The 55,091-nt window shown below is 70.8% G+C and carries 57 protein-coding genes and 2 rRNA genes (2 of these 59 running past the window's edge); 27 read left to right on the top strand and 32 right to left on the bottom strand.

Annotated features, from left to right (window positions below):
* Both BN1555_RS17135 and rrf read left to right on the top strand, forming a co-directional pair.
* Positions 1-2,155, top strand: a 23S ribosomal RNA gene (locus BN1555_RS17135) (it extends 970 nt beyond the left edge of the window).
* 75 nt (positions 2,156-2,230) lie between these two features.
* Positions 2,231-2,347 (top strand): 5S ribosomal RNA (gene rrf, locus BN1555_RS17140).
* Between the two features lie 64 nt (positions 2,348-2,411).
* Here the strand turns inward: rrf and BN1555_RS17145 are convergent.
* The 4 genes from BN1555_RS17145 to BN1555_RS17160 all read right to left on the bottom strand — a co-directional run bounded on the left by BN1555_RS17145 (position 2,412) and on the right by BN1555_RS17160 (position 6,106).
* Positions 2,412-3,080 (bottom strand): response regulator, encoded by a 669-nt coding sequence (locus BN1555_RS17145; RefSeq protein WP_093800203.1) that lies wholly within the window; start codon positions 3,078-3,080, stop codon positions 2,412-2,414.
* Positions 3,077-4,273, bottom strand: a complete 1,197-nt coding sequence (locus BN1555_RS17150; RefSeq protein WP_255306428.1) for a sensor histidine kinase — start codon at positions 4,271-4,273, stop codon at positions 3,077-3,079. The genes BN1555_RS17145 and BN1555_RS17150 overlap by 4 nt, the downstream gene beginning before the upstream one ends.
* A 121-nt stretch (positions 4,274-4,394) precedes the next feature.
* On the bottom strand, positions 4,395-5,171 hold the full coding sequence (locus BN1555_RS17155; RefSeq protein ID WP_093800205.1) for an ABC transporter permease: 777 nt from the start codon (positions 5,169-5,171) through the stop codon (positions 4,395-4,397).
* Entirely contained in the window at positions 5,168-6,106 is a 939-nt protein-coding gene (locus tag BN1555_RS17160; RefSeq protein ID WP_093800206.1) for an ATP-binding cassette domain-containing protein, read from the bottom strand. The genes BN1555_RS17155 and BN1555_RS17160 overlap by 4 nt, the downstream gene beginning before the upstream one ends.
* 130 nt (positions 6,107-6,236) lie before the next feature.
* Between BN1555_RS17160 and BN1555_RS17165 the strand changes: the two genes are divergently transcribed.
* Positions 6,237-6,824, top strand: coding sequence for a GNAT family N-acetyltransferase (locus tag BN1555_RS17165; protein ID WP_093800207.1), 588 nt, complete (start codon positions 6,237-6,239; stop codon positions 6,822-6,824).
* Here BN1555_RS17165 and BN1555_RS17170 read toward each other — a convergent pair.
* The 7 genes from BN1555_RS17170 to BN1555_RS41630 all read right to left on the bottom strand — a co-directional run bounded on the left by BN1555_RS17170 (position 6,821) and on the right by BN1555_RS41630 (position 14,887).
* The gene (locus BN1555_RS17170) at positions 6,821-8,488 is read right to left on the bottom strand and encodes a TraM recognition domain-containing protein (RefSeq protein WP_093800208.1); all 1,668 of its coding nucleotides are present in this window, start codon (positions 8,486-8,488) and stop codon (positions 6,821-6,823) included. The two genes, BN1555_RS17165 and BN1555_RS17170, sit on opposite strands and share 4 nt — an antisense overlap.
* Before the next feature lies 1 nt (position 8,489).
* Positions 8,490-9,902 (bottom strand): ATP-binding protein, encoded by a 1,413-nt coding sequence (locus BN1555_RS17175; protein ID WP_093800209.1) that lies wholly within the window; start codon positions 9,900-9,902, stop codon positions 8,490-8,492.
* Positions 9,903-9,921: 19 nt separating this feature from the next.
* Complete coding sequence (locus tag BN1555_RS17180; protein ID WP_093800210.1) at positions 9,922-11,472, bottom strand: SCO6880 family protein; 1,551 nt, start codon at positions 11,470-11,472, stop codon at positions 9,922-9,924.
* Entirely contained in the window at positions 11,469-12,788 is a 1,320-nt protein-coding gene (locus BN1555_RS17185) for a hypothetical protein (protein WP_093803449.1), read from the bottom strand. Before BN1555_RS17185 ends, BN1555_RS17180 begins: the two co-directional genes overlap by 4 nt.
* A 55-nt stretch (positions 12,789-12,843) precedes the next feature.
* Entirely contained in the window at positions 12,844-13,692 is an 849-nt protein-coding gene (locus tag BN1555_RS17190; protein WP_093800211.1) for a DUF8175 domain-containg protein, read from the bottom strand.
* 180 nt (positions 13,693-13,872) lie between these two features.
* On the bottom strand, positions 13,873-14,181 hold the full coding sequence (locus tag BN1555_RS17195) for a hypothetical protein (protein WP_028814667.1): 309 nt from the start codon (positions 14,179-14,181) through the stop codon (positions 13,873-13,875).
* A 337-nt stretch (positions 14,182-14,518) separates the two neighbouring features.
* The gene (locus BN1555_RS41630) at positions 14,519-14,887 is read right to left on the bottom strand and encodes a DUF397 domain-containing protein (protein ID WP_176710052.1); all 369 of its coding nucleotides are present in this window, start codon (positions 14,885-14,887) and stop codon (positions 14,519-14,521) included.
* Between the two features lie 705 nt (positions 14,888-15,592).
* Between BN1555_RS41630 and BN1555_RS17210 the strand changes: the two genes are divergently transcribed.
* The 3 genes from BN1555_RS17210 to BN1555_RS17220 all read left to right on the top strand — a co-directional run bounded on the left by BN1555_RS17210 (position 15,593) and on the right by BN1555_RS17220 (position 18,199).
* Positions 15,593-15,961: a peptidoglycan-binding domain-containing protein gene (locus tag BN1555_RS17210; protein ID WP_093800212.1), complete on the top strand. Its 369-nt coding sequence runs from the start codon at positions 15,593-15,595 to the stop codon at positions 15,959-15,961.
* A 189-nt stretch (positions 15,962-16,150) separates the two neighbouring features.
* Complete coding sequence (locus BN1555_RS17215) at positions 16,151-17,176, top strand: C40 family peptidase (RefSeq protein WP_255306063.1); 1,026 nt, start codon at positions 16,151-16,153, stop codon at positions 17,174-17,176.
* A 285-nt stretch (positions 17,177-17,461) separates the two neighbouring features.
* A complete protein-coding gene (locus BN1555_RS17220) occupies positions 17,462-18,199 on the top strand; it encodes a phosphatase PAP2 family protein (RefSeq protein WP_093800213.1) in 738 nt (245 codons plus the stop codon).
* A 51-nt stretch (positions 18,200-18,250) separates the two neighbouring features.
* On the opposite strand, the gene BN1555_RS17225 is transcribed toward BN1555_RS17220, so the two are convergent.
* On the bottom strand, positions 18,251-19,828 hold the full coding sequence (locus BN1555_RS17225) for an FAD-binding oxidoreductase (protein WP_093800214.1): 1,578 nt from the start codon (positions 19,826-19,828) through the stop codon (positions 18,251-18,253).
* A gap of 164 nt (positions 19,829-19,992) precedes the next feature.
* On the bottom strand, positions 19,993-20,154 hold the full coding sequence (locus BN1555_RS38995; protein ID WP_176710053.1) for a hypothetical protein: 162 nt from the start codon (positions 20,152-20,154) through the stop codon (positions 19,993-19,995).
* 181 nt (positions 20,155-20,335) lie between these two features.
* On the opposite strand from BN1555_RS38995, the gene BN1555_RS17235 reads away from it, so the two are divergent.
* Together BN1555_RS17235 and BN1555_RS17240 are read left to right on the top strand one after the other, a co-directional pair.
* Complete coding sequence (locus tag BN1555_RS17235; RefSeq protein ID WP_093800216.1) at positions 20,336-21,160, top strand: SCO4651 family lipoprotein; 825 nt, start codon at positions 20,336-20,338, stop codon at positions 21,158-21,160.
* Between the two features lie 88 nt (positions 21,161-21,248).
* Positions 21,249-21,461: a hypothetical protein gene (locus BN1555_RS17240; RefSeq protein WP_255306064.1), complete on the top strand. Its 213-nt coding sequence runs from the start codon at positions 21,249-21,251 to the stop codon at positions 21,459-21,461.
* A 59-nt stretch (positions 21,462-21,520) separates the two neighbouring features.
* Here BN1555_RS17240 and BN1555_RS17245 read toward each other — a convergent pair whose 3' ends face one another.
* Positions 21,521-21,889, bottom strand: a complete 369-nt coding sequence (locus BN1555_RS17245; RefSeq protein ID WP_093800217.1) for a metal-sensitive transcriptional regulator — start codon at positions 21,887-21,889, stop codon at positions 21,521-21,523.
* 195 nt (positions 21,890-22,084) lie between these two features.
* Between BN1555_RS17245 and BN1555_RS17250 the strand changes: the two genes are divergently transcribed.
* Together BN1555_RS17250 and BN1555_RS17255 are read left to right on the top strand one after the other, a co-directional pair.
* Positions 22,085-22,705, top strand: a complete 621-nt coding sequence (locus BN1555_RS17250) for a DUF47 domain-containing protein (RefSeq protein WP_028814660.1) — start codon at positions 22,085-22,087, stop codon at positions 22,703-22,705.
* 6 nt (positions 22,706-22,711) lie between these two features.
* On the top strand, positions 22,712-23,710 hold the full coding sequence (locus BN1555_RS17255) for an inorganic phosphate transporter (RefSeq protein WP_093800218.1): 999 nt from the start codon (positions 22,712-22,714) through the stop codon (positions 23,708-23,710).
* Between the two features lie 168 nt (positions 23,711-23,878).
* Here the strand turns inward: BN1555_RS17255 and pstB are convergent, their stop codons facing one another.
* From pstB to mshD, 11 genes are all read right to left on the bottom strand, one after another.
* Positions 23,879-24,655 (bottom strand): phosphate ABC transporter ATP-binding protein PstB, encoded by a 777-nt coding sequence (pstB, locus tag BN1555_RS17260; protein ID WP_093800219.1) that lies wholly within the window; start codon positions 24,653-24,655, stop codon positions 23,879-23,881.
* A gap of 24 nt (positions 24,656-24,679) precedes the next feature.
* Positions 24,680-25,738: a phosphate ABC transporter permease PstA gene (pstA, locus tag BN1555_RS17265; protein ID WP_093800220.1), complete on the bottom strand. Its 1,059-nt coding sequence runs from the start codon at positions 25,736-25,738 to the stop codon at positions 24,680-24,682.
* A 17-nt stretch (positions 25,739-25,755) separates the two neighbouring features.
* Positions 25,756-26,757: a phosphate ABC transporter permease subunit PstC gene (gene pstC / locus BN1555_RS17270; protein ID WP_093800221.1), complete on the bottom strand. Its 1,002-nt coding sequence runs from the start codon at positions 26,755-26,757 to the stop codon at positions 25,756-25,758.
* Between the two features lie 97 nt (positions 26,758-26,854).
* On the bottom strand, positions 26,855-27,988 hold the full coding sequence (gene pstS / locus BN1555_RS17275; RefSeq protein WP_093800222.1) for a phosphate ABC transporter substrate-binding protein PstS: 1,134 nt from the start codon (positions 27,986-27,988) through the stop codon (positions 26,855-26,857).
* A gap of 426 nt (positions 27,989-28,414) precedes the next feature.
* Positions 28,415-28,912, bottom strand: coding sequence for an NUDIX hydrolase (locus BN1555_RS17280; protein ID WP_176710285.1), 498 nt, complete (start codon positions 28,910-28,912; stop codon positions 28,415-28,417).
* Entirely contained in the window at positions 28,909-29,952 is a 1,044-nt protein-coding gene (locus tag BN1555_RS17285; protein ID WP_255306429.1) for a CHAD domain-containing protein, read from the bottom strand. The genes BN1555_RS17280 and BN1555_RS17285 overlap by 4 nt, the downstream gene beginning before the upstream one ends.
* A 94-nt stretch (positions 29,953-30,046) precedes the next feature.
* A complete protein-coding gene (locus BN1555_RS17290) occupies positions 30,047-32,287 on the bottom strand; it encodes an RNA degradosome polyphosphate kinase (RefSeq protein WP_093800224.1) in 2,241 nt (746 codons plus the stop codon).
* 228 nt (positions 32,288-32,515) lie between these two features.
* Positions 32,516-33,526 carry an ABC transporter permease gene (locus BN1555_RS17295; protein ID WP_255306065.1) on the bottom strand — a complete coding sequence of 337 codons (1,011 nt, stop codon included), beginning with the start codon at positions 33,524-33,526 and terminating at the stop codon, positions 32,516-32,518.
* Positions 33,523-34,428: an ABC transporter ATP-binding protein gene (locus BN1555_RS17300; RefSeq protein ID WP_093800225.1), complete on the bottom strand. Its 906-nt coding sequence runs from the start codon at positions 34,426-34,428 to the stop codon at positions 33,523-33,525. Before BN1555_RS17300 ends, BN1555_RS17295 begins: the two co-directional genes overlap by 4 nt.
* A complete protein-coding gene (locus tag BN1555_RS17305) occupies positions 34,425-34,814 on the bottom strand; it encodes a GntR family transcriptional regulator (RefSeq protein ID WP_093800226.1) in 390 nt (129 codons plus the stop codon). The genes BN1555_RS17300 and BN1555_RS17305 overlap by 4 nt, the downstream gene beginning before the upstream one ends.
* Before the next feature lie 113 nt (positions 34,815-34,927).
* The gene (gene mshD / locus BN1555_RS17310) at positions 34,928-35,854 is read right to left on the bottom strand and encodes a mycothiol synthase (protein ID WP_093800227.1); all 927 of its coding nucleotides are present in this window, start codon (positions 35,852-35,854) and stop codon (positions 34,928-34,930) included.
* A 359-nt stretch (positions 35,855-36,213) separates the two neighbouring features.
* Between mshD and BN1555_RS17315 the strand changes: the two genes are divergently transcribed.
* Positions 36,214-38,058 (top strand): bifunctional metallophosphatase/5'-nucleotidase, encoded by a 1,845-nt coding sequence (locus tag BN1555_RS17315; protein ID WP_093800228.1) that lies wholly within the window; start codon positions 36,214-36,216, stop codon positions 38,056-38,058.
* 127 nt (positions 38,059-38,185) lie between these two features.
* Here the strand turns inward: BN1555_RS17315 and BN1555_RS17320 are convergent, their stop codons facing one another.
* From BN1555_RS17320 to BN1555_RS17340, 5 genes are all read right to left on the bottom strand, one after another.
* Positions 38,186-39,643, bottom strand: coding sequence for a sensor histidine kinase (locus BN1555_RS17320; protein WP_255306066.1), 1,458 nt, complete (start codon positions 39,641-39,643; stop codon positions 38,186-38,188).
* Complete coding sequence (locus BN1555_RS17325; protein WP_093800229.1) at positions 39,640-40,356, bottom strand: response regulator transcription factor; 717 nt, start codon at positions 40,354-40,356, stop codon at positions 39,640-39,642. The genes BN1555_RS17320 and BN1555_RS17325 overlap by 4 nt, the downstream gene beginning before the upstream one ends.
* A 91-nt stretch (positions 40,357-40,447) precedes the next feature.
* Positions 40,448-41,503 carry a S1C family serine protease gene (locus BN1555_RS17330; protein WP_093800230.1) on the bottom strand — a complete coding sequence of 352 codons (1,056 nt, stop codon included), beginning with the start codon at positions 41,501-41,503 and terminating at the stop codon, positions 40,448-40,450.
* Between the two features lie 105 nt (positions 41,504-41,608).
* The gene (locus BN1555_RS17335; protein WP_093800231.1) at positions 41,609-42,637 is read right to left on the bottom strand and encodes a LacI family DNA-binding transcriptional regulator; all 1,029 of its coding nucleotides are present in this window, start codon (positions 42,635-42,637) and stop codon (positions 41,609-41,611) included.
* Positions 42,638-42,661: 24 nt separating this feature from the next.
* Positions 42,662-43,483, bottom strand: coding sequence for a response regulator transcription factor (locus tag BN1555_RS17340; protein WP_093800232.1), 822 nt, complete (start codon positions 43,481-43,483; stop codon positions 42,662-42,664).
* A gap of 227 nt (positions 43,484-43,710) precedes the next feature.
* Between BN1555_RS17340 and BN1555_RS17345 the strand changes: the two genes are divergently transcribed.
* The 8 genes from BN1555_RS17345 to BN1555_RS17375 all read left to right on the top strand — a co-directional run bounded on the left by BN1555_RS17345 (position 43,711) and on the right by BN1555_RS17375 (position 48,882).
* Positions 43,711-44,562, top strand: coding sequence for an alpha/beta hydrolase family protein (locus BN1555_RS17345; RefSeq protein ID WP_093800233.1), 852 nt, complete (start codon positions 43,711-43,713; stop codon positions 44,560-44,562).
* A 33-nt stretch (positions 44,563-44,595) separates the two neighbouring features.
* Positions 44,596-44,850: a MoaD/ThiS family protein gene (locus BN1555_RS17350; protein ID WP_093800234.1), complete on the top strand. Its 255-nt coding sequence runs from the start codon at positions 44,596-44,598 to the stop codon at positions 44,848-44,850.
* 10 nt (positions 44,851-44,860) lie between these two features.
* On the top strand, positions 44,861-46,174 hold the full coding sequence (locus tag BN1555_RS17355) for a hypothetical protein (RefSeq protein WP_255306067.1): 1,314 nt from the start codon (positions 44,861-44,863) through the stop codon (positions 46,172-46,174).
* Between the two features lie 70 nt (positions 46,175-46,244).
* Positions 46,245-46,943 (top strand): LmeA family phospholipid-binding protein, encoded by a 699-nt coding sequence (locus BN1555_RS17360; RefSeq protein ID WP_093800236.1) that lies wholly within the window; start codon positions 46,245-46,247, stop codon positions 46,941-46,943.
* A 163-nt stretch (positions 46,944-47,106) separates the two neighbouring features.
* On the top strand, positions 47,107-47,190 hold the full coding sequence (locus tag BN1555_RS41635) for a putative leader peptide (protein ID WP_369689033.1): 84 nt from the start codon (positions 47,107-47,109) through the stop codon (positions 47,188-47,190).
* A 178-nt stretch (positions 47,191-47,368) separates the two neighbouring features.
* A complete protein-coding gene (locus BN1555_RS17365) occupies positions 47,369-48,208 on the top strand; it encodes a sulfurtransferase (RefSeq protein WP_093800237.1) in 840 nt (279 codons plus the stop codon).
* Positions 48,209-48,243: 35 nt separating this feature from the next.
* Entirely contained in the window at positions 48,244-48,531 is a 288-nt protein-coding gene (locus tag BN1555_RS17370) for a DUF1416 domain-containing protein (RefSeq protein ID WP_093800238.1), read from the top strand.
* A 90-nt stretch (positions 48,532-48,621) separates the two neighbouring features.
* Positions 48,622-48,882 carry a DUF3099 domain-containing protein gene (locus BN1555_RS17375; RefSeq protein ID WP_093800239.1) on the top strand — a complete coding sequence of 87 codons (261 nt, stop codon included), beginning with the start codon at positions 48,622-48,624 and terminating at the stop codon, positions 48,880-48,882.
* A gap of 20 nt (positions 48,883-48,902) precedes the next feature.
* Here BN1555_RS17375 and BN1555_RS17380 read toward each other — a convergent pair whose 3' ends face one another.
* Positions 48,903-49,265 (bottom strand): DsrE family protein, encoded by a 363-nt coding sequence (locus BN1555_RS17380; RefSeq protein ID WP_093800240.1) that lies wholly within the window; start codon positions 49,263-49,265, stop codon positions 48,903-48,905.
* A gap of 71 nt (positions 49,266-49,336) precedes the next feature.
* Here BN1555_RS17380 and BN1555_RS17385 point away from each other — a divergent pair, with 71 nt between their 5' ends.
* The 6 genes from BN1555_RS17385 to BN1555_RS17410 all read left to right on the top strand — a co-directional run bounded on the left by BN1555_RS17385 (position 49,337) and on the right by BN1555_RS17410 (position 53,281).
* Complete coding sequence (locus BN1555_RS17385; protein WP_093800241.1) at positions 49,337-49,885, top strand: hypothetical protein; 549 nt, start codon at positions 49,337-49,339, stop codon at positions 49,883-49,885.
* 116 nt (positions 49,886-50,001) lie between these two features.
* Entirely contained in the window at positions 50,002-50,172 is a 171-nt protein-coding gene (locus BN1555_RS39000) for a hypothetical protein (RefSeq protein ID WP_176710055.1), read from the top strand.
* Complete coding sequence (locus BN1555_RS17390; protein WP_176710056.1) at positions 50,169-51,113, top strand: hypothetical protein; 945 nt, start codon at positions 50,169-50,171, stop codon at positions 51,111-51,113. Before BN1555_RS39000 ends, BN1555_RS17390 begins: the two co-directional genes overlap by 4 nt.
* 130 nt (positions 51,114-51,243) lie before the next feature.
* Positions 51,244-51,807: a heme-binding beta-barrel domain-containing protein gene (locus BN1555_RS17400; RefSeq protein ID WP_093800242.1), complete on the top strand. Its 564-nt coding sequence runs from the start codon at positions 51,244-51,246 to the stop codon at positions 51,805-51,807.
* Between the two features lie 46 nt (positions 51,808-51,853).
* The gene (locus tag BN1555_RS17405; protein ID WP_093800243.1) at positions 51,854-52,291 is read left to right on the top strand and encodes a Fur family transcriptional regulator; all 438 of its coding nucleotides are present in this window, start codon (positions 51,854-51,856) and stop codon (positions 52,289-52,291) included.
* A 9-nt stretch (positions 52,292-52,300) separates the two neighbouring features.
* Positions 52,301-53,281, top strand: a complete 981-nt coding sequence (locus BN1555_RS17410) for a CAF17-like 4Fe-4S cluster assembly/insertion protein YgfZ (protein WP_093800244.1) — start codon at positions 52,301-52,303, stop codon at positions 53,279-53,281.
* Positions 53,282-53,360: 79 nt separating this feature from the next.
* Here BN1555_RS17410 and dtd read toward each other — a convergent pair whose 3' ends face one another.
* Complete coding sequence (gene dtd / locus BN1555_RS17415) at positions 53,361-53,786, bottom strand: D-aminoacyl-tRNA deacylase (RefSeq protein WP_093803456.1); 426 nt, start codon at positions 53,784-53,786, stop codon at positions 53,361-53,363.
* Between the two features lie 116 nt (positions 53,787-53,902).
* Here dtd and BN1555_RS17420 point away from each other — a divergent pair, with 116 nt between their 5' ends.
* Together BN1555_RS17420 and BN1555_RS17425 are read left to right on the top strand one after the other, a co-directional pair.
* Positions 53,903-54,520, top strand: a complete 618-nt coding sequence (locus tag BN1555_RS17420) for an RsiG family protein (RefSeq protein WP_093803457.1) — start codon at positions 53,903-53,905, stop codon at positions 54,518-54,520.
* 71 nt (positions 54,521-54,591) lie between these two features.
* A protein-coding gene (locus BN1555_RS17425; protein WP_093800245.1) for an asparaginase crosses the window boundary here: on the top strand, positions 54,592-55,091 show its 5' portion. 466 nt of this gene lie beyond the right edge of the window; the window shows 500 of its 966 coding nt (coding positions 1-500); its start codon is at positions 54,592-54,594; the stop codon falls past the right edge of the window.

Below are 55,091 nucleotides of genomic sequence, written 5' to 3' on the forward strand. Positions count from 1 at the left end.
ACTGGATAGGCGATGGGCCCTACCGGGTTACTGACCTTAGCCAAACTCCGAATGCCGGTAAGTGAGAGCACGGCAGTGAGACTGTGGGGGATAAGCTCCATGGTCGAGAGGGAAACAGCCCAGAGCATCGACTAAGGCCCCTAAGCGTACGCTAAGTGGGAAAGGATGTGGAGTCGCAGAGACAACCAGGAGGTTGGCTTAGAAGCAGCCACCCTTGAAAGAGTGCGTAATAGCTCACTGGTCAAGTGATTCCGCGCCGACAATGTAGCGGGGCTCAAGCGTACCGCCGAAGTCGTGTCATTCACACATATATCCCCAACGGGAGTGTGGATGGGTAGGGGAGCGTCGTGTGCCGGGTGAAGCCGCGCCGGAAGGCAGTGGTGGACGGTACACGAGTGAGAATGCAGGCATGAGTAGCGATACACACGTGAGAAACGTGTGCGCCGATTGACTAAGGGTTCCTGGGTCAAGCTGATCTGCCCAGGGTAAGTCGGGACCTAAGGCGAGGCCGACAGGCGTAGTCGATGGACAACCGGTTGATATTCCGGTACCCGCTTTGAAACGCCCAGTATCGAATCCTCTGATGCTAAGGCCGTGAAGCCGTCCCGGAGCCTTCGGGCAAAGGGAAGTGGTGGAGCCGCCGGCCCAAGGTGGTAGTAGGTAAGCGATGGGGTGACGCAGGAAGGTAGTCCAGCCCGGGCGGTGGTTGTCCCGGGGTAAGGGTGTAGGCCGAGGGGTAGGCAAATCCGTCCCTCATCAAGGCTGAGACCTGATGCCGAGCCGATTGTGGTGAAGTGGATGATCCTATGCTGTCGAGAAAAGCCTCTAGCGAGTTTCATGGCGGCCCGTACCCTAAACCGACTCAGGTGGTCAGGTAGAGAATACCGAGGCGTTCGGGTGAACTATGGTTAAGGAACTCGGCAAAATGCCCCCGTAACTTCGGGAGAAGGGGGGCCATCACCGGTGACGAGTCTTGCACTCCGAGCTGGGGGTGGCCGCAGAGACCAGCGAGAAGCGACTGTTTACTAAAAACACAGGTCCGTGCGAAGCCGTAAGGCGATGTATACGGACTGACGCCTGCCCGGTGCTGGAACGTTAAGGGGACCGGTTAGTGACCTTTCAGGGTTGCGAAGCTGAGAACTTAAGCGCCAGTAAACGGCGGTGGTAACTATAACCATCCTAAGGTAGCGAAATTCCTTGTCGGGTAAGTTCCGACCTGCACGAATGGCGTAACGACTTCTCGACTGTCTCAACCATAGGCCCGGTGAAATTGCACTACGAGTAAAGATGCTCGTTTCGCGCAGAAGGACGGAAAGACCCCGGGACCTTTACTACAGTTTGATATTGGTGTTCGGTTCGGCTTGTGTAGGATAGGTGGGAGACTTTGAAGCATGCACGCCAGTGTGTGTGGAGTCAATCTTGAAATACCACTCTGGTCGTGCTGGATGTCTAACCTCGGTCCGTGATCCGGATCAGGGACAGTGTCTGATGGGTAGTTTAACTGGGGCGGTTGCCTCCTAAAGAGTAACGGAGGCGCCCAAAGGTTCCCTCAGCCTGGTTGGCAATCAGGTGTTGAGTGTAAGTGCACAAGGGAGCTTGACTGTGAGACCGACGGGTCGAGCAGGGACGAAAGTCGGGACTAGTGATCCGGCAGTGGCTTGTGGAAGCGCTGTCGCTCAACGGATAAAAGGTACCCCGGGGATAACAGGCTGATCTTCCCCAAGAGTCCATATCGACGGGATGGTTTGGCACCTCGATGTCGGCTCGTCGCATCCTGGGGCTGGAGTCGGTCCCAAGGGTTGGGCTGTTCGCCCATTAAAGCGGTACGCGAGCTGGGTTTAGAACGTCGTGAGACAGTTCGGTCCCTATCCTCTGCGCGCGTAGGAATATTGAGAAGGGCTGTCCCTAGTACGAGAGGACCGGGACGGACGAACCTCTGGTGTGCCAGTTGTCCTGCCAAGGGCATGGCTGGTTGGCTACGTTCGGAAAGGATAACCGCTGAAAGCATCTAAGCGGGAAGCCTGCTTCGAGATGAGTGTTCCCACCCCCTTCGAGGGGTTAAGGCTCCCAGTAGACGACTGGGTTGATAGGCCAGATGTGGAAGCCCGGCAACGGGTGGAGCTGACTGGTACTAATAGGCCGAGGGCTTGTCCTCAGTTGCTCGCGTCCACTGTGTTTGTTCTGAAGTAACGAACCGTGCCCATGTCCGGTTGGTTCAACTTCACAGTGTTTCGGTGGTCATAGCGTTAGGGAAACGCCCGGTTACATTCCGAACCCGGAAGCTAAGCCTTTCAGCGCCGATGGTACTGCAGGGGGGACCCTGTGGGAGAGTAGGACACCGCCGAACAATTCTTGTGGGAGAGCCCCGCACCTTCTGGTGCGGGGCTTTTCCGCGTTCCCGGCCAGCTCCCTCAGACCGGCCGTACCAGCTTTGTGTCGTATGCCAGGATGACCGCCTGTACCCGGTCCCGGGCGTCCGTTTTGGCGAGGATTCTGGAGACGTGGGTCTTCACCGTCGATTCCGCGAGGTGCAGGCGTTCGGCGATCTCGGTGTTCGTCCAGCCCTGGCCGATGACGGTGAGGATTTCCAATTCCCGGTCGGTGAGGGGCGTAAGGCGGGCGTCCGGTGCTGCCGCCCCGTCGGCTGCTGTCTTCGGCAGGTGGTGGGCGTACGCGTCGAGAAGCCGGCGGGTCAGGCGGGGGGCGACCACCGCGTCGCCCGTCGCCACCGCGCGGATGCCGGACAGGAGCTCTTCCGGGAGCGCGTCCTTGATGAGGAAACCGGAGGCCCCGGCGCGCAGTCCGGCGTAGGCGTACTCGTCCAGGTCGAAGGTGGTCATGATGAGGACCTTCGTACGGTCGCCCGCGGCGACGATGCGGCGGGTGGCCTCGATGCCGTCGAGGCCGGGCATGCGGATGTCCATCAGGACGACGTCCGGGCGGAGCCGGGAGACCAGACGCACGGCCTCCGTACCGTTGGACGCCTCGCCCAGGACCGTCATGTCGTCCTGGCTTCCGAGGAGCATGCGGAAACCGAAGCGCTGCATGGGCTGGTCGTCGGTGATGAGCACGGTCGTCACGGCTCGGGGTCCTCGTTCCGGGGAAGATGCAGGTGGACGCGCCAGCCGCCGGAGGGCCTGGCGCCGGCTTCGAGTGTGCCTTCGTACAGGGCTGTCCGTTCGCGCATGCCCGTGATGCCCCGGCCCTCGGGGGCGGGAGAAGGCGTTGTGCTGCTGGTGTCGGTGATGGTGGCGAAGATGGCCTGCGGGGTGTACGTGACGTCGACTTCCGCCGTGGCGCCGGGGCCCGCGTGCTTGAGGGTGTTCGTCAGGGCTTCCTGGACGACTCGGTAGACGGTGAGCTGTCGGCCCGGTCCCGGTGGTACGGAGCCGGGGTGGCGGCTCATCGTCATGCGTACGGGCAGACCTGCGGCCCGTACGCCGTCCATGAGCTGGTCCAGGTCGGTGAGGGTGGGCTGCGGAGTGAGGTCGGCCGAAGGCGGCTCGTCCTCGCGCAGCACGCCGAGGACGCGGCGCAGTTCCGCCAGGGCCGTGCGGCTCGTCGTGCTGATGGCCTGGAGGGCCTGGGCGGCGCGCTCCGGGGATTTGGCCGCCGCGTACCTGCCGCCGTCCGCGAGGCCCGTGATGACCGAGAGGTTGTGGCCGATGATGTCGTGCATCTCACGGGCGATACGGGTGCGTTCGGCGGCGGCGGCGAGCTGGGCCTGCTGGTCGCGTTCGGTCTCCAGGCGGCGGGCGCGGTCGACCAGCGCTTCTGTGTAGTCCCTGCGGGTGCGGACCGCGATGCCGAGGAGCGTGACCATGGTGAAAGCCCAGGCGGCCGGTACGACTTGCTCGCTCCAGCCGTCGGGCGGAAAGCGGAGGGCGCCCGCGACGGACGGTCCCATCGTCAGTGCCGCCGCCCACCAGAGCGTCTTGAGCGGCAGGCGCAGCGCGATGTGGAAGACCGGGAAGAGCTGGAGGAGAGCCGCTTGCAGGACGGCGCCGGTGAGGCTGTTGGCGAGGGCGGCCAGTGCCATGGCGGTGAGAACGGGCAGGGGGCGGCGGCGGCGCCACAGCAGGGGCACCGAGAGGCCGAGGCTCATCGAGAGCACCAGCCGGTCGGGCAGGTCCGCGTTGTGGGCGATGGTCTGCCAGCCGCCCTCGCCGTAGTCGATCAGGGCGGCCGTCACGAGGAAGGCGGTCAGCAGCAGGTCCCAGACCAGTGGGCGGCGCCGGTCGAAGGCGCGTACGCGCTGCAGGAGGTGCTGGATCTGCCGGGTGGGCGCCGGAGCGCCCGTGGACCAGTCCTGGTCCCGGGCGCCGGCTTCGCTCCTCGGGGCGCGTGTCACCTGTTCATCCTCGTACAGGGGGTGTGCGGAAGGGAGTTGGGGTTCATACATCGCGGCGCTCGAGCAGCAGGCCCGCCGCCGCCAGGGAAGCCGCCGCCCACAGGACCAGGGCGAGCAGCGCCGCTCCGGGCGAGGCGGCGCCCGGTACGGTCTGGGCGGAGACGAGGACCTCCACCGACTTGGACGGGAAGTACTCCACGGCGTCGCCGACGATGTCGTACGGCAGCATGGCGAACACTTCCGGGAGGATCATGACGCCGCCGACGAAGGCGCCGACGGCGCCCGGCACCGAGCGGAGCAGCGCGCCCAGGCCCAGGGCGATCAGGCCGAGCAGGGTCAGGGCCGCCGCGCTGCCGGTCAGGGCGCGCACCACGCCCGGGTCGCCGAGCGAGGCCGCCTGGTCGGTGCCGGAGAGGAAGAGCTGAGCGGTCAGGAAGGTGACGAAGGCGGTGACGAGCGTGAGGGCGAAGGTGACCGCGCCGAAGACCGCGGCCTTGGACCACAGGACGGGGAGCCGGCGTGGTACGGCGGTCAGCGAGGCGCGGATCATGCCGGTCGAGTACTCGCCCGCGGTGACGAGGATGCCGAGGACGGCGAGCGCGATCTGTGCGAACTGGATGCCGATCAGGACCAGGAGGACGGTGTCGACGTCTCCGTCGCCGCCGCCCGTGGTGTAGGTCGCACCCATCAGCAGGCCGATACCGAGCGTCAGCGCGCTCGCCGTCAGCAGGGTGATCCAGGTGGAGCGCAGCGTCCACAATTTGTGCCATTCGGAGCGCAGGACGCGGCCGGGGGTCACCCGGTGGGCGGGCGTGTTCATGCTGCGGCTCCTTCCAGAGGCGTGGCCTGGTACTCGACCGCGTCGCGCGTCAGGTCCATGAAGGCCTGCTCCAGCGAGGCGGTGCGGGGTGCGAGTTCGAAGAGGGGGATGGAGTGGGCGGCGGCGGTGCGGCCGATGTGTTCGCCGTCCGTACCGCGGACTTCGAGCGTGCCGGGGGCGGGTGAGGTGATGTCGACGCCCGGAGCCGTCAGGAGCTCGGAGAGGAGGCCGGCCTCAGGGGTGACGACCTTGACGACGCCCTGCCCGGAGTCCCGTACGAAGTCGGCGACCGTGGTGTCGGCGAGCAGCCTGCCGCGGCCGATGACGACGAGGTGGCCGGCGGTCAGGGCCATCTCGCTCATCAGGTGGGAGGAGACGAGGACCGTGCGGCCTTCCGCGGCCAGGGACTTGAGGAGGGTGCGGATCCACAGCACGCCTTCCGGATCGAGTCCGTTGACCGGTTCGTCCAGGACGACCGTGGCCGGGTCGCCGAGCAGCGCCGCCGCGATGCCGACGCGCTGGCCCATGCCGAGCGAGAAGCCCTTCACCCTGCGGTGCGCGACGTCGGTGAGGCCGGCGAGGCCGAGTACGTGGGTGACGCGGCTGCGCGGGATGCCGTGGGTGTGGGCGAGCGCCATCAGGTGGTGGTGGGCGGTGCGGCCGGGGTGGACGGAGCGGGCCTCCAGCAGGGCGCCGACCTCGTGGAGCGGGGCGGTGTGCGCGGCGTAGGCGCGGCCGCCGACGGTCGCGTGGCCCCGGGTCGGTGCGTCCAGACCGAGGAGCATGCGCAGGGTGGTGGATTTGCCGGCTCCGTTGGGGCCGAGGAAGCCGGTGACGGCGCCGGGGCGGACGGTGAAGGTGAGGTTGTCGACGACGGTCCTGTCGCCGTACCGCTTGGTGAGTCCGACTGCTTCGATTCCGTTTGGCCTGGTCATGGACTCGACGCTACGGAGCGGGCGGCGGCGCGTCGTCCGACCGCGGGCGGGGGCGGGGCACGGGGAGTGGTACCCGGGTACGACGCCGAAATCGCTTGGCTCAGGGGCGAGGACGGGTGAGTATCGCCGGATGGACTGTGTGATTCGCCCCGTACGCGCTGATGAGTGGGACAAGGCGAAGGAGCTGAGGCTCGCCGCGCTCCAGGACCCGCTGGCGGGCATCGCTTTTCTGGAGACGTACGGGAAGGCCGCGAGCGAGCCCGACTCCTTCTGGAAGGGGCGTACGGACCGGGTCACGGGGGACGGCTCCGAGGCGCGGCAGTTCGTCGCGGAGGCGCCGGGCGGTCGGTGGGTGGGGTCCGTCACCGTGATCGTCGAACGGGCGGGGGCGGAGGGGGCGTTCGACGGTGCGCCGGAGGTCGACCAGACGCATGTCGTGGGTGTCTTCGTGCGGCCCGAGGCGCGGGGGACCGGGGTGGCGCAGGAGCTTTTCCGGGCGGCGCTGGAGTGGTCGTGGGCGCTGACGGATCCGCGGATCGAGCGGGCCAGGCTGTACGTGCACGAACGCAACGGGCGGGCGGAGGCGCTTTACGCCAAGGCCGGCTTCCTGCGGAGCGGGAAGACGGTGGCGATGCCGGGGAACCCGTCGGAGACGGAGTACGAGATGGTGGCCGAGCGGCCGCGGGAGCTGGGTGCGGGCGGGGACAGGGGGCTCTAGCCGGCGGTGAGGGTGTGGTCCGGCCAGCGGGCCCGGCCCTGTTCCCGGGAGCGGAGCAGGACCAGGGTCGACAGGCCCTGGTCCTGGCCGGTCGACAGCAGCTCGGGGAGCGGGGGAAGCGGAGCCACGGCCGCGACGTCGTCCAGGACGAACGTCATGGGCGGGTCGAGCCGGCCGGCGGGTGACCGTGCGGCCAGGCGGCGGCCGTGCTCGACCACGCTCGACGCGAGTGCGGTGAGCAGAGGCATCGCTCCGGGACGCGACTTGGGGTCCTCGATCGCTTCACCCACCACGTAAAGGGTGCCCCCCTCGTCCGCAAACGATTCCAGACTGAGCGAATCGGTTCGATTCGGGGTGCAGGCTTCGCGGATGTGGACCGAGGAGAGGGCCGCGAACGCCCTGGCCGTCAGTTCCTGCGCGATCTCGCGGCGTTCGGGGTAGGCGGTGAGCGCGGATTCGAGGAGGCCCGCGGCGCCGCTCGACGCCTTGGGATGGGTGCGGAGGATACGTACCGCCTCGTGCGCGCTGTGACCCTGCGCCCAGCGGTGCACCTGGCGGAAGGGGCGGCCGTCCACGGCGGCGGCGTGCAGCCAGCTGCTGAGCAGGGTCTGGGCGGTGTCGGCCACCGCCGCGTCCAGCCGCGCCTGGGGCTGTACGGGCGCCAGCAGCGCCACGGCGCGCGCGGTGGCGGTGTCGGCCCGGTCGCAGCCGGCGGTGGGGGACCAGTGGAGGCGGGCCGGGGTGTCGCAGAGGTGCCCGGGGTCGTACACGAGGACGGGGCCGAGCTTGGCGCGCGCGTCCTTGGTCTCGGCCCACACGGTCGGGTCGGAGGTGACGACGAGCGCGGGGCCTTCGGCGTCGAGGACGGCCTGTACGGCGGTGGGGCGCCGGATTTCTGGGCTGCCGTAGAGGAGGCGGGGGGCGCGGGGCGCCGGGACGGCGGGACTGCTCCAGCCACCTGCCGGCTGCGGTGCGGCGAGGGGGCCGGAGGTGGGCGCGGGGCCAGGGGCGGTGGCGCCGGGCGGGAGAGGGGGGCTCGGGGCCGTGTGCCGGGTGCCGGCGGTGCCGGGGCCGGTGGCGCCGAGTGGAGTACCGGCCGGGGCGGCGGCCCGGGCACCCGTGTGGTCCCCCGGGTGGGGCGGCGGCACCTCGGAGCCGTGGCCCGGGCCGGGCCCGGCGCTCGCGGCCGGCCCTGCGGGCGATGCGGGCCCGGGCCCGCAGTCCGCGCCCGTGGGCGGCGGGACCGTGGCGCGCGGACGTTCTTCCGCTTCCGTCCTGGCCGCCCTCGCCGCTGCCCTTGCCGTCTCGCGCTGCGCCTTCAGGCGGGCCAGTACGCCCACCACGAAGACCGTCAGCACGCACAGCACCATCAGCTCACTGATCAGCAGCCCCCAGAACAGGCCGTACCCGGACAACTGGCCCGGCGGTGTGTCCGGCCACGCCGCCGGGATGTCCTGGGGGGCGCCCATCAGGTGGCGCAGGGCCAGCGGCGTACGGGCGAACGTGACGCCGTCCGGCCAGGCGCCGTGGGCGAACAGGCCCGCCAGGCCCGTCGCCAGCCATGCCAGGGCCGTCAGGCCGAACAGGAAGGCCAGCAGACCGACCAGCAGGGAGTCGGGAATGCCGCGCCCGCCCTGCTGCTGCTGTCTGTCGTCGGGTCTCATGTCAGGCGACCGTCGATTCCGAGGACGACCCGCTCATCTGCTGCTCGATGAGGGCCGCCCGCTGTTCCGCCTCCAACTCCGCGGCTCGCATGTCGTCCGAGATCATGTCCGCCGAGGTCTCCGTCATCGCGCGGTCCGTGAAGACCAGGGGCCGTTCCGCCTCTGTGATCAGGTGTTTGACGACCTGGACGTTGCCGTTGACGTCCCATACCGCGATGCCCGGCGTGAGGGTCGGGATGATCTCCACCGCCCAGCGCGGCAGCCCGAGCACCCGGCCCGTGGCCCGCGCCTCGTCCGCCTTCTGGGCGTAGATCGTCCGCGTCGATGCCATCTTCAGGATCGCCGCCGCCTCCCGCGCCGCCGCGCCGTCCACCACGTCCGACAGGTGGTGGACCACCGCCACGAACGACAGGCCGAGCCGGCGGCCGAACTTCAGCAGGCGCTGGAAGAGCTGCGCGACGAAGGGGGAGTTGATGATGTGCCACGCCTCCTCCACCAGGAAGATGCGCTTCTTGCGGTCCGGCCGGATCCAGGTGTGCTCCAGCCACACGCCCACGATCGCCATCAGGATCGGCATCGCGATGGAGTTGCGGTCGATGTGGGACAGGTCGAAGACGATCAGCGGCGCGTCGAGGTCGATGCCGACCGTCGTCGGACCGTCGAACATGCCCCGCAGGTCACCGTCGACGAGGCGGTCCAGGACGAGGGCGACGTCCAGGCCCCAGGCCCGTACGTCGTCCAGGTCGACGTTCATCGCCTCCGCGGACTCCGGCTCGGGGTGGCGCAGTTGCTCGACGATGTCCGTCAGGACCGGCTGCCGGTTGACGATCGTCTCGTTCACGTACGCGTGCGCGACCTTGAGCGCGAAGCCGGACCGCTCGTCGAGGCCGTGTCCCATCGCGACCTCGATGATCGTACGGAGCAGGGCGAGCTGCCCCGTCGTCGTGATCGACGGATCGAGGGGGTTGAGGCGGATGCCGCCGTTGAGGGCCGCCGCCGGGTCGAGCCGAATGGGGGTTATCCCCAGCTCCTGCGCGATCAGGTTCCATTCGCCCACGCCGTCCTCGCCCTGCGCGTCCAGGACGACGACCTGCCGGTCCTTGAAGCGCAGCTGGCGCAGTACGTACGTCTTCTCCAGCGCCGACTTGCCGTTGCCGGACTCGCCGAGCACCAGCCAGTGCGGGGCGGGCAGTTGCTGTCCGTACAGCTGGAAGGGGTCGTAGATGTACCCCTTGCCGCTGTACACCTCGCGGCCGATGATCACGCCCGAGTCGCCGAGGCCGGGCGCGGCGGTCGGCAGGTAGACGGCCTGGGCCTGCCCCGTCGACGTACGGACGGGGAGTCTGGTCGTCTCCACCTTCCCGAAGAGGAAGCTGGTGAAGGCATCCGTGAGTGCGGACAGCGGATCTCGCATGGCGGGTCTGCCCTCTCGGTTAACGACGGATACCGGTGGCGAACGGCAAGGTGTTGACGAACGCCCGGTGGTGCTCGCGGTCGCACCACTCCAGCTTGAGATACGACTTTCCGGCCGAGGCCCTGATGGTCCGCTTGTCGCGGGCCAGCGCCTCGGGAGAACGCGACGACACAGTGATGTACCCGACCAGGTTGACACCGGCCGCACCGCTCGCGAGATCTTCACCCCGCTGGTCGAGCCGGCCGTGTGCCGCGATGTCGCGCGGGTCGACGGTCCGGTTCATCTTGGCCTGGCGGCTGGCCTCCGCCTCGTCGTTCGTCTTCTCCGTCAGCATCCGTTCGATGGCGACCTCGGTGGGTTCGAGGTCCATGGTGACCGCGACCGTACGGATCACGTCGGGGGTGTGGACGAGCAGCGGCGCCAGGAAGTTGACGCCGACCGGCGTCATCGGCCACTCCTTCACCCAGGCGGTGGCGTGGCACCAGGGCGCGCGCGTGGACGACTCGCGGGTCTTGGCCTGGAGGTACGTCGCCTCCATGGCGTCCAGCTCGGCCGGCCAGGAGTTGCGCTTGGTCATGGCCTGGATGTGGTCGATGGGGTGGTCGGGGTCGTACATCGAGTGCACGAGGGAGGCGAGGCGCCCCTGCCCGAGGGGCTGGCGCACGCGGATGTCGGCCTCCGCGAGCCGCGCACAGATGTCGGTCAGCTCGCGCGCCATGACGACGGCGAGCCCGGAGTCGCGGTCGAGCCTGCGGCCGCCGTGGGGGCGGGCGGCGCGGGCCATGGCGTGGGCCTCGGCGGCGAGCTCGCGGGAGTAGTGCATGCAGGCGACGAGGTAGGCGCGGTGCTGCTCGCTGGAGGTCGACACCATGGACTGGAGCTGGTCGTACGACTCCTTGAGCCAGCCGGGGGCGTGCGTGTCGCCGCGCTGGGCGACGTCCTTGGCGTGGGCGTCGGGGTCGGCGGGGAGGGTGCGGGCGAGCATCTGGAGGCGAGTGACGAAGCCGTCGCCGTTGGCGACGTGCTTCAGCAGCGTGCCGAAACGGTCGACCAGCGCCTCCTGGTCCTCGCTGTCGCGCAGGCCGACGCCCGGCCCTTCGATCTCGATGGCCGCTGTCACCGTGCGGCGGTCGGCGTGCAGGAGTACGGCGATCTCGTCGGGGCCGAAGGGGGCGGCGAGCCAGGTGATGCGCCCGATGCCGGGCGGCGGGCCCACCTCGACCTCGCGGCCGTCGCCGCGCACGCCCGCTTCCATGGCGCCGCTGCGGTAGGTCGTGCCGTTGCGCAGGGTGCGCTTGTAACTGCGGTTGATCTCGAACCACTTGTAGAAGGTGCGGTGCTTGTACGGGACGTACACCGCCATCAGGGCCAGCATCGGGAAGCCCATCAGCAGCACGATCCGCAGGGACAGGACGGGGACCAGCAGTCCGCTCATCATGCCTAGGAACGCGCCGGCGATGATCAGCACGATCTCGCCGGTCTCGCGGTTCTTGCCGACGATCGCGTTCGGCCGGGCGCGGCCGATCAGATACGTACGGCGGGGCGCGATGGGTTGGGACTGCGTCGTCAACGCCCTGCACCTCCTGTGCTGTTGTTGCCGGTACCCGTGTTGCCGGTACCGCGGTTCGTGTGCGTGCTGGTGCTACGGGCCGAGGGGGCGGCGGAGGGGACAGCTCCGCCGCCCCCCGCGCCGCCGCTTCCTCCGCCGGTACCGCCTCCGCCGCCTCCGCCGCCTCCGCCGGAGCCGCGGGAGCTGTGGGCCGCCACGCCGCCGCTGACGGGGTTGGCCTGGCGGGGCGGCGAGCCGTTGCCGCCCCGGTCGCCGCCTCCGCCGCCACGGCTGCTGTGGGTCTTGATGCCCTGGGAGACGAGGGCGGCGGGGGAGCTGATGACGGCGGCCGCCTGGGCGCCGTCGGTGGCCTTGTTGCGGTTGGAGCGGGCGGAGGCGATCTCGTCGCCGAAGCCGGGGACGAAACGGTAGATCATCCCGGAGGCGAAGATCGCCAGCAGGATGATGGCGAGGCCGGACACGACGGCGGAGAAGGCGTTCGGCCCGTCGTCGGAGGAGAGCGCCCCGGCGAGGCCGAGGACGATCACGATGACGGGCTTGACCATGATGACGGCGATCATGATGCCGGCCCAGCGGCGTACGTGCCCCCACATGTTCTTGTCGACGAGGCCCGCGTAGACGACGACGCCGAGGAGCGCGCCGACGTAGAGGAGCAGGGCCCGGATGAACAGCTCCAGGAAGAGGATCCCGGCCGCGAGGATGGTGACGAGGGACACGACGATCAGCATGATCGGCCCGCCCCCGATGTCGTCCCCCTTCTTGAGCGCCTCGGAGAACGACCCGAAGAACACGTCGGTCTGGCCGCCGGTGCCGGCGGCGATGACTTCGGTGACGCCGTCGGTGGCCGTGACGATGACGTAGAGGATCAGGGGCGTGAAGGCGGAGGCGAGGACGGTGAGCCAGAGGAACCCGATGGCCTCGGACAGCGCGGTCGCGAGCGGCACGCCGCGGATGGCGCGCTTGGCGACGGCGAGCAGCCACAGGACGAGGGTGAGGATGGCCGAGGCGGCGAAGACGATGGCGTACTGCTGGAGGAACCTGGGGTTGGTGAAGTCGACGCTGGCGGTCGACTTCACGGCCTCGGAGAGTTTCCCGACGATCCAGGCGGCGGCGTCCGCGCAGCCCTTGGCGAGGGAGGACAGGGGGTCCAGGGACTCGGTGGGGCTGGTGGGGGTGCGGAGACCGGAGCGCTCGCCACCGCTTTCGCCGTTCCGGCAGTAGTCCTTGGCCGGACCGACGATGAGGTCGCAGTTGTCCTTGTCGGACGGCGTCGGCGTCGGCGATGGCGCGGCGAACGCCCGGGCGGCAAAAAGCATGGCCGTTGTCTGTACGAACGCGAAGACAGCAGTGAGTTTCAGCGCACGGCGTGGGCTACCGGGCATAGGTGAACCCTCCGTACTCCTCGACTGCCTTGGAGATCTCGTCTGCGTCGGAGGCTGCACGGTCAGCGTTCACGGGGGCCGGTCCCTCCTTCTGGGAGAAGCTTTCGACCTTCCAGTCGCCACCTGCCCACTGGACCTCGAGTGTCATGGTGAACCAGTCATTGGTCACCGGGTTGGTCGAGCCGACGCCTGCGGTACCGAACACGCCTGTGCACCAGACCTCAACGGTCGCGGCGCTGTCCGTGTAATTGGTGACCTTGGTGCCGACGGGCGCTGTGCGTGAAACGTATGTCATCCCCTGAGCGGCGTTGCCGTTCTTGTCGAGCCCGACCTTGTCGAGGAAGTCCTGGCTGTAGGCCTCGTCGAACCTTGCCTCCAGCTCCGGGACCTTCGCCGGGACGAAGATCTGTCCCACGATCTCCTGTCGCCGGTCGGGCTTGAGGATCTCGGCGGAGACGAGAGCCACCGCGTAGTTCGCCGCGGCGCTCTGCGCACCCTGCTCGTCCTGCGCGAAACCGGACGGAATCAATCCGTTCTTGCCCTCGACCGGCCTCACGCCCGTCGCGGCCGTCGGTTCCGCGCCGCCGCTCCCCTTCACCTCGCCGCCCGAGCCGCTGTCGCCGCCACCCCGGTTCGCGAATGCGATAGCCGCGATCAGCAGCACCACCACGCCCACCACGGTGACGAGGGAACGCGAGGTCCGTACGGGCCGTCGCGCGCCCCCGTACACATCGTTCCCCCCGCCCTCGGGGAGGCGCGTGCGGGTCTGGCCGGAGCCGCCGACACGGCTCGTACGACCCGTGTCGCCGCCGTACCCGTGCTCGTCGCCGAGACTCATGCCGCGTGCACCCCCTCAACCGTTTGCAGTTCCGCGTAGTACGACGGTAGCCGTGCTGGTTCCCGCGCGGGCGCGGTGTGGTGACTCGACATCAGGGAGACGCAACCTCAGCCGGTGGGCACGACGGACGGGTGGGGTGGGAGAGTGGGCCGGGAACGCCCGGTGCTGGCTGACGGCGGGTTAAACAGCCATCCCGTACACGATGGTGAAGAGCGTGCCGAGTGAGCCGATGATGAAGACGCCGGTGAGACCGGCGACGATCAGTCCCTTGCCCTGCTCGGCGCTGAACGTGTCCCTCAGAGCCGTCGCGCCGATCCGCTGCTTCGCGGCTCCCCAGATGGCGATTCCGAGGCAGAGGAGGATGGCGACAGCCATCACAACCTCGATCATGACGCGGGCCTCGTTCCCCAGGGTCCCGAACGGGCCCCAGTTCGGGGCAATTCCGCCGATGATGGTGGTGATATCGCCCTTTTCGGCTGCCAGGTTCATGTAAGTCACCGCCCCTGTCGGGTAGTTCGTCGCCCCTGCCGCACGACAGGGGTCACGCTCTATCTTCGCTGATGAAACCGCGTAGGTATGTCGACTTGGTAGCTGTCTTTGCCCGGCCTCCGGCGTGTCGCCGGTCCGACCGCGCTGACCTGCGGTGCCGACCGGCTGTATTCGGAAACACGTATGGTGACTCTGTGTATCACGCGGTGTGACTCCGGGCAATGACTGGCGTTATGCACCTTGGGCCGGACGCGGCTCCCAGGGGGCGCGGACGACTCCGCGGCGCGTGCGGTGGGGCACCGGGGCCCGGCGCGACCCCGGCGCGTGCCCTGACGGCCTACCGGTCCGGGTGGTCCGGGGGCCGGGGTGCCGAGCCCGGTGGAGTGGTCGAACTCGACGGCTCGTACGCCGAGCACGAACGCGTCCCACTTCTTCCGGTTCGTCGTGGGACGTTCTCGGGATCGCCGGTCCCGCGGAGGTGGACCGGGTCCTCCGGCCCGAAGGCGATCTCGATCCGGGGGCCGGGGCCGTCCTCTCCCCCGGGGGCGGCGCGTATCCCGTCCAGGCCGGCGGGGGTGGCCCGGAGTGGCGCTCCGGCGGGGCCGCCGCTTTCCGTGACTCCGACCGTGCCGTGTGAACTGGCCACGTGGCCGCAGGAGTCGCCCTGGGTGCAGTACGAGGACTTCCGCCAGTCGCGCGTGGGCATTACGGCTCCCTTCACGGGTTGCGGCTGGTGCTGTGGATGACGTCCCGGTTCTCTGCCGACGAGTGCGCGACGGCTTCAATTCTGTTGAAGGGAATCCGGTGCTTCTGAAGTCCGGTACCTCCGAAGTTGGGCCTCGGCATCGGGGAACGCGAGTCCGTGGGACCGGTCCAGGCGCACGGTGTCCATCTGCGGGACCGGGCCGTACGCGTAGTGGATGGACTGACCCGAACCAGGGATGGCGCCGGCTTTGAAGGGGGACCACCTGGAGGGTGATGTGGTCGCGCTCACTCATACGGGACGCGGTGCTCCACCTCGGGCGGCGGCATCGGCGGGACGTCTTGCTGAAAGCCCGCCCGCCCCCGGCGGCGACGGTCCGGCCGGGTCCGGGCGCGGGCTTGCAGGTCGCGCGGCTCTGCGCCGACAGCTGGGGCGCGTGCCTGCTCGGCGGTGGGCTGCCCGGTGGTGGCGGGGAACTGCTGTGGGTGGAGTGTGAGCGGAAGGCGGGGTACCGGGGTACGCGTCGAGCGATCCGGTGTGACCGTGCGTACCGGGCGCACCCTGGTGGTGCGGACATCCGGGGTGCGCCAGGGGCCGTCACCCACATGGGCTGTTCTCCTGACATGCACGAAGGGCCGTACTCCCGTTGGACACGAACCTCTCCGGCAGTTCAGCCGCATCAATGAGCCGGGAGAAGGGGAGTCCTTCATGCTCGTACGCCACCGGGTCGCCCTCGCGTCGGCCGCCGTGCTCGGCGGGCTCGCTCTGTCCGTCTCGCCCACCGTCGCGCACTCCGCCGCACCGGCCGCCGCGCCCGTGCCCGTCGCCCGGTTCGCCCCGCCCGCCTACTGCGGCCACTACGACGGCAGTACCACGACCCGGCGCGGCCATTCCGGTGCCGCGGTGAGGGAGGCGCAGTGCCTCATCAACCACCGGGCCGGTGGGGAGGCGCTCGCTGTCGACGGCGTCTTCGGGGCCCGTACGGAGAGCTGGGTCGTCCGCTTCCAGGACGTGAAAGGCCTTCAGGTCGACGGCATCGTCGGGCCGCGGACCTGGGCCGCCCTGCGCGCGCTCTGATCCGGTGCCCCGGCCCGGTGCTCTGATCCGGTGCTCTGACCGGGCGCTCCGATCCGCCGCGTCCCGCGGTACGCGAACGCCGTGTCCGCCACTCCGTGGCGGCGCTGCGTTTCGGACGTGTGTGACACCACGTCGGACGCGTGCGCGAAAACTGCTGTGAACCCGTCTCGGATGGGGGAGGGTTGAAGGGTGCGCAAAGTCTGGGTGGTCAGCGGGATCGGGATCGGCCTCTGCCTGAGTTTCGTCGCGCTGCTCGTCGTCGGGACGTTCTCCGCCGCCGCGGGGCTGGCCGGCGGTGCGGGCGGCGGGCGGGCGGTCGGGCTGGCCAAGGGGGCCGTGCCCGCGTTGTACCAGCCGCTCGTGCAGAAGTGGGGCAACCTCTGTCCGGCCATCAACCCGGCGCTCCTCGCCGCGCAGTTGTACCAGGAGAGCGGCTGGAACCCGAGGGCGCAGAGCCCGGCCGACGCGCGCGGCATCGCGCAGTTCATCCCCGGCACGTGGGCGTCCCACGGGGTCGACGGGGACAGGGACGGGGACCGGGACATCTGGGACCCGGCCGACGCGATTCCGTCGGCGGCGACGTACGACTGCGAATTGGCTGGTTACGTCAAGAAGGTGCCGGGGGATCAGACCAAGAACATGCTCGCCGCCTACAACGCGGGCGCGTACGCCGTCATCAAGTACGGGGGCGTCCCGCCGTACCGCGAGACGCAGAACTACGTGAAGATCATCACAAGTCTGGAGGAGAGCTTCGCGCGCCCCGTCGGGCGGGTCGAGCCGTCGCGGCAGGCCGCCGGGGCCATCTACTTCGCGCAGAAGAAGCTCGGCACCAAGTACCTGTGGGGCGGGAACGGCACGCCGGAGCAGGGCGGCCGGTTCGACTGCTCCGGGCTGACCCAGGCCGCGTACCGCACGGTCGACATCGAGCTGCCGCGCGTGGCCAACGACCAGTACAACGCCGGGCCGCACCCGTCCAGGGACGAGCTGCTCCCGGGCGACCTGGTCTTCTTCTCGGACGACCTGACGAACTCGCGCGCGATCCGGCACGTCGGCCTCTACGTCGGCGGCGGCTACATGATCAACGCCCCGTACACCGGTGCCGTGATCCGCTTCGACAAGATCGACACACCGGACTACTTCGGGGCGACCCGGGTCACCGAGGACGGCGCGGAAGCACTCCCCACGAACCTCCCGGAAGACCGCGGCGGCGCGTGACATGGCTTGAACCCTCTGTTATCGCCGCCCCCTGAGCTGCGGTGATGTGTCTCTCTTCGGTAACGTGATGGTGATCTTTCAGTGGAGATCGGTGGAGAGTGGAACGGTGGGGCCGGAGAGAGCGTTCCCTTGACCGGGGGACTGTGACAGCCGCGCTCACCACGCACTGACCACGGCATGGCTTTGCGTCGAACCGATCGCATCGCATGGACCACGGGGGTTCGCAGGAGCGGCACGCAGACGCGCGTGCCGCGCAGCAGGCAACAAGGCAAGGGGCCGCGGCAGATGGCTGGACTCGCACTGGACGGGGCGAACCCCGACGTCAGTCTGCTCTACGACATCAACGGACTGGCGGCGGATGCGCCGGGCTGGTTCGACCGGGTCATGGAGTTCGTCGGGGAGTACGGGACGATGCTCGGCATCGTCCTGCTGGGGCTCTGGTGCTGGTGGAGCGTACGCAGGCGCGAGGACGCGGTCACCTCGGTGGCGGGGCTCGTCTGGGCGCCGCTGGCGGCCGGGATCGCGCTGCTGATCAACATCCCGATCCGCGGGTTCGTGGAGCGGCCCAGACCGTTCAACGACCACAAGGGGCTCGAGGTCCTCATCGCGGGCAAGACGGACTACTCGTTCGTCAGCGACCACGCGACGCTGGCGATGGCCATCGCCGTCGGAATCTTCGTCGCCAACCGGAAGTTCGGGTTCGCGGCGATCGGGCTGGCGGTCGTGGCGGGCTTCTGCCGCGTCTACATGGGCGTGCACTACCCGACCGACGTCATCGGCGGATTCGCCCTCGGTACGGCCGTGGCGCTGCTGCTCGCGCCGGTCGCGATGGCGCTGCTCACGCCGCTCGTGGGAGCGATCGCGCGCTCGGAGAAGGCGGGCCGGCTCGTACGGGCGAAGGGGCCCGCGGTGCGTACGGCGGACGTCGGGGCCGGGACGGGAGTGCGCGGCGGTGACGGCGGGCCGGCGGTCGTCCCGGCGCCGCGCGCCGGGGACAGCGAGCGCAACGACCTGGCGGCCTGAGCGCGGATCACCAGGGGAGAGGCGCACCGGACGGTGCGCCTCTCCCTTTTTTCACAGCGCCTGGGGGAAGTCGAAGAGCCTGTCGGGGTCATAACGCCTCTTCAGCTCGGTCAGCCGACCCGCGGCCGCGCCGTAGTAGGCCCTGCGCCAGTCGGTCAGGGCCGCGTCCGTGTAGTTCTGGTACGCCGCCCCCGAGGCGTACCGGCGCATCACCATGTGGGTGTTTTTCAGCCACGTCTGCTGGGCGGTGCCGGAAGTGCCCGCGCGCCAGGCGCCGGTGTACTGGGCGAGCATCCGCGAGCGGCGGTGCACGAACGCCGTCGCGAGCGGGTCCACACGGTTCACCGCGCCGCCGAGGGCGGTCAGCGCGATGGTCCCGGCGCCGCCCCCGCCCACGGGGAGGCGGGTGAACGCCTCGGCCCGGTCGAGCAGCGCGCGTACCCCGGCGGGGGAGAGGGAGCGGTCGAAGAAGTCGCTCCGGGACGCGTACGTCTCACGGCGCAGGACGCCCTCGGGGGTGCGGCCGGGGGTGGTGCCCGGCAGGTGGCACTGGGCGTCGCTGAGATCGGCGCAGCCGGCGTACAGGAGCATCGACTCCTGGTGGCTGCGGCGGCGCAGGGAGACCGAGCGGGCGGGGGCGCCGATCCTGTCGGCGAGGCGGTCCACGGCGTTCTGGAGGTCGCCGTACGTGCCGAGCGAGAAGGCGGAGACGGAGACGTTGGGCGCCGTACCGCCCGGACCGGCGGCGAGGTGCGCGGACGACCAGATCTCGTCGGGCTGGTCCGGCCCCCATTCCTGCCAGGCGGTGACGACGGCCTGCGCCTTCGACCAGGGCCAGGAGAGGAACGCGGTGACGGCGGCGGGGGCCGGGCGGGTCCGGAAGGTCATCTCGGTCACCACGCCGAAGTTGCCGTTCCCCGCGCCGCGCAGGGCCCAGAAGAGGTCCGGGTGCTCGGTGGACGTGCAGCGCAGGCGCCTGCCCGCGGCGGTGACGAGGGTGACGGAGGTGAGGCTGTCGCAGGTCAGGCCGTACGCACGGGAGACGACCCCGTGGCCGCCGCCGAGGGCAAGTCCCGAGATGCCGACGGTGGGACAGGAGCCGGCGGGGACGGTGCGGCGGCCGTGGCGGGCGAGGCCCTGGTAGACGTCGATGAGTTTGGCGCCCGCGCCGATGGTGCCGTTCGCTTCGATCTTGGCGAGTTTCGATACGTCGACGACCAGGCGCCCGGTGCCGGAGGACCAGCCCGCGTAGGAGTGGCCGCCGTTGCGGATGGCGACGGGGGTGCGGTGCGCCGCGGCGAAGGCCAGGCATTCCCCGACGTCCGCCTCGTGCGCGACGTAGGCGACCGCGGCGGGCCTCAGGTGGTCGAAGCGGGTGTTGTAGAGCCGGCGGGCGGTGGGGTAGGCGGCGTCGCCGGGGCGGAGGAGCCGGCCGTCGAGACTGCGGGCGAGGGCGGTCCAGGCGGGGACGCGGGAAGAGGAGGGGGAAGGAGCGCGGGAGGTGGTACCGGGGGGGCCGGTGGGGCCGTTGCGGCCGTCCGTGGTGCCGGTGGCGGTGCCGGTGCAGGCGGCCGCGGCGGCGGTGGCCGCCAGGGCCGTGGCCGAGGTGAGAAGTGTGCGCCGTTCCATGATGTCTGCCTCCCGGTGGTCGAGACGGCTTCGAGGCGGAACGGGTTCCTGCGGGGCGGTGCGCTTTCCGGGCCCGGGTACAGGTCCGGGACCGGGTGTGGATGCGGCCCGGGCGCGGGTACCGCTGCGGAGTCTCCCCGGCCGCGCCCGTTCCCGAAACCGGGTCAGCTTGTCGTCACGTGCAGGTCCGCGTCCGTGCGGGCCCGTTCGCGGGAACGGCGGGCCGGGCCGCGCCAGCCGCAGGTGCAGTGGGCGAAGCAGAAGGAGCCGCGTTCGGTCGTGCCGGTGCGGTGGGTGGGAGCGTCCGTTGTGGCGTGTTGCAGCACGGGTCCACGGTACCGGGGGAGTCGGACCGTGTGACCGGCCGGCCGGAAGTCGGCGGCCGGCTTGCGCGGGCCGGTGCGCACGGAGCCGGGCGGGCCGGGGCGTGACCGCGTTCGCGGGGAGTCGTTAGGCGGGGCGGGTGCGATGGGTCACCGTGTGGTAAGGCGTTGGGGGTTGGCGGCGATGGTGGTGCGGCAGCACAGAGGCAGGGGCGGCGCGGTCGCCGTGGCCGTCGCGGCGGGGCTACTGGCCTCCACCGGGTGTTCCGGTGGCGGTGCGGTCGCCGAGGACCAGCGGGGCGGCGCTCCCCTCGACACCGTGCGCCGCGCGGCCGACGTGCTCTTCGCGGCCGGCAGCTCCAAGGCCCGTACGTCCATGGTCATGGCCACCGGCGGTACCCGGGTCACCATCCGGGGCGAAGGGGCGTACGACTTCAAGAAGCGCATGGGGCGGCTCGAGGTGGCGCTGCCGCCGGACCCCGACGGCTCGGACAAGCAGCGGCCCATCACGGAGCTGCTCGCCCCCGGGGCGCTCTACATGAAGAACCGGGGCGCGGGCGTGCCCGCCGACAAGTGGGTGCGGATCGACACGACGACGCTGGAGGACGGGAACCTCGTCACCGGCGGGGCGACGGATCCGCTGGCCGCCGCGGAGTTGCTGCGCGGGGCGGAGGACGTGACGTACGTCGGGAAGGCCGATGTGGCCGGAACCGGTGTCCGGCACTACCGAGGGATCACCGACATCGCCCGGGCCGCGCGCGTCGCCGCGCCGCACGCGCGCGGGGCGCTCGCCGCCGCGGCGAAAGGGTTCTCCGAGGACGCGGTTCCGTTCGACGCGTACTTCGACGAGCAGGGGCGGCTGCGCAAGGTCCGCCACCGGTTCGACTTCGCCAACGCGGGACGCACGGTGGCCGTCGCCTCGACGACGCTGCTGTACGCGTTCGGAGCGTCGGCCGAGATGCGGCTGCCGGCGGCGGCGGACATCTACGTGGGGAAGATCCACACATAGGCGGGTGGGGGGAAATGGTCCGTCCGTGCCATGCGCGGTGCGTGCCGCGCTGCCTACGCTGGGAAGCCGACGATGGCTGAAAGAGGTGATGTACGTGGCACCGTTGAGCAGTACGCCCGTCCAGGACCACGTCGCCCTCGCCGAGATCGAGCTGTGCGGTGAGCTGATGATCGCGGCGTCCGGCGCCGACGGGGAACGGCTCAGTCCGGACCGTATCGACGAGGTGCTGAAGGTCGGGGCAGGGGCAGGGGCAGGGGCAGGGGCAGGCGGCGGGCCGGAAGCCCACGAGCGTCCGTTCTGACGGCAGGTCCGGGGACCGACGGGTCCCCGGACCGTGAACGCCCCGGGATCAGGTCCTCATCAGGTCCTCAGCAGGCGGGCGATCGCCTTGGTGGCTTCTTCGACCTTCTCGTCGATCTCTTCGCCGCCCTTGACCGCCGCGTCCGCCACGCAGTGCCGCAGGTGCTCTTCCAGGAGTTGCAGCGCGAAGGACTGGAGCGCCTTCGTCGAAGCCGAGACCTGCGTGAGTATGTCGATGCAGTAGACGTCTTCGTCGACCAGCCGCTGCAGACCGCGGATCTGGCCCTCGATCCGGCGCAGGCGCTTGAGGTGCTCGTCCTTCTGCTTGTGGTACCCGTGCACCCCGTGGTCGTGGTCGCTCACCACGGCTTCGGAGGCTCCGGAGGGCGCTTCGGTCGTCGTCGCGCCGGCCGCCTCGGTGGTCGTCATCGCGTCCTCCCGTTGTCCTGAAAGGGTCTGCATACCCCGGATGGGTATATGGTAACGAATTTCGCGGGTACTGGCCCGGGGGCCCGTACTGAGCACTGTGCCCGATGGGCGACACTGAAGAACGCCGGTTAGCCGTGGCCGGATGATGCGCCTAGCATCACCCTGACCGAATCCAATGCACCCCGAGGACCCCACGTGCGCTTTCGTCTGACCCCCAGGGAGACGAGCTTCTACGACATGTTCTCCGCCTCCGCGGACAACATCGTCACGGGCTCGAAGCTCCTGATGGAACTGCTCGGAGCGGACTCCTCCGCCCGAGTCGAGATCGCGGAGCGGATGAGGGCAGCGGAGCACGCGGGGGACGACGCGACCCACGCGATCTTCCACCAGCTCAACTCCTCGTTCATCACGCCGTTCGACCGCGAGGACATCTACAACCTCGCCTCGCAGCTCGACGACATCATGGATTACATGGAGGAGGCCGTCGACCTGGTCGTTCTGTACCAGATCGAGGAGCTGCCGAAGGGCGTCGAGCAGCAGATCGAGGTCCTGGCCCGAGCGGCCGAGCTGACCGCCGAGGCCATGCCGCACCTGCGGACCATGACCAACCTGACCGAGTACTGGATCGAGGTCAACCGCCTGGAGAACCAGGCCGACCAGATCCACCGCAAGCTGCTCGCGCACCTCTTCAACGGCAAGTACGACGCCATGGACGTGCTCAAGCTGAAGCAGATCGTGGACGTGCTGGAGGAGGCGGCCGACGCCTTCGAGCACGTCGCCAACACGGTCGAGACGATCGCCGTCAAGGAGTCCTGACCTCCGGTGGACACCTTTGCGCTCATCGTGACCATCGGGGTCGCGCTCGGCTTCACGTACACGAACGGCTTTCACGACTCCGCGAACGCCATCGCGACTTCGGTTTCCACGCGGGCGCTGACCCCGCGCGCGGCCCTCGCCATGGCCGCCGTGATGAACCTCGCCGGTGCCTTCCTCGGCAGTGGCGTCGCCAAGACCGTCAGTGAGGGGCTCATCGCGACCCCGCACGGCGACAAGGGGATGGGAATCCTCTTCGCCGCACTGGTCGGGGCGATCGTCTGGAACCTCGTCACCTGGTACTTCGGTCTTCCTTCGTCCTCCTCGCACGCGCTCTTCGGCGGCATGGTGGGCGCGGCGCTCGCGGGCGGGACCGAGGTCATCTGGTCCGGGGTGCTGGAGAAGGTCGTCATCCCGATGTTCATCTCGCCGTTCGTCGGGCTGCTGCTCGGCTACCTGGTGATGGTGGTCATCCTGTGGATCTTCCGTAAGGCGAACCCGCACAAGGCGAAGCGGGGCTTCCGTATCGCCCAGACCGTCTCGGCGGCCGGCATGGCGCTCGGGCACGGTCTCCAGGACGCGCAGAAGACCATGGGCATCGTGGTGATGGCGCTGGTCATCGCCGATGTCGAGGGTCAGGGCGACGCGATCCCGATGTGGGTCAAGATCGCCTGTGCGCTGACGCTCTCGCTCGGTACGTACGCGGGCGGCTGGCGCATCATGCGGACCCTGGGCCGGCGGATCATCGAGCTGGACCCGCCGCAGGGCTTCGCGGCGGAGACCACGGCCGCGTCCGTGATGTACACGGCCTCGTTCATGTTCCACGCGCCGATCTCCACGACGCACGTCATCACCTCCGCCATCATGGGCGTCGGCTCGACCAAGGGGTCGCGCGCCGTGCGGTGGGGCGTCGCCAAGAACATCGTGATGGGCTGGTTCATCACCATGCCGGCCGCCGCGCTGGTGGCCGCCGCGTGTTACTGGGTCGTCCTGCTGGCCTTCGGCTGAAGCGTATGAAAACGGGTCCGCCCCCACTCCCTGTGAGGAGTGGGGGCGGACCCTTTTGCCTTGCGGTGGCACCGCCATGCAGCACCGCAGGACAGGCGTGGCGGCCGGCTTCCAGCCGAAGGGGTCCAGCCGAAGGGGGTCCAGCCGAAGGGGTCCAGCCGGAGCGGCCTAGCCGAAGCGGCCGGAGATGTAGTCCTCCGTGGCCTGGACGGACGGGTTGGAGAAGATCCGCTCGGTGTCGTCGATCTCGATGAGCTTGCCGGGCTGGCCGATGGCCGCGAGGTTGAAGAACGCCGTGCGGTCCGAGACGCGCGCCGCCTGCTGCATGTTGTGCGTCACGATGACGATCGTGAAGCGCTCCTTCAGCTCGCCGATCAGGTCCTCGATGGCGAGGGTCGAGATCGGGTCCAGGGCCGAGCACGGCTCGTCCATCAGGAGCACCTGCGGCTCGACCGCGATCGCGCGGGCGATGCACAGACGCTGCTGCTGGCCGCCGGAGAGGCCGGAGCCGGGCTTGTTCAGGCGGTCCTTGACCTCGTTCCAGAGGTTGGCGCCGCGCAGGGACTTCTCGACGACCTCGGCGAGCTTGCTCTTCTTGTACGAGCCGTTGAGGCGCAGGCCCGCCGCCACGTTGTCGAAGATCGACATGGTGGGGAAGGGGTTCGGGCGCTGGAAGACCATGCCGACCGTGCGGCGTACGGCGACCGGGTCGACGTCCTTGGCGTACAGGTTCTCGTCGTCCAGGAGGACCTTGCCCTCGACGCGGCCGCCGGGGGTGACCTCGTGCATCCGGTTGAGGGTGCGCAGGAAGGTGGACTTGCCGCAGCCGGAGGGGCCGATGAAGGCCGTCACGGAGCGGGGCTCGACGGTCATCGAGATGTCGTCGATCGCCTTGTGGTTGCCGTAGTAGGCCGACAGGCCGCTGATGTCGATTCGCTTGGCCATCTGAATCACTGCTTTCTGCTGGCCTTAGCGGCCGGTGCTCGGGGCCTTCCAGCGGGCGATGCCGCGGGCCACCAGGTTGAGGATCATGACGAAGGCGATCAGGACGAGCGCTGCGCCCCAGGCCCGGTCGATCGACGCTTCGGTGCCGACGACGTACTGCTCGTACACGTACAGCGGAAGCGAGGACTGGGCGCCTTCGAAGGGGTTCGGGTTGATCAGCTTCGTACCGAAGACGAGCAGCAGAACCGGGGCGGTCTCACCCGTGATGCGGGCCACCGCGAGCATCACTCCCGTGGTGATTCCGCCGATCGCGGTCGGCAGCACCACCTTGAGGATGGTCCGCCACTTGGGGACGCCGAGGGCGAGGGACGCCTCACGGAGCTCGTTCGGGACGAGCTTGAGCATCTCCTCGGTGGAGCGGACGACCACCGGCATCATCAGGATCGCGAGGGCCAGCGCGCCGGCGAATCCGGAGGGCCCGAAGCCCAGCATCAGATTCCAGGTGGCGAGGATGAACAGGCCCGCGACGATCGAGGGGATGCCCGTCATGACGTCGACGAAGAACGTGACGGTCTTCGCCAGCCTTCCGCGTCCGTACTCGACCAGGTAGACCGCGGTGAGCAGACCGACCGGGGCGGCGATCAGGGTCGCGATGCCGACCTGCTCCAGGGTGCCGAGCAGGGCGTGGTAGATGCCGCCGCCCTCGTCGGTGTCGAGCAGGCCGCTCATCGAGTGGCTGAGGAAGTACCCGTCGATGACCTTGATGCCCTTGGTGACCGTCACCCAGGCCAGGGAGAGCAGCGGGACGAGGGCGAGGATGAAGCAGACCCAGACGACGCTGGTCGCCACGCGGTCCTTGCCCTGCCGGCTGCCCTCCACCTTGGTGGTGATCGCGAAGGTGGCCAGTACGAAGAACAGGGCGGCCAGCATGCCCCACTGCACACGGCTGTGCCAGCCGGCGACGAGGCCGAGGCCGACGCCGGCCGCGACGGACCCGGCGGCGATGGCGGCGGGGGCCCAGCGGGGGAGGCGGGCGTGGGCGAGCGACGCGTGGGGCGCGGGGGAGACCGGGCGCTTGTCCATGGTCGGGCTTGTCAGGCTCATGCGTTGGCCCCCGAGTACTCCTTGCGGCGGCCGATGATCCAGCGGGCCGCGCCGTTGACCAGCAGCGTGATGACGAAGAGAACGAGACCGGAGGCGATCAGGGCGTCACGGCCGAACTCGTCCGCCTCGTTGAACTTCGCGGCGATGTTCTGAGCGAAGGTGCCGCCGCCCGGGTCGAGCAGCCGGCCGGAGATGATGAAGCTCGGGGAGAGCACGACGGCGACGGCCATCGTCTCGCCGAGGGCACGGCCCAGGCCCAGCATCGAGGCGCTGATGATGCCGGAGCGGCCGAAGGGGAGGACGGACATCCGCATGACTTCCCAGCGCGTGGCACCGAGGGCCAGAGCGGCCTCCTCGTGCATCTTCGGCGACTGGAGGAAGACCTCCCGGGTGACGTTGGTGACGATCGGCAGGATCATGATCGCCAGCAGGATGCCGACCGTGAAGAGGTTGCGGGCGGGACCGTCGCTCGTCTTGTCGAAGATGTAGGTCCAGCCGAGGTACTGGTCGAGCCACTGGTTGAGGCCGGCCAGGTGCGGAACCAGGAAGACGGCGCCCCAGAGGCCGTAGATGATGCTCGGCACCGCTGCCAGCAGGTCGACCACGTACGCGAGCGGTGCGGCCAGCCTGCGCGGGGCGTAGTGCGAGATGAACAGCGCGATGCCGATGGCGATCGGCACGGCGACGGCCATGGCGATGATCGAGCTGACGATGGTGCCGAAGAGGAGGACGGCGATGCCGAACACCGGCGGGTCGCCCGCCGGGTTCCACTCGGAGGTGGTGAGGAAGTTGGCTTCGTCCTTCGAGACGGCGAGGCCGGTGCGGTAGGTGAGGAAGGCCGCGATGGCGGCCATGATCACCAGGAGTGCGATTCCCGAGCCGCGGGACAGACCGATGAAGACGCGGTCACCGGCGTGGCTGCTGCCCTTGGAGGCCAGCGTGGTGCCGGGTCCGGGCGGGGGTGGAGGGGACGAGGTGGTTTCGGTTGCTATATCCATCGGTTTTCTCCGGTCTGCGGAGCCGGCGGGGGCTCCTGGCGGCGGTGCACCGGAAGGCGTGGCCGGCCCCGGGTGGCGGGGCCGGCCACGCCCGGGGTCAGGAGAGGGTGGGGATGGTCTCGCGGACCTTGGCCGCGATCTCGGCCGGGATCGGCGCGTAACCGGCGTCGGCCAGGACCTTCTGGCCGTCTTCGCTGGCGGCGTAGTTCAGGAACGCCTTCAGGGTGGACAGGGTCTCGGCCTTGTTGCCCTTGTCACAGGCGATCTCGTACGTCACCAGGACGATCGGGTAGGCACCCTCGGCCTTGGTGGCGTAGTCCAGCGACAGGGCGAGGTCCTTGCCCTGTCCCTCGACCTTCGCGGCGGCGATGGCCTTGGAGGCGTTGTCCGTGGTGGCCTCGACCGGGGCGGAGGCGCCGGTGTCGATCTTGACGGTGTTCAGCTTGTTGGCGGTCGCGTAGGACAGCTCGAAGTAGCCGATCGCGCCGTTGGTGTCCTTGACGTTGGAGACGACGCCGGAGGAGCCGTTGGCGGCCTGGCCGCCCTTGGCGGGCCACGACTTCGACTTCGGGTCGTACGTCCAGTCCTTCTCGGCGGCCGTGCTCAGGTACTTGCCCAGGTTCTGGGTCGTACCGGACTCGTCCGAGCGGTGGAAGGCCTGGATCGTGCTGGACGGGAGCTTGGCGTCCGGGTTGAGCTTGGCGATCGCCGGGTCGTTCCACTTGGTGATCTTGTTGTCGAAGATCTTCGCGAGCGTCTTGGCGTCGAGGACGAGGTCGTCGACGCCCTCCAGGTTGTAGCCGATGGCGACCGGACCGCCGACCATCGGCAGGTTGATGCCCTGGCCGCCCTTGCAGATCTTCTTCGATTCGGCGACCTCCTCGGGCTTGAGCGCCGAGTCGGAACCGGCGAAGGCGACCTGACCCTGGTTGAACTTGGTGATGCCGCCACCGGAGCCGATGGCCTGGTAGTTGATCTCCACGCCTTCGCAGGCGGCCTGGAAGTTCTTGACCCAGAGGTCCATGGCGTTCTTCTGGGCGGTCGAACCGGCCGCGAGGAGCTGGCCCTTGGCGTCGTCGCACGTGATGTTGCTGGCGGCCTTGGTCTCGCCGGTACCGCCGGTGGAACCGCTGTTGTCGTCCGAGCCGCACGCCGTGAGGACCAGGGCGCCGGAGACGGCGAGGGCGCCGAGCGCGGTGGCGCGAAGCCGGTTCTTGCGCTGAAGCTTCACTGTTCGGGTGTTCCTTCCAGGAGCCGCCGGTCCTGTGTGGTGGCGGCGTGCGAAGAGGTAGATGTTCTCGGGTCCCAGCTACCCAGTGGGGCGGCGTCCTGCGACGTGCCTCGCACCGTGTACGTCCGAAATTAGGCAGAACAGGTGAAGCCGCCGACGGGGGAGGGTGAACGGGAGGTGAACCGTGCCGAACGGTGTGGTGTGCGGGGGCGCCTCGCGGCGGGAGAGGGGTGGAACGGGGTGCGGGTCGGCGGTCCGGGGACCTTCACCTGCGGGTGATGCCCGAAAAGCGGGTCTATACTCCGATATGCGGTTTTTGGCGCCGGTTCCTCGGCCCGTTCGCTCCCGCCGTTTCGGCCACTGTCCGCGGGCCACTGTCCGCCGGACGCCGGACGCCGGACGCCGGACGCCGGACGGATCAGTGGATCAGTCGACGGATGTCCGCTCTTCCCGGCCCGCGCGCAGGACACGGAGAAGGGCGGCGACCAGATCCCTGTCCCTGTCCTGCGTCAGTTGCCTTCGCGCCGCACCGGGACGCAGCCACAGCACGCGGTCCACCTCGTCGTTCGGCTCGAACGAGCCGCCGGTGGCCTCCGCCGCCCAGTAACGGACCACCTTGGGGCGGCCGTCGACCGTATAGCGGACCGTGGGCAGTTCCGGTCCCGGGTCGCAGGTCATGCCGGTCTCCTCCCGCACTTCACGGACCGCCGCGTCCCTGGCGTCCTCCCGTGACCTGAGCTTGCCCTTGGGGTGCGACCAGTCGTCGTACTCGGGCCGGTGCACGAGGCAGATCTCCCACGGCGCCTCCCCCGCGCGAACGGAGCCGGGAGCCCGGGGAACGCCGCCGGGCGGCGACCGGCGCCACAGCACGCAGCCCGCGGCGAGCACGGGGTCCGGGTCCGGGGCGTCGGCCGGGCCGGTCACGGCGCTGTCGCCGCCGTCCGCTGCCACACCTGCTGGAAGGCGAAGCGGGCCGCCTCGACCTCGTGGCGCTGGTCGGCGTGGAGGACACCCAGGGCGTACGCCGTCGCCGGGGCGATGCGCGGGGTGCGGGCCGCCGACGCCGCCGCGCCGGCCGCCTCCGCCGCGTCCCGGTGGCGGTCGAGCGCCTGCGCGGCGAGGCACGTGCCGGTGGGGGCGGTGGGGGCGGTGGGGACCGCGAAGGTCTCCTGCGCGTAGTGGTGCAGGCGCAGGAGGAGCCGTACCTGGTGCCAGGGGGCGTCCTGCGCCTCGCTCGTGGGCGTGGCGGCCAGGCCGTGGACGAGCGCCTCCGCGTTGTACGGGTGCGCGGCGAGCCCCAGCGGAAGCGCGGCCACCGCCTCCTTGAGCCGCTGCTCGGCGCCCACCGCGAGCGGTGCGAGCACCTCGGCGGCGGGCGCGGCGGCGGCGGGGCCGAGCGGAACGTCCGAGGCCAGTAAGGCCACGGCGTCGGCGACCGCGTGGAACCGCGAGGAGCCCAGCGCCTGCAGCGCGGCCGAGTGCGCCCGCGTCCTGGCCAGGGTCAGCTGCCGCTCCAGCAGCGCGCCGGCCCGCGCGGCGCCCACGGTCAGCGTCCCGGTCGGCTGCGTCCGCGACGCCGTGCTCTCACGGGCCCCCGGCGCTGCGGAGGTCCCGCCGCCCGCGCCCGAGAGCCGGTTCAGCGCCTCCAGGAGCCGGTTCAGGCGCCCCGCGTAGGCGTGCTCGCGGGCCAGGGTGCCCGAGAGCCAGGCCAGCTCGCCGCGCAGGGTGTCCGCCCACCCCGTGTCGGTCAGGGGCCGGAACGTGTGCAGCGTCCCGCTGATCCGGCGCGCCGCGCCACGCAGCGCGCGGGTCGCCTCGGCCGCGTCCGCCGCCCCCTGCGGATCCTGGCCGCTCTCGCGGTGCAGGCGCAGGGAGCGCAGGAATTCCGAGGCCCGGGAATGCAGGTACGGGGCCAGGAGGTCACGGGCCAGGAGGTCACCGGCCTGGAGTTCCTGTGCGCGCAGCCGGCTGGACAGGCCCTCGGGGGGCAGCGCCTCGCCCCCCGCCGCCGGAAGGACGGGGCCGGTGTCCGGCCGGGGACGGGTTCGGGATGCGGTGTCACGGTGTTGCACGCCGGCGCCTCCGGGCCTCTATGAGCATTTCCTGTACGTGCCGCAGCGGCTGTCCCTCGGCGTCCGTCGCGTGCCGCGTCCAGTTGCCGTCGGGGCCGAGGTGCCAGGAGGACGTGGCGTCGGACATGCCGGTCTCCAGCAGCCGGCTCAGGGTCGCGCGGTGGACCGGGTCGGTGACCCGGACCAGTGCCTCGATGCGGCGGTCGAGGTTGCGGTGCATCATGTCGGCGCTGCCGAACCAGACTTCGGGCTCGCCGCCGTTGCCGAAGGAGAAGATCCGTGAGTGTTCGAGGAAACGGCCGAGTATGGACCGGACCCGGATGTTCTCCGAGAGGCCGGCGACCCCGGGGCGTATCGCGCAGATCCCGCGTACCCAGATGTCGACCGGAACGCCCGCCTTCGCCGCCCGGTAGCAGGCGTCGATGATCGCCTCGTCGACCATCGAGTTGACCTTGAACCGCACGTACGCGGGACGGCCCGCCTGATGGTGCGCGACCTCTTTGTTGATACGGGCGACCAGGCCGTCCCGCAGCGACTTGGGCGCGACGAGCAGCCGGCGGTACGTCTCGCGGCGCGAGTAGCCGGAGAGCCGGTTGAAGAGGTCGGAGAGGTCCGCGCCGACCTGCGGGTCGGCGGTGAGCAGGCCCAGGTCCTCGTAGAGGCGGGCCGTCTTGGGGTGGTAGTTGCCCGTGCCGACGTGCGAGTAGCGGCGCAGGGTCTCGCCCTCCTGCCGGACCACCAGGGAGAGCTTGCAGTGGGTCTTGAGGCCGACGAGCCCGTACACGACGTGGCAGCCGGACTCCTCCAGCTTGCGCGCCCACTTGATGTTGGCCTGCTCGTCGAAGCGGGCCTTGATCTCGACGAGGACCAGGACCTGCTTGCCGGACTCGGCGGCGTCGATCAGGGCGTCCACTATCGGCGAGTCGCCCGACGTCCGGTACAGCGTCTGCTTGATCGCCAGCACGTCCGGATCGGCCGCCGCCTGCTCCAGGAAGGCCTGCACGGAGGTGGAGAAGGAGTCGTACGGGTGGTGCAGGAGGACGTCGCGCTCGCGCAGCGCGGCGAACACGTCCGGCGCGGACGCCGACTCGACCTCGGCGAGGTCGCGGTGCGTGCCCGCGATGTACTTCGGGAACTTCAGCTCCGGCCGGTCCAGCGCCGCGATCCCGAACAGGCCGGTCAGGTCCAGCGGCCCGGGCAGCGGGTACACCTCGGCGTCCGACATCTTCAGCTCGCGCACGAGCAGGTCGAGGACGTACGGGTCGATGGACTCCTCGACCTCGAGCCGCACCGGCGGGCCGAAGCGGCGCCGCATGAGCTCCTTCTCCAGGGCCTGGAGGAGGTTCTCGGTGTCGTCCTCCTCGACTTCCAGGTCCTCGTTCCTGGTCACCCGGAACATGTGGTGCGCGAGCACCTCCATCCCCGGGAAGAGCTCTTCGAGGTGCGCGGCGATGACGTCCTCGAGAGGTACGTACCGTTGCGGCGACGCCTCCAGGAAGCGGGACAGCAGCGGCGGGACCTTGACGCGCGCGAAGTGGCGGTGGCCGCTGACCGGGTTGCGCACGACGACCGCGAGGTTGAGGGAGAGACCCGAGATGTACGGGAAGGGGTGCGCGGGGTCCACCGCGAGCGGGGTCAGGACCGGGAAGATCTGCTGCCGGAAGAGCGTGAACAGGCGCGCCTGCTCCTTCTCGGTCAGCTCGGGCCAGCGGATGAGGTGCACCCCCTCGTCGGCGAGGGCGGGGCAGATGTCCTGCTGGAAGCAGGCGGCGTGCCGGGCCATGAGCTCGCGCGAGCGGGTCCAGATCAGCTCCAGGACCTCGCGGGGCTGGAGGCCGGACGCGGACCGGGTGGCGACGCCGGTCGCGATGCGGCGCTTCAGGCCGGCGACGCGGACCATGAAGAACTCGTCCAGGTTGGAGGCGAAGATGGCGAGGAAGTTCGCTCGTTCGAGGAGCGGGGTGGCCGGGTCCTCGGCGAGTTCGAGCACCCGCTCGTTGAACGCCAGCCAGCTGCGCTCCCGGTCGAGGAAGCGGCCCTGCGGCAGCTCGGTGTCCGCCTCGGGGCCTTCCGCGTACTCCACGTACGCATCCGGATCCGCGTCGATGTCGGGGTCCAGGTTGGTCACCGGCGATCCGGCCAGGGTGTGCGGGCGGTGCGCGGCGATGGCACCGACGGACGGCTGAGCATGCTGGACGGGGACATCGGCGCTCGGCTGCTGGCTCATGAACCCATTGTTCCGCGCGTGAGGGTCCCCGGGCGCGCCGAAGAAGGGCGATGTGCGGGGGGTTCTCCCGTTCGGGGAGGGGGGTGGCACAGCGGGCTGCATTCCGAGAGGGTCGCAAGCGTGTCTGAATGTGCGGTAACGGAGACATGACATGCAGGATGCGACCACCGGGGCCCGGGATGCGTTTCCCCGGGCCCCGTGCGTCCCGTGCGTCCCGCTCCCGTCCCGTCAGGCCGCGCGGCGGCGCAGTACTCGGAAGGCGGCGTAGGCGGCCCCGGCGGCGAGGGCCAGCACGATGCCGGTCTCGATCAGCTGGACGTACCAGAAGTGCGTGTACGGGTGGAAGTCCACGTACCAGTTGGTGACCTCGAGGTCGGCGGGGCAGTACGCGCCCGGCATCCTGTCCGGGAGGCACTGGGGGAGCACGAAGCGGTCGCCGGCGGCGTTCTGCACCCCCATGTCCGTCATGAAGGCGTTCAGGGGCATGTCCTGGCCCCTGAAATGTTCACCGGGTCCGGTGACCGTACGCACCGGAATCAGGCTCCACCGCAGGCTGCCCATGGCCATCAGCACGGCGCCGGTGACCACGCCGGTGACCGACATGGCGAGCAGGGTGCGGCGCACGAGCAGGCCGGCGAGCGCGCCCGCGGCGACACCGAGCAGGCAGTACGCCACGAGGGCCGGGCCGGTCGCCTCGTACACGCCGCGGTCGTGCCAGGACAGGTTCGCCCGGCCCAGCAGGCCGGACGCGCCGAGCCGGAAGACGCCCATGAGGGCGAGCGTCCCGGCCGCGGCGAGCGCCGCGGCGGTCGCGAGCTTGGACGCGAGCCAGCGCGCGGGGGAGACGGACTGGGTCCAGGCCAGGCGGTGCAGCCCCGACTCCAGCTCGCGGGCGACGACCGGGCCCGCGACGAAGGCTCCGATCAGCAGGGGGAGGAGCAGGAGGAGCACGGAGCCGCGCAGCATGTACTCGGTCAGGAGTTCCCTGGCGCCGGCGAATCCGAGGAAGGTGTCGGGTTCGGCGCAGGGGCCGGGGGTGCTGGGGCAGACGATCTTCTCTTCGGGGAAGGCCGAAGCCGCCCAGCGCAGGAAGCCCGTGACCACTGCCGCCAGCACGATGAGGGCGAGGGCCGACCGCAGGGCGGTGCGGTGGAGGCGCAGGAGTACCCGTCGGGGTCCGCGCGGGGTGGCTTGCGGGGGGCGCGGTGTCGCGTCGGGGGAGGTCAGGGTGGTGGTCACGAGATCACCTGCCGTGCCGCGTCGCGGGCCGTCGTGCCCGGGGTGAGCAGCGGGGGTGTGTCCGGGGAGCGCAGGTGGGCGAGCAACAGTTCCTCCAGGGAAGGCTCCTCGGTCTGCCAGCCGTCGCCGACCGGGCCGTCGGGGCGGATCAGGGCGGTGGTCCCGCGCCCGGTGGCGCGGGCCTCGACGACGGTGTGCGGGGCCAGGTCCTCCACCGGGGCCAGCCCGGTCACCAGGACGTGCGCGTCGACCAGGTCGTCGATCCCGCCGCCGAGCCGGATGCGGCCGCCGGAGACGAGCAGGAGATGGTCGCAGGCGTCCGCGAGTTCTCCGATGATGTGCGACGACATCACGACGGTGGTGCCGTGTTCGACGGCCTCGGCCAGCAGCGTGCCCATCAACTGGTGCCGGGCCAGCGGGTCCAGGTCGGCCATCGGCTCGTCCAGGAGCATGAGTTCGGGCCGCTTGCCGAGCGCGAGGGCGAGCGCGACGCGGGTGCGCTGACCGCCGGAGAGCGTGCGGATCCGCGCGCCCGGGTCGAGTCCACCGCCGTGCACGACGCGGTCCGCGACGCGTGCGTCCCAGCGGCCCGGATTGAGCTCGGCGCCCAGGCGCAGGGTGTCGGCGATGGTGAGCTGCGGGTAGAGCGGCTTCTCCTGCGCGACGTACGCGATGCGGTCGCGGGCCGACGCCGGGTCGGTGCCGAGCACGGTGAGCGAGCCCTCGGTGGGGCGGATCAGTCCGGCCGCGTGGGCGAGCAGGGTCGACTTGCCGGCGCCGTTGGGGCCGACGACCGCGCAGACGCGCCCCGCGGGCAGCCGGAAGGAGCACTCGCGCAGGGCCCAGCCCCGCCGCCCGTAGCTCTTGCCCAGCGCGGCCGCCTCGATGGCGGTGTCCGTCATGTGTGATCTCCCTTGAACTGTTCGCCGAGTACGGAGGTGAAGAGCGCGGCCACGTCGTCCCTCTCCAGCCCGGCCTCGCGGGCCCGCGCCACCCACTCCACGAGCTCGCCGCGCAGCGGTGAGCCGGCCGGGGCGCCGCTGCCCAGTGACTTCCGTACGAAGGTGCCCAGGCCGCGCCGCGCCTCGACCAGGCCCTCGCGTTCCAGTTCGCGGTACGCCTTGAGGACGGTGTTCGGGTTGACGGCGGTGGCTTCGACGACCTCGCGGGCCGTCGGGAGTCTGTCGCCGGGCTCCAGCAGGCCCAGGCGGAGGGCGTGTTTGGTCTGCTGCACGATCTGTACGTAGGTCGCGACGCCGGTGCGCCGGTCGATGCGGAATTCGACCATGTTGCCTCTACCCCCCTTTCACTAGTCAAGTAGTGGAATGGTGATGCGAAGAAGGGGCGGTGTCAACCGACGCCGCCCCCTTGACCGTTGCCGCGTCGCGGGCTACGGCTGCGTCACGACTCCGTGCGGTACATCAGGTCCGTCTCGTGCGTGGTGAAGCCGATCCGCTCGTACACCGTCACCGCCGCCGTGTTGTCCGCGTCGACGTACAGCATCGCGGTCGGCAGTCCCTGCGCCGCCAGGTGCCGCAGGCCGGTCGCGGTCAGGGCCTTGCCGAGGCCGCCGCCCTGCGCGTCGGGGCGGATGCCGACGACGTACACCTCGCCGAGCTGCTCCTCGGCGTGCACCTTCGTCCAGTGGAAGCCGACGAGTTCGCCGCCCCGCTCGGCCAGGAAGAAGCCCTTCGGGTCGAACCACGGCTCGGCCTTGCGGTCGTCCAGGTCGCGCTGCGTCATCCCGCCCTGCTCGGGGTGGTGGGCGAACGCCGCCGCGTTCACGGCGAGCCAGGCGGCGTCGTCCTGTCCCGGCACGAAGGTGCGGACCCCGACCCCCGCCGGGTACACCGGCTCGGGGACGTCCAGCGGGCTCAAGGGGCGCCGCATCTGGCGCAGTTCGCGGAAGAGGGTGAGCCCGAGGACCTGGGCGAGGTGGCGCGCCGCCGCCTTCCCGCCGTGCGCCCAGACCCGCAGCCGCTTCCCCGACGCGTCCAGCACGGTCGTCCCGAGCGTGCGGCCGTGCCCGGCGCCGCGGTGCGCGGGGTGCACGACGAGCTCGGCGGCCGGTGCCTCGACGGGGTCGGTGTCCTCCAGCTGCGCGTATCCGAGGAGGGGCCCTTCGCCGACGTACAGCAGGAAGTGCCGTACGCCTTCCCGGTGTCCGCCGCGCAGCTGAAGCCGTCCCTGCTCGGAGACGGCCTGCGCGCCGTCCGCGCGGGCGGCCTCGTCGAGGAGCGCCAGGACCTCCTGGGCCTGCTCCTCGGTGAGCGCGTCGAGGGTCTGGATCTTCCTGAGGAAGGCGGGGGTGGCGGGGTCAGTCGTCATGGGTACGAGCGTACGGCGACGGTGGTGCGAGAGGGCGCCGGACGGATCCGGTCCCCGTCGATCGGCCGAACCGCTCCCCGCGCCGGGCGTACCCGGCCGCCCCGGCCGCGCTCCCGCCGCCCTCGCGCGCGGGGTTGCCCGGCCCGCCCGTCCATCCCGCCCGCCCGTCCGTCCGTCCGGCCCGTCCGCCCGTCCCGTCGCGTTCCGTGACGGAAGAGTTCCGCCGTACGGGCGGCGGCCGGGCAGAGGCCGATGTACGGCCGAAGGCAACCACCTTGTAACCCGTCACCCCCTGTTGCGCTACGCGCGTTGACTTTAGGCTGCGGTTCGTCCGTCACGCTGAACTCACAAGGGGACAGATGTCAGCGAACCCTCGCACCACCCGCACCCACCGCGCGACCCGGCGCGTGCTCGCCTCGGCCGCCGGCCTCGCCACCCTCGGTGCCCTCCTCGCGGCGATGCCGGCCGGCGCGCAGGAAGGCGACCGGGCAGCCGGCGGCGGGCACCACAAGCCGAAGTCCTCGCGGACCGTGGACGTACAGCTGCTCTCCTTCAACGACCTGCACGGGAACCTGGAGCCCCCGGCGGGCTCGGCCGGCACGGTCAACGAGACGCAGCCCGACGGGACGGTGAAGGCGGTCCCGGCCGGCGGCGTCGAGCACCTGGCGACCGCGCTGCGCAAGGCGCGCCAGGGCGAGCGGTACTCCGTCACCGCGGCCGGCGGCGACATGATCGGAGCCAGCCCGCTGATGTCCGGGCTCTTCCACGACGAGCCCACGATCGAGGCGCTGAACAAGCTCGACCTCGACGTGTCGGCCGTCGGCAACCACGAGTTCGACGAGGGCGCCACCGAGCTGGCCCGCATGCAGAACGGCGGCTGCCACCCGGTCGAGGGCTGCTTCGAGAAGGGCAAGGAGTTCCCGGGCGCGGACTTCCCCTACCTCGCCGCGAACGTGACGAACGAGAAGACCGGCAAGCCGCTCCTCAAGCCGTACACGGTGTGGGAGAGGAAGGGCGTCAAGATCGGCTTCATCGGCGTGACCCTGGAGGGCACTCCGGGGATCGTCACCGAGAACGGCATCAAGGGCCTGAAGTTCCACGACGAGGTCGAGACGGTCAACAAGTACGCCAAGGAGCTCGACCGCCGGGGCGTCAAGTCGATCGTCGCGCTCATCCACGAGGGCGGCTCGCCGGCCTCCTCGTCGTACAACTACGACTGCGACTCACCGGGCGCCGGCGACGGCATCTCCGGTCCGATCGTCGACATCGCCCGGGGCATCACGCCGAAGGTCGACGCGCTGGTGACGGGCCACACCCACCAGGCGTACGTGTGCACCGTCCCCGACCCGGCCGGCAAGCCGCGCATGGTCACCTCGGCGTCCTCGTACGGCAAGCTCTACACGGACACCACGCTCACCTACGACCGCCGCACCAAGGACATCGTGCGTACGGGCGTCAGGAGCGCGAACCACATCGTCGTCCGCGACCAGGAGCAGGCCAGGATCTGGGCCCCGGACATGACCTCGCTGATCGGCCGCTGGAACGCGCTGGCCACCCCGATCGCGAGCAAGCCGCAGGGCTTCATCGCCGCCGACATCAACGGACGCGGCTCCACGGCCCCCGAGAAGCCGCTCGGCGACCTGATCGCGGACGCGCAGCTGGAGGGCCTGGCCCCGGCCGACAAGGGCGGCGCGCAGATCGCCTTCATGAACCCGGGCGGGATCCGCTCCGACCTCGTCTTCAAGGCGAGCGGCAGTGAGGGCGACGGAGTCGTGACGTACGGCGAGGCGTTCACCGTCCAGCCGTTCACCAACATGATGAACGTCGTCGACCTGACCGGCGCCCAGCTCGTCACCGCGCTCCAGCAGCAGGTCAGCGGCGGCAACGAGGCCTCGCCGAAGATCCTCCAGGTGTCGAAGGGCTTCACGTACACCCTCGACATGACGAAGACGGGCGCCGCCCGCGTCGACGTCGCCTCGGTGAAGCTGAACGGCACCCCGCTCGACCCGGCGAAGACGTACCGCGTCGCGATGAACGAGTTCCTCGCGGGCGGCGGCGACGGCTTCCCGGTCTTCAAGGAGCACAGGAACAAGCTGGTCGGCGCCTCCGACCTGGACGTCTTCAACGCCTACCTGGCGAAGAACTCCAGCGCGGCCGCACCGATCACGCCGCCGGCCGCCGACCGGATCACGATCGTGAAGTAGGCACCGCACCGCACTGCGGCACAGCACAGCACAGCACGGCTCAGCGGGGCGGCACCCGGACCGGGTGCCGCCCCGCACCGCTGCCGCCGGGGCCGGACGGCGTCGCGAGGACGCTTCCCGCGGAGGTCTAGCCGGTGCCGGGCGGCGGTACCGGTGCGCCCGGCAGCCTGATCACGGCCTCCGTGCCGCCGCCCCCGTCCGCCGGGCGCCGCAGCGCGACCGTGCCGCCCGCCTGCTGGACCGTACGGGCCACGATGGACAGGCCGAGCCCCGAACCCGGCAGGGACCGGGCGGACGGCGAGCGCCAGAAGCGTTCGAAAACGTGCGGGAGTTCGGCGTCCGGGATGCCGGGCCCGTGGTCGCGCACCGTCAGTCCGCCGTGCCGGTCCAGGGTCACGTCGACCGCGGCGCCCGGCGGGCTGAACTTCACCGCGTTGTCCAGGACGTTGACCAGCGCCCGCTCCAGCGCCGCCGGTTCGGCCCGTACGTACCAGGGGGAGAGGTCCGCTTCGATCGTCAGCCCGGAGCCGCGCAGCCGGGCGCGCTCCAGCGCGGCGGCCGCGATCTCGTGCAGCGCGACGATCCTCGGCGGGCTGCCCTGCTCGGCCGTGTCGGGCCGCGCGAGCTCCTGCAGGTCGCCGATCAGCGACGCCAGTTCGGTCATCTGCGCCTTGACGGACACCATGAGCGCGGCCCGGTCGGCGGGCGGGATGGCCCGTCCCGTCTCGTCGCTGCGGGCCAGCAGCTCCACGTTCGTACGCAGGGACGTGAGCGGGGTCCGCAGCTCGTGGCCCGCGTCGGCGATCAGCTGCGCCTGGCGGTCGCGGGAGGACGCGAGGGCGGTGGTCATGGCGTTGAAGGAGCGCGAGAGGCGGGCGATCTCGTCCTCGCCCTCGACCGGGATGCGTACGGTCAGGTCCTCCGTGCGCGCCACGTGCTCGACGGCGCCGGTGAGCTTGTCGACGGGGCGCAGGCCCGCGCGGGCGACCCAGAGGCCGGCGGCGCCGGCGCCGACGACACCGATCCCGGACACCGTGAGCAGCACCCAGGCGAGGGAGCCGAGCGGCTCGTCGATCTCGTTCACCGGGCGGGCCACGGAGAGCGCGAACCGGCCGGCGGCGGGGCCGGTGCCGGCGATCCGGCCCAGCGGCCGGGTGTGGACGCGCATCCGCGTGCCGGCCTTGTCGGCCGTCGTGTGCAGCGCGTCGTCCCGCAGCCCGCTCGCCACGGCGATGTCGTCGCGCTGCGCGGGGATCGGTGAGGACCTCGGGGCGGTACAGGTCCGGCCCGACGCCGCCACGATCTGCACGGAGTACTCGCTGGGGAACACCGGGGCCGGCAGGGCTCCGCCGCTCAGGCAGGACGCCAGCAGGTCCCCGGTCGCCTTCTCGTCGAACTCCGCACCCCGCAGCGAGTCGTCCATCTGCTCCTGGAGCTGAGCCTTCGTCACGAACCAGCACGCCGCCGCGACCGCCGCCACCGCGACCGCCACCGCCGTGGCCGTCAGCAGCGCCAGCCGGGACCGCAGCGGCAGCGCGCGGAACCTGCGCAGTGACGCCGATGCCGGCGCCGGCGCACCGCTCACGCCTCACCGCCCCGCAGCGCGTACCCGACCCCCCGCACCGTGTGCACCAGGCGCGGCTCGCCGCCCGCCTCGGTCTTGCGGCGCAGGTACATCACGTACACGTCCAGGGAGTTCGAGGTGGGCTCGAAGTCGAAGCCCCACACCGCCTTGAGGATCTGCTCGCGCGTCAGCACCTGGCGCGGGTGCGCGAGGAACATCTCCAGCAGCGTGAACTCGGTACGGGTCAGCTCCACCGGCCGGCCGCCCCGCGTCACCTCGCGCGTCGCGAGGTCCATCCGCAGGTCGGCGAAGGACAGGACGTGCCCCGGCGCCTCCTCGCCGGCCGCCCCGGCGGCGTACCCGCTGCGCCTCAGCAGCGCCCGGATGCGGGCGAACAGCTCGTCCAGTTCGAACGGCTTCACCAGGTAGTCGTCGGCGCCCGCGTCGAGCCCGGTCACGCGGTCGCCGACCGTGTCGCGGGCGGTGAGCATCAGGATGGGGAGGGTGTCGCCGGACGAGCGGATGCGGCGGGCCGCGGTCAGGCCGTCCATGCGGGGCATCTGGATGTCGAGGACGATCAGGTCCGGTGCGTACGACGCGGCCTTGGCGAGCGCGTCGATGCCGTCGACGGCGACCTCCGTCCCGTACCCCTCGAAGGCGAGACTGCGCTGGAGTGCCTCGCGCACGGCGGGCTCGTCGTCGACGATCAGGATGCGCTCGGCGGGGCTGTTCATCGGTCTTCCTCGGCCTGTCTGTGGTCGCTGCGCGATGGCTGGCGCGGGCCCGTGGCCCGTGGATCGCCTTCAGCCTCGCACGGTACGGGCGTCAGCTGTCGCCCCCGGCGCGGAGCCCGTCCAGGTCGGCCTTGACCGTGCCGACGGGGATGGCGAAGCCGAGGCCGACGCTGCCGGAAGCGGAACCGCTGGCACCGCTCGGGGCGTACATCGCGGAGTTGATGCCGATGATCTCGCCGTCCATGTTGATGAGGGCGCCACCGGAGTTGCCGGGGTTGAGGGAGGCGTCGGTCTGGATCGCCTTGTACGTCGTCTTCGACGAACCGGTGTCGCCGTTGAACTGCTGCCCGCCGAACTCGAACGGCCACTGGCCGCCGCTCCGCCCCTGCTGTTCCTGCTGCCCCTGCTGTTCCTGGCCCGGGTTCCCGTCCTTCGACACGGTCACGTCCCGGTCCAGTGCCGAGACGATTCCGCTGGTCACCGTCCCGGTCAGGCCCTCGGGCGAGCCGATCGCCACCACCTCGTCGCCGACCTCGACGTCGTCGGAGTCCCCGAGCGTCGCCGCCTTCAGACCGCTCGCGCCCCGGAGCTCGATGAGGGCGAGGTCCTTGTCGGGGTCGGTGCCGACGACATCGGCGGTGTACGTCCTGCCGCTGCTCAGCTCGACCTTGACGGAGGAGGCGCCCGAGACGACGTGGTTGTTCGTGATGATCTCGCCGTCGGCGGTGATGATCACCCCGGAGCCGGTGGAGGCGCCGGAGGCCGACGTCGCGCTGATCTCCACGATGCTCGGGCTCACGGCCTGCGCGACCCCGGCGACGGTGCCCTTGCTGCTCTGCGAGACGGTCGTACCGCTGACGCCGTTGCCGCCGGTGACGGGGTCCGGGCCGGCCAGGCGCTCCGCGAGGGCCGCCGTGCCACCGCCGATCGCGGCGGCGACGATGGCGACCGCCGTCAGCAGCGCCACGGGCCGCCGGGCCCGCCGGGGCGCGGCGACAGGAGGCGCGTACGCGGGCGGCGGCGGATACGCGGCGCCGTACGGCGGTGCCTCGGACCCGGCGCCGTCCCCGGCGCGCTGCCGGGGGACGAAGGAGGGCTGCTGCTCGGGCTCGGGGTACTCGCCGCTGCGGCGGGGGCTCTCGGTCATGTCCCAGAGCCTGGTCGGCGCTCATGAGAACCGTCTGAGGAGCCGCTGAGAAGCCCGACAGAACCGCGTATGTCCCATGTAAAGAGAGCTGCGGCACGAGGAGAGCTACGTCGCCGGGCAGCCGCAGGAACGGCGCACCACCAGCGCCGACGGGAACTGCTTCAGCCGCTCGCGCCGCGACCCCGCCACCCGCAGCGAATCGTCCAGCACCAGGTCCACCGCCGCTCGCGCCATCGCCGGCCGGTCGGAGTACACCGTCGTCAGCGGCGGATCGGTGAGCGCCGCTTCCTTCACGTCGTCGAAGGCGGCCACCGCCAGCTCGCCCGGTACGTCGATGCGCAGCTCACGCGCGGCCCGCAGCACGCCGATCGCCTGGTCGTCCGTGGAGCAGAAGATCGCGGGCGGCCGGTCCGGCCCCGCGAGCAGCTTCAGGGCGACCTGGTAGGCGTCGTACCTGTTGTACGGAGCCTGGAAGAGGCGGCCCTCGGTGGACCGCCCCGATTCCCGCATCGCCCGGCGCCAGCCCACGACGTGGTCGGCCACCGGGTCGCCGACCATGGGCGTCGACTCCATGCCGCCCAGGCAGGCGACGTACGGATGACCGTGCTCCAGGAGGTGGCGGGTGGCGAGCTGCGCGCCGCCGATGTTGTCCGTGACGACCGCCACGTCGTCGATCGTCTCGGGCCGCTCGTGCAGCAGCACCACGCGCGCGTCCCACGCCTCGATCTCGGCGGCCGCCCACTCGCTCGGGCCCTGGCTGACCAGGATCAGGCCGGAGACCCGCATGCCGAGGAAGGCCCGCAGGTAGTGGACCTCGCGCTCGTCGCGGTAGTCGGAGTTGCCGACGAGGACCATCTTCCCGCGGTCGGCGGCGGCCTGTTCGACCGCGTGCGTCATCTCCGCGAAGAACGGCTGCCGCGCGTCGGGGACGATCATGCCTATGAGGTCGGTGCGGCGGGACGCCATGGCCTGCGCGACCCGGTCCGGCCGGTAGCCGAGCTCCTTGATCGCGGCGAGGACACGCTCGCGCGTGGCCGGGGCGACCGGCCGGGGTCCGTTGTTGATGACGTAACTGACGACCGCGGTCGAAGTCCCCGCCAGTCGCGCCACATCGTCCCGCGTCACCTTGGCCACGCGCGGCAGTCTACGCGGGGTGACCTACCGCTGGGCAGGTCGTACGGTGGCTTCCTCCCGGGGGGTGGCGTCCGCGGCGGCGTCGGGAACGGTGTCCGTCACACGGGTGACGGTCTCGGGTGCCGCTTTCCGCCCGGTCTTGGCCCGGACCTCCTCGGCGGCCGCCCGCTCGACCTTCTCGGGGGTCACAAAGCGGTAGCCCACGTTGCGTACGGTCCCGATCAGCGACTCGTGCTCGGGGCCGAGCTTGGCGCGCAGCCGCCGTACGTGCACGTCGACCGTGCGCGTACCGCCGAAGTAGTCGTAGCCCCACACCTCCTGGAGGAGCTGTGCGCGCGTGAAGACCCGGCCGGGGTGCTGCGCCAGGTACTTCAGCAGCTCGAACTCCTTGAAGGTCAGGTCCAGGACCCGCCCCTTCAGCTTCGCGCTGTACGTCGCCTCGTCGACCGACAGGTCGCCGTTGCGGATCTCCATCGGGGAGTCGTCGGAGGTGATCTGCCGGCGGCCCGTCGCGAGCCGCAGCCGTGCCTCGACCTCGGCCGGACCCGCGGTGTCGAGCAGTACGTCGTCGATGCCCCAGTCGGCGGTGACGGCCGCCAGGCCGCCCTCCGTCACGACGAGGATCAGCGGGCAGCCGGGGCCGGTGGACCGCAGCAGCTGGCACAGCGATCTGACCTGCGGGAGGTCGCGACGGCCGTCGATCAGTATGACGTCGGCACCGGGGGTGTCGACGAGGGCCGGGCCCTCGGCGGGGGCCACCCGCACGCTGTGCAGAAGCAGGCCGAGGGCGGGGAGCACCTCCGTCGACGGCTGGAGGGCATTGGTCAGGAGCAGCAGAGAACTCATCGTCGGCCACCTGCCCGGGTCGTCCGGTCATGCACGGTTCGCTCGCCCATTACGTCGGTTCCTCCTCGGTCCCTGCGAGGACGTATGCGGCACTGCTTCGTACTTCGTGCGGTGCGGTTCCACGCCCTGGGACCGCACCGCGTCATCTGTCCGTAACAACGGTCAGAAAACACAAAAGGACCCGGGGGCAACGTTGCCCAGGTCCTGTGCCCAGCACAATAGCTCACATGAGTTCCGTGCCGGAGGACCGGTTCCGCAGATCACCTGTTCCCTTGATCACGCACGGGGCCCGGCGCACGGTTCTGCGGGCGGACGACGGGGTGCGTGTCGAGGCGCTGTACGAGCCGTCGCCGGGCGGCGGGACCGCCGGCCCCGCGATCGTCGTCGCACACGGCTTCACGGGCTCCCTGGACCGGCCCGCGGTACGGCGCGCGGCCCAGGTGTTCCGGCAGTACGCAGCCGTGATCACGTTCTCGTTCCGGGGTCACGGCGGCTCCGGCGGGCGCTCCACGGTCGGCGACCGCGAGGTCCTCGACCTGGCGGCGGCGGTCCGCTGGGCGCGCTCGCTGGGGCACGGGAAGGTGGCCACGGTGGGCTTCTCGATGGGCGGCTCGGTGGCCGTCCGGCACGCGGCGCTGTACGGGGACGGGAGCGGCTCCGCGCACGGGGGGCGCACAGAAGCGAACACGGCCGCGCACGCCGACGCGGTCGCGGCCGTCAGCGCCCCCGCCCGCTGGTACTACCGGGGCACGGCGCCGATGCGGCGGCTGCACTGGGTGGTCACCCGCCCCGCCGGGCGGCTCGTCGGGCGGGTCGGGCTGCGCACCCGGATCCACCCCCGGGACTGGGACCCCGTGCCGCTCCCGCCGGTCGAGGCGGCGGCCCGGCTCGGTACGACGCCGCTGCTGGTCGTGCACGGCGACCGCGACCCGTACTTCCCCCTGGACCACCCGCGCATGCTCGCCGGTGCCGCGGGCGACCGGGGCGAACTGTGGATCGAGCCCGGCATGGGCCACGCCGAGAACGCGGCCGCGGAGACACTCCTCACCCGCATCGGCGCCTGGCTGGTGGCGGCATAGCCCATCATGGAAGCCGACGAAAGGAGCGCCGTTATGGCAGCGGGCACCATCCGCTACTGGGCCGCGGCCAAGGCCGCGGCCGGGACCGCCGAGGAGCCGTACGCGGCCGGGACGCTCGCCGAGGCGCTCGACGCGGTGCGCGACCGGCACCCCGGAGAGCTGACGCGCGTACTCCAGCGGTGTTCGTTCCTCATCGACGGCGCCCCCGTCGGCACCCGCCCCCATGAGACCGTACGGCTGGCCGAGGGCGGCACGGTCGAGGTGCTCCCGCCGTTCGCAGGAGGATGACCCCCACACCATGAGCAACCAGCAGCCGTACCCCTACGACGGACGCGACGGACGCGACGGCCACCAGGAGCCGCACCCGTCCGCGCAGGAGCCGTACACCCAGACGTGGGACGGGCCGACCTGGGACACCCAGTACCAGCCGGTCCAGCAGCCGTACCGGCCGCAGGAGCAGTCCGCGGCCGGCACGGCGTATCCGGCGTACCCGGCCCACCCCTCGGACCTCTCGGACCCGTCGCCCCGCAACGGCGCGTACGCGCCGCCGCCCGAGGCCCAGGGCGCGTACGACCCGTACCCGCAGGCCCAGGGCGCGTACGACCCGTACCCGCAGGACCCGGCGGCACACGACCCGGCGGCCCCGGCATCCGGCGCGTACGGCTACCCGGCGGCGGCGGCACCCGGCGCGTACGGCTACCCGGCGGCGGCGTACGACCCCGCCCCGGCGCCCGCGCCCGCGGCGGCCCCGGCTGCCGCCTCCCGCTCCACCGACCACACGGCGTACAGCGCGCCCACCACCCTGGGCAACGCACGTCCCCTGGCTTCCGGTTCCGCTCGGACCGGGGAGGCCCCGCTCACCGCCGCCCAGCGCGCCCGCGCCGAAGGCCGGTCGCCTATCATCGCGCCCGGGATGCAGCCGGCCGCCCTGACCGCCGGGCTCTCGCTGCTGCTCGCCGGCACGGCGGCCGTCGGCCCGTACGCCCTGCTCGTGCCGCTCGTACTGCTCCAGGCCGTCACCGCGGCCGGCTGGTTCCGGCTCAACGGCATGTGGCCCGCCCGCCAGGGCATCGCGCTCGCCTTCCTCGGCGGCGTCACCGCCGACATCGTGCTGCTGGCCGTCGGCGCCGAGCACGCGCCCGCCGCGATCATCGGCACGCTCGGTGTCTGGGTGCTGCTCGCGCTCGTCCTCCAGCTGCGCAACCGCGCCCCCGCCGACGAACGGATGTACGGCCTGACGGCCACCGTCACCTCGGCCGCCCTCGCGGTACTCGCCGCGGGCCACCTCACGGCGGCCCCCGAGGCCGTGACCGTCGGGGGCGTGGCCGTCGCCGTCGCCGCACTGGCCCGCGCGCTGCCGCTGTCCGGCGTCGCGTCGGTCGTCGTCGCGCTGCTCGCCGCCACCGGCGCCGGGGTCGCGGTCGGCGGGACGGCGGACGTGGGCGCCGGGGGCGCTCTGCTCGGGCTCGCGGCCGGGGGGTGCGCGCTGATCGGCCTGCGCGTGGCCAGCTACGACTACCCGTCCCGCTTCGTCCACATGACGGCCGGAGTGGCCCTGCCCCTGACCGCCGCGGCCCCCGCCGCGTACCTGATCGGCCGGATCATCACCTGATCCTTACGCTACCTGGCAGTAGGCTCGTGATCGTCAAGACGAGCCGGTCGACTCGGGGGATCCGTAAACAATGCGTGCGCTGCGAATACTGCTGGTCGTCGCCGTGATCCTCGGCGGCATCTTCGTCGCCCTGGACCGCCTGGCGGTCGGCATGGCCGAGTCCGAGGTCGCGAAGCGCCTCCAGAGCAGGCAGGGCCTGACCGGCACGGCAGACGTGTCCATCAAGGGATTTCCCTTCCTGACGCAGGTCGCCGCCAAGCGATTCGACCAGGTCGACGTCACCCTCAGGGGCATCGAGGCGAGCACCGCCGGCCACCGGCTCCGGATCAGCGAGATGACCGCCGAGCTCCACGACGTGAGGGTGCGGGGCGGCGTCACCGACTTCGCCGGCGCGACGGCGGATCGCGCCACCGGCGGGGCCCTCGTCTCGTACGGGGACCTGTCCGAGGCCGCCGAGGACGACATCTCCCTCTCCTACGGCGGCAACGGCAAGGTGAAGGTCACCGGCTCCGTCGACGTCCTCGGCCGCAAGATCACACGCAGTGTGCTGTCCAGCGTGAGCCTGGCCGACGGCGACACCATCCGGGTGCGGGCGGACGAGGTGCCCGGCGAGGGCATCCCCGGGCTGGAGGGGATGATCCGCGAGAGGACCGACTTCGACCGGCAGGTCAGCGGGCTGCCCGAAGGCATGGAGCTCGAAAAGGTCGAAGCGACGAAGGACGGGGCGAAGATCTCCGTCACCGGCACGGACGTGGCCCTCGCCGGATAGTGAGACACCCGCGTCCGCCCCTCAGGAAGCGGACGGGCGCGGGCCCCGCGACCGCCTGGAACGGTGGCCTCGCACCCCTCCCCGTCCCACATCACGGACGATCGCGTCTCACCATCCGACACGCCGGTGACATGCCGGTCGTGACGTCCCTACGATCGGTCCCATGCAGCAGCGACAGGCGGACCTCACGAAGCGGCGGGCAGTAGACCTGTGCCGCGTCGCCGCCATGCTCTGTCGCACTGTCTGAGCGGGTTCTGGCCGGAACAGCCTCCGGCGCCCGCCTTCCCCGGCCCTGCGACCGACCGACCGAACGAACCGGCGACGTCGAAGTCGGGGCCGTCCCGTGCCGCCGTACGCCGTCCCGTTCCGCGTACCCGCACACCCCCTCGCGCACAACCGCCGCACCTGCCCCGGAGGAGAACAGCATGAGCCGCAGCGACGTCCTGGTAGACGCAGACTGGGTCGAGGCCCACATCGACGACCCGAAGGTCGCCATCGTCGAGGTCGACGAAGACACCTCGGCGTACGAGAAGAACCACATCCGCAACGCGATCCGCATCGACTGGACCAAGGATCTCCAGGACCCGGTCCGCCGCGACTTCGTCGACCAGGCCGGTTTCGAGAAGCTCCTCTCCGAGAAGGGCATCGCGAACGACACGACGGTCGTCCTCTACGGCGGCAACAACAACTGGTTCGCGTCGTACGCCTTCTGGTACTTCAAGCTTTACGGCCACCAGGACGTCCGCCTCCTCGACGGCGGCCGCAAGAAGTGGGAGCTCGACTCCCGCGACCTGGTCGCGGAGGTCCCCGAGCGCCCGGCCACGCAGTACAAGGCCAAGCCGCAGGACACCTCGATCCGCGCCTTCCGCGACGACGTCGTGGCCGCGATCGACAGCCAGAACCTCGTCGACGTGCGCTCGCCCGACGAGTTCAGCGGCAAGCTGCTCGCCCCGGCCCACCTCCCGCAGGAGCAGTCGCAGCGCCCGGGCCACGTCCCGTCCGCCCGCAACATCCCGTGGTCGAAGAACGCCAACGACGACGGCACCTTCAAGTCCGACGAAGAGCTCAAGGCCCTGTACGAGGCCGAGCAGGTCGACCTGGCCAAGGACACCATCGCGTACTGCCGCATCGGTGAGCGCTCGGCCCTGACCTGGTTCGTCCTGCACGAGCTGCTCGGTGTCGACAACGTCAAGAACTACGACGGCTCGTGGACCGAGTACGGCTCGCTGGTCGGCGTGCCGATCGAGCTCGGCGCCAGCAAGTAACTCCTCCCGACCGCGACTTGAAGGACGGATTCAACATGTGTGGAGCAAAGGCCGGCGGCCCCGACGCCTCGACGATCAAGCCCGGTGAGACCACCATCCAGGGCAGCGTGACCCGCGACGGCGAGCCCGTCACCGGTTACGTCCGTCTCCTGGACTCGACCGGCGAGTTCACCGCCGAGGTCCCGACCTCGGCCACGGGCCAGTTCCGCTTCTACGCGGCCGAGGGCACGTGGACCGTCCGCGCGCTGGTCCCGGGCGGCACGGCCGACCGTACGGTCGTCGCCCGGACGGGCGGTCTCGCGGAGGTCGCGATCGCCGTCTGACGAGGCGCTTTCTGCTGGCCGGAGGGCCGCACCCCAGGGGGTTGGACGCTACCTGGACCGGGTGCGGCCCTTCGGTCGTACCGTGGAGGTATGTACGCGCGGCGCCGTCACGCTTATTTCCTGCTGATGGGCGGATGCATCGCCCTCTTCGTCTCCGCCTGGGCCCTCGTACGGCTGTGGTCCGTGCCGGTGGCCGTGGGGATGTGCTTCGTCGCCATGGTCATTCCGCCGGTCGCGGCGGTGGTCGCCAACCGGCGGGGGCCGGAGGACCGCTGGTGGGACGATCCGTCCGGGGACCCGACGTCCGACGAGTGGTGGGACGAACTGGACGGCAAGAAGCACCGTCGGTGAGCGCTCGGTAGGCGTCGGTATCAGTAGACGAGGGACTGGACGCCGTCCGCCATGACCTCGCTGACGAAGACCTGGGCGCCCGCGATCCGTACGCCCTCGATCACGTCCTTCTCGGTGATCTCGCGCCGCGCCGCGCACTGCGTGCACAGCGTGATCTGGCCCGCCGCCGTGATCGACTCGATCAGGTCCGGCAGCGGCGCCGCGTGCGGCAGCTCGAACTCCGCCGCGCGCCCCGGCAGCGCGAACCACGAGGACTCGCCGGTCAGCCAGAGCGAGACCTCGACCCCGCTGGCCACGGCCACCGCCGCCACCGTGAACGCCTGCGAACACCGCTCGGGGGCGTCGGCCCCGGCGGTCACCTTGATCACGAGCTTTTTCGCCATGCCCGAACTGTAATCCGCCGCCGTACGACGCTGCTGATCGCCACAGCGGCGGTACTCGGCGTGGTCGCGGGGTGATCACCGGTTACGTCGTGCAGTACGACCGTGAGCCGACCCCGCTGCCGCCGCTGTCGCAGCCGGACCTGCGTGACCCGAAGGACGCCCCCGTGGCCGTGGAAGCCTCGCCGTCCCCACCGTGGGCTGCTCGTCGGCGTGTCGGCCGCGCTGGCCGCCGCCGTGTCGGGGCCGGTGTGTGGGCCGTGGACAGCCTCGGCGACGCCGACCGCACTGCGCCGACTGTCGTCTGGGCGGAACCGGCCGACTCGGCGGACCGCACGGAGGGCGAGGGCGCGGCCAAGCAGCCGGAGGGGCTCGCCGCCAGTCTCCTGCCGGTGCCGTACTCGTACGAACTGGGCCCGGACATCGACGATTACGGCAACGACAGCAGCCTCACGCGACGGCAGGCCGTCGCGGTCTTCAAGGAGGGCTCGCGCGGCCTGCCCTCCGCCCAGCGCAACAAGCGCAACAAGGCGGTCGACAAGCTGAAGCTCCAGGGCATCGCAATGCGCGGCTACCGCGCTTCCGACGGTGGCCTGGTCTCGAGACCCGGCTCGCCCGAATAGAGAACACCACCAACGGCCGGGCGCCGGCCGGCTTCCGGAGCGCCTCCGCCGACGCTCTGGGCATCTTCCGCAAGGGTCCCGAGGTCCGGGGGTTCAAGAACGCCAAGTGCTTCTTGATGCCGAAGGACTCCGAGTCGAAGCTCGACGCCATGTTCTGCAGCGCCTACGAGGGCGATGTGCTGGTGAGCACGTTCGCGTACGGGACCAAGCCGTTCGAAGCCGAAGAGGCCGCGACGATGCTCAGCGAGCAGCCGGTCCGTCCGAAGACCCCTGGGGAGTTCGTGTGACCGGCCATCAGTCCGCGGCGCCTCCCGTGCCCGCACAGGTCATCTCCCCGCCACCGCCCGAGCAGCCGCCCGCCCGGCCGAGTCGGCGCGGGCTGCGCGCGGTCCTGCGCTGGACGGTGGCGGTCCTCGTCTTCGGGGTGTCCGGCGCGGGTGTCGCGTACGGAGTCACGGAGAAGACGCGCACCGGCGTTCCGGGGCTCCGTACCGAGGACGACGGCCCCTGGGTCTGCCCGAAGCTGGCCAAGCCCGTCCTGCCGGCCGGCGCCGGGCGGCCCTTCGACGAAGGCAACCCGGGCGAGAAGCACTACGCCGACCCGGCGGCGTTGCCGCTTCCCGCCCCGGCGCGCGCGAAGCCCGACCCGGCGTTCAAGGGCGCCGGTCACCGGGTCCCGGCCGCGCTCTACCTCAAGGAGTACGCCGAGGAGGAGCGGGCCGGTATGGCGCAGGATCTCGCCGACGGCGGCCTGCTCGATGTGACGGCCCGTGGCTGGACCGTGCCGGATTCGACCTCGTCCCGGATCTACCTGGTCCGTTTCCGGTCGGGTGCCTTCGCCGAGGCGTTCTTCTCCGACCACATGGGAGGCGGCGCCGATGCCGGCCTGCTGGTGAACGGTGTGGAGGACGCGGCTCTGCTGGACGAGTCGCATCCGTCCGACGCGATGGTGGCTTCGACGGAGGTGTACGTGTACGACGAGACGGCGCCGCGCGGTCCGGTGCACGTCCGGCACGGGTACATCCGGGCCGGCGACACGGTCGCCCTGATCGTCCAGTCGAGGAAGGGAACCGCGGCCGCTGTGCCCTTCCACCAGACGGTGGTGCTCCGGAACCAGCTCCTCGGCCGAGCCGTGGAGCCCTCGCAGACAAGGCCGGGCCCCCGCCGACTAAGCTGGGGCCCGGCCCCGTACCGCCCACCGCTCGTGCAAGGAGCACCCCCGTGCTGACGATTTTCTTCGAAGCCCTGCTGGTTCTGGTCTGCGTCGGTGTTCTGGCCTTCGCCGGTCTGACCGTGAAGAAGCTCTACCAGGGTCAGCGCTAACCCACCCCTCCCCTCACAGATCGCCTGAGCAGCTCATGATCGAGATCCCGTCCGACCTCCACCCGGACCTCGTCCCCCTCGTCTTCCTCCTCGGAAACTGGGAAGGCGCGGGTGTCTTCGACTTCCCCGGTGACGAGAAGGCCAATTTCGGCCAGGAAGTCACCTTCTCCCACGACGGCCGGGACTTCCTCGAGTACGTCTCGCGCACCTGGGTGCTCGACAGCGAGGGCAAGAAGGTCCGCCCGCTGGAGAGCGAGACCGGCTACTGGCGCATCGACAAGGACCGCAAGGTCGAGGTCGTCATGATCCGCGACCAGGGCGTCGTCGAGATCTGGTACGGCGAGCTGGCGGACCAGAAGCCGCAGATCGACCTGGTGACGGACGCCGTGGCGCGTACCGCCGCCTCGGGGCCGTACACCGGCGGCAAGCGTCTCTACGGCTACGTCAAGAGCGACCTGATGTGGGTCGGCGAGAAGGCGACCCCGGACGTCGAGCTGCGCCCCTACATGTCGGCGCACCTGAAGAAGGTCGTCGACCCGAGGGAGTGGGCGAAGGACCTCAAGGACCTGCCCGACGACGGAATCGCCTTCTTCAAGTAGGCCGTACGCACCTTCGGTCGCTCGCCGCGCTGCCTACACTGGGCACGTGGTGAGCACCGACTGGAAAAGCGACCTGCGGCAGCGCGGCTACCGGCTGACGCCCCAGCGCCAGCTCGTCCTGGAGGCCGTGGACGCCCTGGAACACGCGACGCCCGACGACATCCTCGTCGAGGTGCGCAAAACGGCGTCCGGCGTGAACATCTCCACGGTGTACCGGACCCTTGAGCTCCTGGAGGAGCTGGGTCTGGTCAGCCACGCCCATCTGGGGCACGGAGCCCCGACGTACCACCTGGCGGACCGCCACCACCACATCCACCTGGTGTGCCGCGACTGTACGAACGTGATCGAGGCCGACATCGAGATCGCCGCCGACTTCACCGCCAAACTGCGCGAGACGTTCGGCTTCGAGACGGACATGAAGCACTTCGCGATCTTCGGGTGCTGCGAGAAGTGCGCCGCACAGGCTTCGACCACCGGGTCGTAGGCTGGCCGCATGCTGCGACACTCACCGACCAGCCCCTTGCTGTCCCTGCCCGGCGCCGTCCCCGCCGAAGGGCGTGACGAAGGCGTCGCCGCGCACTACGGAGACCTGTTCCGCGAGCAGCGCGCGCTCGCCGGCGGCGCCGGTTTCGTCGACCTGTCCCACCGAGGCGTCGTCACCGTCACCGGGGACGACCGGCTGAGCTGGCTGCACCTGCTGCTCACGCAGCACGTCAGCGAGCTCCCGGCCGGCCGGGCCACCGAGGCGCTGATCCTCACCGCGCACGGCCACGTCGAGCACGCGATGTACCTCGTCGACGACGGCGAGACGGTGTGGATGCACGTCGAGCCGGGCACGCAGGGCGATCTCCTCGCGTACCTGGAGTCGATGAAGTTCTTCTACCGGGTGGAGACCGCCGACCGTACCGAGGACTTCGCGGTCGTCCACCTGCCGGCCGGATCCATCGCCGAGGTGCCCGGGGGCGTGGCCGTACGGGAGACGCCGCACGGCCGGGACCTCTTCCTGCCGCGGGGCGAGCTGGAGGCGTACGCCGGGGCCCACGGTCCGGCGGCCGGCATCCTGGCGTACGAGGCCCTGCGCGTCGAGGCGCACCGGCCCCGGCTGGGCTTCGAGACCGACCACCGCACCATCCCGCACGAGCTGGGCTGGATCGGCAGCGCCGTACACCTCCAGAAGGGCTGCTACCGGGGCCAGGAGACCGTCGCCCGGGTGCAGAACCTGGGGAAGCCGCCGCGGCGCCTGGTCTTCCTGCACCTGGACGGCAGCGAGGTCCTGCTGCCGCCGCCCGGTACGCCGGTGCGGCTCGCGGCGGACGGCGAGGAGGGCCGTCAGCTCGGCTTCGTCACCACTTCGGCCCGTCACCACGAGCTGGGGCCGATCGCCCTCGCGCTGGTCAAGCGCAACGTGCCGGTGGACGCGGAGCTGATGGCGGGCGACACGGCCGCGGCGCAGGAAGTCGTCGTAGAGCCGTAGCGGCAGCCGCGGCGGTCGCGGCGGTCGCGGCGGTCCTCCTCCGCCTCGGAGCCGCCGCCCCGGGCCGCCCCCGGCGGCCTCAGACCTCGATCAGTACCGTGAACGGGCCGTCGTTCGTGAGCGAGACCCGCATCTCCGCTCCGAACCGGCCCGTCTCCACGTGGGCGCCCAGGGCGCGGAGCTGCGCCACGACCTCGTCGACCAGCGGTTCGGCGACGTCGCCGGGGGCCGCGGCGTTCCAGGTCGGGCGGCGGCCCTTGCGGGCGTCCCCGTAGAGGGTGAACTGTGAGATGACCAGAAGCGGCGCGTTCACGTCGGAGCAGGATTTCTCGCCCGCGAGGATCCGGACCGACCACAGCTTCCGGGCGAGCTGTGCGGCCTTGTCCGCCGTGTCCTCGTGGGTGACTCCCACCAGCACACACAGCCCTTCGCCGACGATCTCGCCGACCGTCCGGCCCGCCACGACGACGCTCGCGCCGTCGACCCTCTGCACCACTGCACGCATGTGGACCAATCTATCGGGGGCCGAACGGGCGTAGAGCACCTGCAGGGTGGCAGTCAGGAGTGGCACGATGCACGGAGGCGGTGCGCGCCGCACCGGTCGAGGGGACGGAACACTTCATGAGCACACCTGGCGCCGGGCAGTCGCCCGGGCCCGTACCTATGCCGATGAGCCGGCTGGCGGCTTCCGCTTCCGCCGCACGACCACCGGCTCAGCGGACCGGCGAGAGTACGGGCAACGCCTTCGCGGCCGACCGGAAGAAGCACGATCTCGCCGTGCTGGGGCTGCCGGAGCTGCGCGCCCTGCGCCGTGACTCGCAGCGCGACGAGGCGGACCTCAGCTATGTGCGGCGTCTGCTGCACGGGCGGATCGACATCCTGCGGGCCGAGCTGGCGCGGCGTACGGGGCCGGAGTCCCCGGTCGTCGACCGGCTCTCGGAGATCCTCGCCGACGCCCCGTCGCAGCACCGTTCCTCCGCCCGGCACGTCACGCTCTCCACACCGCGCAGCGAGGAGTCCCGGCAGCTGGCCGCCGAGATGCTCGCCGAGGTCGAGCTCTCGGACCTCGGCGCCCGTACGGACGAGGAGCTGCACGCGGCCATGGTGCGGCTCGTCCGCTACGAACAGCAGGTCTCGCGCCGCCGGCAGCTCCTCCAGCGGACGGCGGACGATTGCAGCACCGAGATCGCCCGCAGGTACCGTGATGGTGAAGCACAAGTAGACGACCTGCTGACCTGAAGCTGACCCGAGGCCGCGATCCGGCCGGCTCCGCCTCGGAGAGGCCGGTCCCGCCCCGGAAGGTCGCCCCCATGTCCTCCAGCACCGCCGCCGCTGCCATATCCCCGGTCCTCGCGGAAGTCGTTCGTTCCGGTTTCGTCGAGGGCCGTCACCGGGGTTCGCTCGTCGTCCTGGCGGCGGACGGCAGTGTGGAGCTGGTGGTCGGGGACCCGCACGCCCCGGTCTTCCCGCGCTCCAGCAACAAGCCGATGCAGGCGGCGGCGGTGGTGCGGGCCGGGCTCGACCTGTCGGGCGAGCGGCTGGCGCTGGCGGCCGCGAGCCACTCGGGGGAGCGGTTCCAGCTGGATCTCGTACGGAAGATGCTGGCGGAGCACGGGCTCACCGAGGCGGACCTCCAGACCCCGCCGGACCTGCCGCTGGACCCGGTGGAGGCGGAGGCGTACCTGGCCGCGGGCGGGGTGCGGGAGCGGCTCACCATGAACTGCTCGGGCAAGCACGCGGCGATGCTGGCGGTCTGCGCGCTGAACGGGTGGGACGCGGACTCCTACCTGGACCCGGCTCATCCGCTTCA

Source organism: Streptomyces sp. Wb2n-11 (assembly GCF_001049855.1).
GTDB classification, from domain to species: Bacteria; Actinomycetota; Actinomycetes; order Streptomycetales; family Streptomycetaceae; genus Streptomyces; species Streptomyces altiplanensis.

What these genes read in the sequence shown, in the direction of transcription:
- BN1555_RS17190 (WP_093800211.1), bottom strand. Translation starts at nt 13,692, where the DNA reads ATGAGTCTCGGCGACGAGCACGGGTACGGCGGCGACACGGGTCGTACG.
- BN1555_RS17185 (WP_093803449.1), bottom strand. Translation starts at nt 12,788, where the DNA reads ATGCTTTTTGCCGCCCGGGCGTTCGCCGCGCCATCGCCGACGCCGACG.
- BN1555_RS17210 (WP_093800212.1), top strand. Translation starts at nt 15,593, where the DNA reads ATGCTCGTACGCCACCGGGTCGCCCTCGCGTCGGCCGCCGTGCTCGGC.
- BN1555_RS17195 (WP_028814667.1), bottom strand. Translation starts at nt 14,181, where the DNA reads ATGAACCTGGCAGCCGAAAAGGGCGATATCACCACCATCATCGGCGGA.
- BN1555_RS17330 (WP_093800230.1), bottom strand. Translation starts at nt 41,503, where the DNA reads ATGACCGAGAGCCCCCGCCGCAGCGGCGAGTACCCCGAGCCCGAGCAG.
- BN1555_RS17420 (WP_093803457.1), top strand. Translation starts at nt 53,903, where the DNA reads ATGAGCACACCTGGCGCCGGGCAGTCGCCCGGGCCCGTACCTATGCCG.
- BN1555_RS41635 (WP_369689033.1), top strand. Translation starts at nt 47,107, where the DNA reads ATGCAGCAGCGACAGGCGGACCTCACGAAGCGGCGGGCAGTAGACCTG.
- pstC (WP_093800221.1), bottom strand. Translation starts at nt 26,757, where the DNA reads ATGGATATAGCAACCGAAACCACCTCGTCCCCTCCACCCCCGCCCGGA.
- BN1555_RS17365 (WP_093800237.1), top strand. Translation starts at nt 47,369, where the DNA reads ATGAGCCGCAGCGACGTCCTGGTAGACGCAGACTGGGTCGAGGCCCAC.
- BN1555_RS17325 (WP_093800229.1), bottom strand. Translation starts at nt 40,356, where the DNA reads ATGAACAGCCCCGCCGAGCGCATCCTGATCGTCGACGACGAGCCCGCC.
- BN1555_RS17300 (WP_093800225.1), bottom strand. Translation starts at nt 34,428, where the DNA reads ATGACGGACACCGCCATCGAGGCGGCCGCGCTGGGCAAGAGCTACGGG.
- BN1555_RS17240 (WP_255306064.1), top strand. Translation starts at nt 21,249, where the DNA reads ATGTACGTGGCACCGTTGAGCAGTACGCCCGTCCAGGACCACGTCGCC.
- BN1555_RS17410 (WP_093800244.1), top strand. Translation starts at nt 52,301, where the DNA reads ATGCTGCGACACTCACCGACCAGCCCCTTGCTGTCCCTGCCCGGCGCC.
- BN1555_RS17160 (WP_093800206.1), bottom strand. Translation starts at nt 6,106, where the DNA reads ATGACCAGGCCAAACGGAATCGAAGCAGTCGGACTCACCAAGCGGTAC.
- BN1555_RS17155 (WP_093800205.1), bottom strand. Translation starts at nt 5,171, where the DNA reads ATGAACACGCCCGCCCACCGGGTGACCCCCGGCCGCGTCCTGCGCTCC.
- BN1555_RS17305 (WP_093800226.1), bottom strand. Translation starts at nt 34,814, where the DNA reads ATGGTCGAATTCCGCATCGACCGGCGCACCGGCGTCGCGACCTACGTA.
- BN1555_RS39000 (WP_176710055.1), top strand. Translation starts at nt 50,002, where the DNA reads ATGCCGAAGGACTCCGAGTCGAAGCTCGACGCCATGTTCTGCAGCGCC.
- mshD (WP_093800227.1), bottom strand. Translation starts at nt 35,854, where the DNA reads ATGACGACTGACCCCGCCACCCCCGCCTTCCTCAGGAAGATCCAGACC.
- BN1555_RS17380 (WP_093800240.1), bottom strand. Translation starts at nt 49,265, where the DNA reads ATGGCGAAAAAGCTCGTGATCAAGGTGACCGCCGGGGCCGACGCCCCC.
- dtd (WP_093803456.1), bottom strand. Translation starts at nt 53,786, where the DNA reads ATGCGTGCAGTGGTGCAGAGGGTCGACGGCGCGAGCGTCGTCGTGGCG.
- BN1555_RS17175 (WP_093800209.1), bottom strand. Translation starts at nt 9,902, where the DNA reads ATGCGAGATCCGCTGTCCGCACTCACGGATGCCTTCACCAGCTTCCTC.
- BN1555_RS17315 (WP_093800228.1), top strand. Translation starts at nt 36,214, where the DNA reads ATGTCAGCGAACCCTCGCACCACCCGCACCCACCGCGCGACCCGGCGC.
- BN1555_RS17340 (WP_093800232.1), bottom strand. Translation starts at nt 43,483, where the DNA reads ATGAGTTCTCTGCTGCTCCTGACCAATGCCCTCCAGCCGTCGACGGAG.
- BN1555_RS17400 (WP_093800242.1), top strand. Translation starts at nt 51,244, where the DNA reads ATGATCGAGATCCCGTCCGACCTCCACCCGGACCTCGTCCCCCTCGTC.
- pstA (WP_093800220.1), bottom strand. Translation starts at nt 25,738, where the DNA reads ATGGACAAGCGCCCGGTCTCCCCCGCGCCCCACGCGTCGCTCGCCCAC.
- BN1555_RS17355 (WP_255306067.1), top strand. Translation starts at nt 44,861, where the DNA reads ATGAGCAACCAGCAGCCGTACCCCTACGACGGACGCGACGGACGCGAC.
- BN1555_RS17225 (WP_093800214.1), bottom strand. Translation starts at nt 19,828, where the DNA reads ATGGAACGGCGCACACTTCTCACCTCGGCCACGGCCCTGGCGGCCACC.
- BN1555_RS17170 (WP_093800208.1), bottom strand. Translation starts at nt 8,488, where the DNA reads ATGAGACCCGACGACAGACAGCAGCAGCAGGGCGGGCGCGGCATTCCC.
- BN1555_RS17345 (WP_093800233.1), top strand. Translation starts at nt 43,711, where the DNA reads ATGAGTTCCGTGCCGGAGGACCGGTTCCGCAGATCACCTGTTCCCTTG.
- BN1555_RS17375 (WP_093800239.1), top strand. Translation starts at nt 48,622, where the DNA reads ATGTACGCGCGGCGCCGTCACGCTTATTTCCTGCTGATGGGCGGATGC.
- BN1555_RS41630 (WP_176710052.1), bottom strand. Translation starts at nt 14,887, where the DNA reads ATGCCCACGCGCGACTGGCGGAAGTCCTCGTACTGCACCCAGGGCGAC.
- BN1555_RS17220 (WP_093800213.1), top strand. Translation starts at nt 17,462, where the DNA reads ATGGCTGGACTCGCACTGGACGGGGCGAACCCCGACGTCAGTCTGCTC.
- BN1555_RS17370 (WP_093800238.1), top strand. Translation starts at nt 48,244, where the DNA reads ATGTGTGGAGCAAAGGCCGGCGGCCCCGACGCCTCGACGATCAAGCCC.
- BN1555_RS17235 (WP_093800216.1), top strand. Translation starts at nt 20,336, where the DNA reads ATGGTGGTGCGGCAGCACAGAGGCAGGGGCGGCGCGGTCGCCGTGGCC.
- BN1555_RS17165 (WP_093800207.1), top strand. Translation starts at nt 6,237, where the DNA reads ATGGACTGTGTGATTCGCCCCGTACGCGCTGATGAGTGGGACAAGGCG.
- pstB (WP_093800219.1), bottom strand. Translation starts at nt 24,655, where the DNA reads ATGGCCAAGCGAATCGACATCAGCGGCCTGTCGGCCTACTACGGCAAC.
- BN1555_RS17245 (WP_093800217.1), bottom strand. Translation starts at nt 21,889, where the DNA reads ATGACGACCACCGAGGCGGCCGGCGCGACGACGACCGAAGCGCCCTCC.
- BN1555_RS17290 (WP_093800224.1), bottom strand. Translation starts at nt 32,287, where the DNA reads ATGAGCCAGCAGCCGAGCGCCGATGTCCCCGTCCAGCATGCTCAGCCG.
- BN1555_RS17350 (WP_093800234.1), top strand. Translation starts at nt 44,596, where the DNA reads ATGGCAGCGGGCACCATCCGCTACTGGGCCGCGGCCAAGGCCGCGGCC.
- BN1555_RS17360 (WP_093800236.1), top strand. Translation starts at nt 46,245, where the DNA reads ATGCGTGCGCTGCGAATACTGCTGGTCGTCGCCGTGATCCTCGGCGGC.